The 56636-nt window shown below is 68.3% G+C and carries 49 protein-coding genes (1 of these 49 running past the window's edge); 24 read left to right on the plus strand and 25 right to left on the minus strand.

All coding sequences use genetic code 11. The features are described from left to right. The 3 genes from ACXJLU_RS14835 to ACXJLU_RS14845 form a co-directional block, all read right to left on the minus strand. Positions 1–1689, minus strand: a 1689-nt coding sequence (locus ACXJLU_RS14835; RefSeq protein ID WP_457332130.1) for an RICIN domain-containing protein, incomplete at its 3' end; no start/stop codon positions are given. A 359-nt stretch (positions 1690–2048) separates the two neighbouring features. Next, on the minus strand, positions 2049–3269 hold the full coding sequence (locus tag ACXJLU_RS14840) for a URC4/urg3 family protein (RefSeq protein ID WP_457332132.1): 1221 nt from the start codon (positions 3267–3269) through the stop codon (positions 2049–2051). Continuing rightward, positions 3262–4545, minus strand: coding sequence for a GTP cyclohydrolase II (locus ACXJLU_RS14845; RefSeq protein WP_457332134.1), 1284 nt, complete (start codon positions 4543–4545; stop codon positions 3262–3264). Before ACXJLU_RS14845 ends, ACXJLU_RS14840 begins: the two co-directional genes overlap by 8 nt. 123 nt (positions 4546–4668) lie before the next feature. On the opposite strand from ACXJLU_RS14845, the gene ACXJLU_RS14850 reads away from it, so the two are divergent. Beyond that, positions 4669–6195: a leucine-rich repeat domain-containing protein gene (locus ACXJLU_RS14850; RefSeq protein ID WP_457332136.1), complete on the plus strand. Its 1527-nt coding sequence runs from the start codon at positions 4669–4671 to the stop codon at positions 6193–6195. 16 nt (positions 6196–6211) lie between these two features. Here ACXJLU_RS14850 and ACXJLU_RS14855 read toward each other — a convergent pair whose 3' ends face one another. Next, positions 6212–8752 (minus strand): polysaccharide deacetylase family protein, encoded by a 2541-nt coding sequence (locus tag ACXJLU_RS14855; protein ID WP_457332138.1) that lies wholly within the window; start codon positions 8750–8752, stop codon positions 6212–6214. Here ACXJLU_RS14855 and ACXJLU_RS14860 point away from each other — a divergent pair. From ACXJLU_RS14860 to purB, 3 genes are all read left to right on the plus strand, one after another. After that, entirely contained in the window at positions 8681–10648 is a 1968-nt protein-coding gene (locus ACXJLU_RS14860; protein ID WP_457332140.1) for a leucine-rich repeat domain-containing protein, read from the plus strand. The two genes, ACXJLU_RS14855 and ACXJLU_RS14860, sit on opposite strands and share 72 nt — an antisense overlap. 122 nt (positions 10649–10770) lie before the next feature. Beyond that, on the plus strand, positions 10771–12312 hold the full coding sequence (locus tag ACXJLU_RS14865) for a leucine-rich repeat domain-containing protein (RefSeq protein WP_457332142.1): 1542 nt from the start codon (positions 10771–10773) through the stop codon (positions 12310–12312). A 45-nt stretch (positions 12313–12357) separates the two neighbouring features. Then, entirely contained in the window at positions 12358–13734 is a 1377-nt protein-coding gene (gene purB, locus ACXJLU_RS14870; protein ID WP_457332144.1) for an adenylosuccinate lyase, read from the plus strand. On the opposite strand, the gene ACXJLU_RS14875 is transcribed toward purB, so the two are convergent. Further along, the gene (locus ACXJLU_RS14875) at positions 13731–14345 is read right to left on the minus strand and encodes a glutathione binding-like protein (RefSeq protein WP_457332146.1); all 615 of its coding nucleotides are present in this window, start codon (positions 14343–14345) and stop codon (positions 13731–13733) included. The genes purB and ACXJLU_RS14875 overlap by 4 nt on opposite strands. Before the next feature lie 78 nt (positions 14346–14423). On the opposite strand from ACXJLU_RS14875, the gene ACXJLU_RS14880 reads away from it, so the two are divergent. From ACXJLU_RS14880 to ACXJLU_RS14895, 4 genes are all read left to right on the plus strand, one after another. Continuing rightward, the gene (locus ACXJLU_RS14880) at positions 14424–15326 is read left to right on the plus strand and encodes a LysR family transcriptional regulator (protein WP_457332148.1); all 903 of its coding nucleotides are present in this window, start codon (positions 14424–14426) and stop codon (positions 15324–15326) included. Positions 15327–15346: 20 nt separating this feature from the next. Further along, positions 15347–16132, plus strand: coding sequence for a hypothetical protein (locus ACXJLU_RS14885; protein WP_457332150.1), 786 nt, complete (start codon positions 15347–15349; stop codon positions 16130–16132). Positions 16133–16193: 61 nt separating this feature from the next. Further along, complete coding sequence (gene pyrF / locus ACXJLU_RS14890; protein WP_457332152.1) at positions 16194–17015, plus strand: orotidine-5'-phosphate decarboxylase; 822 nt, start codon at positions 16194–16196, stop codon at positions 17013–17015. Between the two features lie 157 nt (positions 17016–17172). Next, a complete protein-coding gene (locus tag ACXJLU_RS14895) occupies positions 17173–20397 on the plus strand; it encodes a PAS domain-containing hybrid sensor histidine kinase/response regulator (protein ID WP_457332154.1) in 3225 nt (1074 codons plus the stop codon). Here the strand turns inward: ACXJLU_RS14895 and ACXJLU_RS14900 are convergent. Beyond that, on the minus strand, positions 20390–22669 hold the full coding sequence (locus ACXJLU_RS14900) for a xanthine dehydrogenase family protein molybdopterin-binding subunit (protein ID WP_457332156.1): 2280 nt from the start codon (positions 22667–22669) through the stop codon (positions 20390–20392). The genes ACXJLU_RS14895 and ACXJLU_RS14900 overlap by 8 nt on opposite strands. Next, positions 22666–23169 carry a (2Fe-2S)-binding protein gene (locus ACXJLU_RS14905; protein WP_457332158.1) on the minus strand — a complete coding sequence of 168 codons (504 nt, stop codon included), beginning with the start codon at positions 23167–23169 and terminating at the stop codon, positions 22666–22668. Before ACXJLU_RS14905 ends, ACXJLU_RS14900 begins: the two co-directional genes overlap by 4 nt. 140 nt (positions 23170–23309) lie before the next feature. On the opposite strand from ACXJLU_RS14905, the gene ACXJLU_RS14910 reads away from it, so the two are divergent. The 3 genes from ACXJLU_RS14910 (at position 23310) to ACXJLU_RS14920 (ending at position 26135) form a co-directional block, all read left to right on the plus strand. Continuing rightward, a complete protein-coding gene (locus tag ACXJLU_RS14910) occupies positions 23310–24350 on the plus strand; it encodes a porin (protein ID WP_457332160.1) in 1041 nt (346 codons plus the stop codon). A gap of 87 nt (positions 24351–24437) precedes the next feature. After that, positions 24438–25154 carry an esterase gene (gene ypfH, locus ACXJLU_RS14915; RefSeq protein ID WP_457332162.1) on the plus strand — a complete coding sequence of 239 codons (717 nt, stop codon included), beginning with the start codon at positions 24438–24440 and terminating at the stop codon, positions 25152–25154. Between the two features lie 150 nt (positions 25155–25304). Further along, the gene (locus ACXJLU_RS14920; RefSeq protein WP_457332164.1) at positions 25305–26135 is read left to right on the plus strand and encodes an outer envelope protein; all 831 of its coding nucleotides are present in this window, start codon (positions 25305–25307) and stop codon (positions 26133–26135) included. Positions 26136–26166: 31 nt separating this feature from the next. Here ACXJLU_RS14920 and ACXJLU_RS14925 read toward each other — a convergent pair whose 3' ends face one another. Beyond that, complete coding sequence (locus ACXJLU_RS14925; protein ID WP_457332166.1) at positions 26167–27150, minus strand: Bug family tripartite tricarboxylate transporter substrate binding protein; 984 nt, start codon at positions 27148–27150, stop codon at positions 26167–26169. Next, the gene (locus ACXJLU_RS14930; protein WP_457332168.1) at positions 27147–27413 is read right to left on the minus strand and encodes a hypothetical protein; all 267 of its coding nucleotides are present in this window, start codon (positions 27411–27413) and stop codon (positions 27147–27149) included. The genes ACXJLU_RS14925 and ACXJLU_RS14930 overlap by 4 nt, the downstream gene beginning before the upstream one ends. Before the next feature lie 122 nt (positions 27414–27535). Here ACXJLU_RS14930 and ACXJLU_RS14935 point away from each other — a divergent pair, with 122 nt between their 5' ends. After that, complete coding sequence (locus ACXJLU_RS14935) at positions 27536–28504, plus strand: LysR family transcriptional regulator (protein WP_457332170.1); 969 nt, start codon at positions 27536–27538, stop codon at positions 28502–28504. Positions 28505–28531: 27 nt separating this feature from the next. On the opposite strand, the gene ACXJLU_RS14940 is transcribed toward ACXJLU_RS14935, so the two are convergent. Further along, positions 28532–30253 (minus strand): M14 family metallopeptidase, encoded by a 1722-nt coding sequence (locus tag ACXJLU_RS14940; protein ID WP_457332172.1) that lies wholly within the window; start codon positions 30251–30253, stop codon positions 28532–28534. A gap of 84 nt (positions 30254–30337) precedes the next feature. On the opposite strand from ACXJLU_RS14940, the gene ACXJLU_RS14945 reads away from it, so the two are divergent. Then, positions 30338–31366, plus strand: a complete 1029-nt coding sequence (locus tag ACXJLU_RS14945) for an RNA methyltransferase (RefSeq protein WP_457332174.1) — start codon at positions 30338–30340, stop codon at positions 31364–31366. Positions 31367–31384: 18 nt separating this feature from the next. Here the strand turns inward: ACXJLU_RS14945 and ilvB are convergent, their stop codons facing one another. After that, positions 31385–33139, minus strand: a complete 1755-nt coding sequence (gene ilvB, locus ACXJLU_RS14950; protein WP_457332176.1) for a biosynthetic-type acetolactate synthase large subunit — start codon at positions 33137–33139, stop codon at positions 31385–31387. A 100-nt stretch (positions 33140–33239) separates the two neighbouring features. Here ilvB and ACXJLU_RS14955 point away from each other — a divergent pair, with 100 nt between their 5' ends. Beyond that, positions 33240–33701 (plus strand): Lrp/AsnC family transcriptional regulator, encoded by a 462-nt coding sequence (locus ACXJLU_RS14955; RefSeq protein WP_056804238.1) that lies wholly within the window; start codon positions 33240–33242, stop codon positions 33699–33701. Positions 33702–33971: 270 nt separating this feature from the next. Here ACXJLU_RS14955 and ACXJLU_RS14960 read toward each other — a convergent pair whose 3' ends face one another. The 6 genes from ACXJLU_RS14960 to ACXJLU_RS14985 are packed head-to-tail and all read right to left on the minus strand — an operon-like array spanning position 33972 to position 39401. Further along, entirely contained in the window at positions 33972–34883 is a 912-nt protein-coding gene (locus tag ACXJLU_RS14960; protein WP_457332223.1) for a branched-chain amino acid ABC transporter permease, read from the minus strand. Positions 34884–34933: 50 nt separating this feature from the next. Next, the gene (locus ACXJLU_RS14965; RefSeq protein ID WP_457332178.1) at positions 34934–35821 is read right to left on the minus strand and encodes a branched-chain amino acid ABC transporter permease; all 888 of its coding nucleotides are present in this window, start codon (positions 35819–35821) and stop codon (positions 34934–34936) included. Between the two features lie 12 nt (positions 35822–35833). Then, the gene (locus ACXJLU_RS14970) at positions 35834–37039 is read right to left on the minus strand and encodes an ABC transporter substrate-binding protein (protein ID WP_457332180.1); all 1206 of its coding nucleotides are present in this window, start codon (positions 37037–37039) and stop codon (positions 35834–35836) included. Positions 37040–37071: 32 nt separating this feature from the next. After that, on the minus strand, positions 37072–37776 hold the full coding sequence (locus tag ACXJLU_RS14975; RefSeq protein WP_457332182.1) for an ABC transporter ATP-binding protein: 705 nt from the start codon (positions 37774–37776) through the stop codon (positions 37072–37074). 1 nt (position 37777) lies between these two features. Further along, positions 37778–38563 (minus strand): ABC transporter ATP-binding protein, encoded by a 786-nt coding sequence (locus ACXJLU_RS14980; RefSeq protein ID WP_457332184.1) that lies wholly within the window; start codon positions 38561–38563, stop codon positions 37778–37780. A 28-nt stretch (positions 38564–38591) separates the two neighbouring features. Then, positions 38592–39401, minus strand: a complete 810-nt coding sequence (locus ACXJLU_RS14985; RefSeq protein WP_457332186.1) for an IclR family transcriptional regulator — start codon at positions 39399–39401, stop codon at positions 38592–38594. Positions 39402–39708: 307 nt separating this feature from the next. Between ACXJLU_RS14985 and ACXJLU_RS14990 the strand changes: the two genes are divergently transcribed. The 3 genes from ACXJLU_RS14990 to ACXJLU_RS15000 all read left to right on the plus strand — a co-directional run bounded on the left by ACXJLU_RS14990 (position 39709) and on the right by ACXJLU_RS15000 (position 41487). Beyond that, positions 39709–40251, plus strand: a complete 543-nt coding sequence (locus ACXJLU_RS14990; RefSeq protein WP_457332188.1) for a cytochrome b — start codon at positions 39709–39711, stop codon at positions 40249–40251. Between the two features lie 28 nt (positions 40252–40279). Next, positions 40280–40852: a YceI family protein gene (locus ACXJLU_RS14995; protein WP_457332190.1), complete on the plus strand. Its 573-nt coding sequence runs from the start codon at positions 40280–40282 to the stop codon at positions 40850–40852. Between the two features lie 62 nt (positions 40853–40914). Continuing rightward, a complete protein-coding gene (locus tag ACXJLU_RS15000; protein ID WP_073462782.1) occupies positions 40915–41487 on the plus strand; it encodes a YceI family protein in 573 nt (190 codons plus the stop codon). A 30-nt stretch (positions 41488–41517) separates the two neighbouring features. Here ACXJLU_RS15000 and ACXJLU_RS15005 read toward each other — a convergent pair whose 3' ends face one another. Both ACXJLU_RS15005 and ACXJLU_RS15010 read right to left on the minus strand, forming a co-directional pair. Beyond that, on the minus strand, positions 41518–43065 hold the full coding sequence (locus tag ACXJLU_RS15005; RefSeq protein ID WP_457332192.1) for a methyl-accepting chemotaxis protein: 1548 nt from the start codon (positions 43063–43065) through the stop codon (positions 41518–41520). A 104-nt stretch (positions 43066–43169) separates the two neighbouring features. After that, complete coding sequence (locus ACXJLU_RS15010) at positions 43170–46151, minus strand: L-glutamate gamma-semialdehyde dehydrogenase (protein ID WP_457332225.1); 2982 nt, start codon at positions 46149–46151, stop codon at positions 43170–43172. Between the two features lie 95 nt (positions 46152–46246). Between ACXJLU_RS15010 and ACXJLU_RS15015 the strand changes: the two genes are divergently transcribed. Beyond that, positions 46247–46729, plus strand: a complete 483-nt coding sequence (locus ACXJLU_RS15015; RefSeq protein WP_056804268.1) for an Lrp/AsnC ligand binding domain-containing protein — start codon at positions 46247–46249, stop codon at positions 46727–46729. On the opposite strand, the gene ACXJLU_RS15020 is transcribed toward ACXJLU_RS15015, so the two are convergent. Beyond that, entirely contained in the window at positions 46718–47419 is a 702-nt protein-coding gene (locus tag ACXJLU_RS15020) for a YggS family pyridoxal phosphate-dependent enzyme (RefSeq protein WP_457332194.1), read from the minus strand. The two genes, ACXJLU_RS15015 and ACXJLU_RS15020, sit on opposite strands and share 12 nt — an antisense overlap. A gap of 102 nt (positions 47420–47521) precedes the next feature. Here ACXJLU_RS15020 and ACXJLU_RS15025 point away from each other — a divergent pair, with 102 nt between their 5' ends. From ACXJLU_RS15025 to ACXJLU_RS15040, 4 genes are read left to right on the plus strand one after another with little or no spacing between them, the layout of a single operon-like run. Beyond that, positions 47522–48565 carry a type IV pilus twitching motility protein PilT gene (locus ACXJLU_RS15025; RefSeq protein WP_073462607.1) on the plus strand — a complete coding sequence of 348 codons (1044 nt, stop codon included), beginning with the start codon at positions 47522–47524 and terminating at the stop codon, positions 48563–48565. A 48-nt stretch (positions 48566–48613) separates the two neighbouring features. Next, complete coding sequence (locus tag ACXJLU_RS15030; protein WP_457332197.1) at positions 48614–49267, plus strand: cyclic nucleotide-binding domain-containing protein; 654 nt, start codon at positions 48614–48616, stop codon at positions 49265–49267. An 18-nt stretch (positions 49268–49285) separates the two neighbouring features. Next, a complete protein-coding gene (locus ACXJLU_RS15035) occupies positions 49286–50422 on the plus strand; it encodes a PilT/PilU family type 4a pilus ATPase (protein ID WP_073462608.1) in 1137 nt (378 codons plus the stop codon). Positions 50423–50435: 13 nt separating this feature from the next. Beyond that, on the plus strand, positions 50436–51329 hold the full coding sequence (locus tag ACXJLU_RS15040) for an NAD(P)-dependent oxidoreductase (RefSeq protein WP_457332199.1): 894 nt from the start codon (positions 50436–50438) through the stop codon (positions 51327–51329). Between the two features lie 6 nt (positions 51330–51335). Here ACXJLU_RS15040 and ACXJLU_RS15045 read toward each other — a convergent pair whose 3' ends face one another. Genes ACXJLU_RS15045 through ACXJLU_RS15055 form a run of 3 tightly spaced genes read right to left on the minus strand, consistent with a single transcriptional unit; the run spans position 51336 to position 53025 of the window. Next, entirely contained in the window at positions 51336–52001 is a 666-nt protein-coding gene (locus tag ACXJLU_RS15045; RefSeq protein WP_457332201.1) for a BON domain-containing protein, read from the minus strand. After that, complete coding sequence (locus ACXJLU_RS15050; protein WP_073462611.1) at positions 51998–52594, minus strand: phosphoheptose isomerase; 597 nt, start codon at positions 52592–52594, stop codon at positions 51998–52000. Before ACXJLU_RS15050 ends, ACXJLU_RS15045 begins: the two co-directional genes overlap by 4 nt. A gap of 59 nt (positions 52595–52653) precedes the next feature. Then, entirely contained in the window at positions 52654–53025 is a 372-nt protein-coding gene (locus tag ACXJLU_RS15055) for a YraN family protein (RefSeq protein ID WP_457332204.1), read from the minus strand. Position 53026: 1 nt separating this feature from the next. Here ACXJLU_RS15055 and rsmI point away from each other — a divergent pair, with 1 nt between their 5' ends. Beyond that, on the plus strand, positions 53027–53932 hold the full coding sequence (rsmI, locus tag ACXJLU_RS15060; RefSeq protein ID WP_457332206.1) for a 16S rRNA (cytidine(1402)-2'-O)-methyltransferase: 906 nt from the start codon (positions 53027–53029) through the stop codon (positions 53930–53932). Positions 53933–53934: 2 nt separating this feature from the next. Here the strand turns inward: rsmI and ACXJLU_RS15065 are convergent, their stop codons facing one another. Continuing rightward, positions 53935–54642 carry a hypothetical protein gene (locus ACXJLU_RS15065; protein WP_457332207.1) on the minus strand — a complete coding sequence of 236 codons (708 nt, stop codon included), beginning with the start codon at positions 54640–54642 and terminating at the stop codon, positions 53935–53937. Positions 54643–54822: 180 nt separating this feature from the next. On the opposite strand from ACXJLU_RS15065, the gene tldD reads away from it, so the two are divergent. After that, positions 54823–56298, plus strand: a complete 1476-nt coding sequence (tldD, locus tag ACXJLU_RS15070; RefSeq protein ID WP_073462615.1) for a metalloprotease TldD — start codon at positions 54823–54825, stop codon at positions 56296–56298. Positions 56299–56350: 52 nt separating this feature from the next. Here tldD and ACXJLU_RS15075 read toward each other — a convergent pair whose 3' ends face one another. Further along, positions 56351–56636 carry the 3' end of a hypothetical protein gene (locus ACXJLU_RS15075; RefSeq protein WP_457332209.1) on the minus strand. 1235 nt of this gene lie beyond the right edge of the window, so only the last 286 of its 1521 coding nucleotides appear in the window; the start codon falls outside the window, past its right edge — the gene reads right to left on this strand; it ends in the stop codon at positions 56351–56353.

The raw sequence follows: 56636 nt of genomic DNA on the forward strand, positions 1-56636 counted from the left end.
GGCCTTGTACTGCTTGCCCTGGTAGCTGACGACCTGGCCGACGTTGTAGGTGATGCCTTCGGTCCAGGCCGCGCAGCTCGTCGGGGCCGGGGCGGGTGYGGGTGCCGGGGCGGGCGTCGGAGCCGGTGCCGGAGCGGGCGTGGGAGCCGGTGCGGGGGCCGGCGTCGGCGCGGGAGCAGGAGCGGGTGCAGGCGACGGAGCCGGTGCATTCGACACCGGGATCAGCGCCCACTTCTGGTTCGCGTTGACGCTGCAATCCCACTGCTGGATGCCAGCGCCCGGAGCGCTGTTCCAGTCCTTCACGTCGACGCACTTGCCGCTGTTCACCGCCTGCAGGCGCACCGTGCCGGTGGAGGCATCGGCGAGCTGCGCGAAGCGCTGGTTCGAGCCGCCGCCGTTGGCCCATTGCTGGATCAGCGCGCCGTTGGCGGTCGACACATCGGTCACGTCGAGCGAGCGGCCGCTGTTCAGGTTGACGATGCGGTAAGTGCCGCTGGTGTCGGGCACGAACGAGAACACCTGCGAGGCGGTGCCGGTGCAGTTCTGCTGCACGACCTTGGCGCCGTCGGCGGTGCTGCCACCGGCGATGTCCAGGCACAGGTTCGAGAACGAGGACTTGACGGTGTACTGCTTGGCGGTCGGTGCCGGTGCGGGCGCCGGTGCCGGCGAGGGGGCGGGGGCCGGTGCGGGCGGGTTCGAACCCTTGGCCGCGGCGAAGGCCTGCCAGTACTCGTAGTCGCGGGTGTTCGTGCGGCTGAAGTCGTCCTTGCTGCCCGAGCCCACGCGGTCGCGCTGCGCGGCCCAGTACGCCAGCAGGCCGATGCCCTTCTGCTTCGCGAAGTTGGCGACGACCACCGCGTCGGCCGGCGTGAAGATCTCGGACGGCTCGTCGTTCTGGCCGATCATCGGCGTGATGCCGATCATCCCCCAGAGCTGCGCGTCGGTCTTCGACGGGTAGATGCCCTTCAGCTGGTTGAAGGTCGACTGCGCGGCCGAGACGGACAGGTCGCCCATCTTCTTGCCGCCGCTGTAGTAGGTGCCGAAGTCCATCGTCATGATGTTGACCATCGACACCGTGACGCCGGCGCTCACGGCACCCTTGATCAGCTCGAGCGCCTTCGGCGGCAGGCCGCCCGGCTCGGAGCTGGTGCGGAACGGATCCACCGGCAGCGTGAACGAGGTGTACAGATCGGGGTAGATGCCCTGCAGCTGCTTGATGGCCGCGTTGCGCACGCCGTTCAGGCGCGTGTCGCCGAGCTGGCTGCCCTCGATGTCCCAGTCGATCGAGCGGGTGCCGTGCGTGTCGAACAGCTGGCGGATCAGCGTGACGAGGTTGGCGGTCGAGCAGACCGATTCGAGGTAGGTGCCGCTGGCGCCGCCGAAGGACAGGATCACCCGTCCGCCGCTGTTGATGTAGGCCTTGACGTCGGCCTTCACCGACGCGTTGTTCATCGTGGCATCCATGCCGCCGCTGAGGGCGCAGGCGCCGTTGTTCGAGATCGCGAAGGCGATCGTCATGCCGTCCATGCCGGCGCGCGATTTCGCTTCGGTCAGGTTCTTGAACTTGTAGTCGGTGCTGTTGAAGCCCCAACCGAAAAAGTATGGCGCGACGATCGTGTCCGCATGCGCCATCGACGTGGCGGCCACACCGGCGGCGAGCGCGAGCGCGCTCAGCTTGAATCTGTTCATGGTTCCCAACCCTCTCGCGGCCTGGGCGCTGCGGTGCCCGGCCCTGCCTTGTTGATTCGATCTCGCGTCGACATGCTGCGCGGGCCGCCGCGAGGGCCTTGCTGAGGTTGCGTTCCGTCAAAGTGGAAACGCTTCCACAAGACCAATTGAAGCACCCTTGGTCATCAGACAAACGAGGGTAAACCCTTACGCAACACCACGGCAAGGTGTCGAGTTGTGTGCAAAGTTGCAGCTTTCACTGCACTCATCGGGTGCGCAGCGAGGCATCCATTCGCGATTTCGATGGGCGCGCCGAACGTCTGGTATTAATTTGGTCTCGTGACGAAACCGAAGGCTGGCGGCCTCGAAACCCGATGGTTTCAGAACACCGTGCCGTCGCTTTCGATCACGAGCGGTGGGCTGCCGTCGCGCAGTTCGCGAGCCATGGCGCGGCCTGCAGCCCAGGTGCCGCCTTCGAGGATGCAGGCGAGCGGCATCTCGGTGACGGTCTTGCCGAGGCGGTGGCGCACCAGCGGCGCCAGCTCGTCGATCAGCGCGACGGTGAGCGCGCGCCATTCGATGATGGCTTCATCGCCGGTTGTATGACGACGCTGCGAGAAGCCCGGCTCACGCGGGACGATGACGCCGCTGTCGAGCAGCAGCCCGCCATTGCGGTATTCGGGCAGCCCGGTCAGGCCGTCGAGCTGGGTGACCGGCACGCCGGCCCACTCGAAGGGCTCGAGCAGCGAGTAGCAGAGCCACTGGCTGAGCTTGTGGAACGGCACCCAGTCGGCACCTCCACCACTGCCACCGGCGAGTGGGTGGCGCCAGCAGTCGCCGAGCGGCACGCCGTCGAGTTCGTTGCCGGCCAGCCAGATGCCGCTCAGCGTGTCGAGCAGGGCCTGCAGCAGCTGCGGGGCCGTGAGCGGCGCCTGGTGCGACTTCAGCGCGAGCCGGTCGAACAGCGCACCGGGACGGCCTTCGGCGCCGAAGCTCGCGTGCTGCACCTGCATCGCCTCGCCCAGCCGGCGCAGCAGCAGCGTGCGGCCGTCGAGGCCGATGAGCGGGTTGTCTTCGCGCACCTGGAACATCGCGGCGAGTGCGCCGGCATCGAGCCGCAGCAACGCCGCCGCGTCCACGCGCAGCGGCTGCGCAGGATCGCTCGAGAACAGCCCGTGCATGAAGCCGCGGAAGCTCGCGACGCCCAAGCCTTCGGAACGGCTGAAGGTCTGCCCGCTGGCCGCTTCGGCATAGCGCCACGTGGCGCCGGCGCCAGCATCGAGCAGCACGCTGACCACCGTGAGGTCGATGCGCGCACGCGCCTGCGCCGCGGCATCGAGCCCGGCGAGTCGCGCATCGAGTTCAGCCTTGCGGTCGACGCCACCGGCCTCGAAATGGCGCCAGCGGCTGTGGTACGGGATGCGCAGGTCGGGGTAGTTCTGCCGCGTGACCTGCTCGACGCGCTGCGCCGCGTCGGCCAGCTTCGCGTGATCGATCGTGAAGTTCGTGGAGCGCCCCTCGCCGACCGCCCGCAGGATGTTGGCGCAGCGCTCGCGGATGGTCGACGCCTGCCGCAGCTCGGCCACGGCAGGGCTAGACAAGGCCGCGCCCCTTGGTGGCCGCGAGCTTGATGTCGTCGGGCACGCTGCCGTCGGTGAAGTAGCCGGCGGCGATCTTGGCCTCGATCTCGACGCGCGCGTCGGCCGGCACCAGCTCGTCGGGGATCTTGACGCGCTCGCCGACGGCGATGCCGCTGCCGGTGATCGCGTCGTACTTGTCGTTGCTCATGCTGACGAGGCGGTGGATCTTCTGCACGCCGAGCCAGTGCAGCACGTCGGGCATCAGCTCCTGGAAGCGCATGTCCTGCACGCCGGCGACGCATTCGGTGCGCAGGAAGTACTTGTCGGCGCTGTCGCCGCCCACCTGCCGCTTGCGCGCGTTGTAGACGAGGAACTTGGTGACCTCGCCGAGCGCGCGGCCTTCCTTGCGGCTGTAGGCGATCAGCCCGACGCCGCCGTGCTGCGCACCGCGGATGCACTCCTCGATCGCATGCGTCAGGTAGGGCCGGCAGGTGCAGATGTCGGAGCCGAACACGTCGGAGCCGTTGCATTCGTCGTGCACGCGCGCGGTCAGCGTGACGCCGGGGTCGGCGAGGTCGCGCGGGTTGCCGAAGATGTAGAGCGTCTGCCCGCCGATCGGCGGCAGGAAGACCTCGATGTCGCTGCGCGTGACGAGCTCGGGGTACATGCCGCCGGTCTCCTCGAACAGGTGGCGGCGCAGGTCGCCCTCGCTGACGTTGAAGCGCTTCGCGACGCCGGGCAGCCACCACACCGGCTCGATCGCGACCTTGGTGACCACGGCCGAGCTGTCGTCCAGCAGCACCCGGCCGTCGACCTGCAGGCGCTGGAAGGCCAGCGCCTGCTTCACCTCGGGCAGGTGGATGTGGGCCTGGGTGACGGCGATGGTCGGGCGGATGTCGTAGCCCTGCGCAATGGGCCCGGCGAACACGTCGGAGACCGAGGCGCCCCACGGATCGATGGAGACCATCTTCGTCGCATCGCACCATTGCGGGTACGGGCCGATCAGGTCGGTGGGCGAGGTGTTGGTGAGGTCAGCGCGGTGGCCCTTCTTCAGGTTGCCGGCCGCGAGGGCGAGGGCCCGGTACACGCCATACGAGCCGCTGTGCGTGCCGATCACGTTGCGCTGGCTGCGGTTGGTGGTGGTACCGACGATCGGGCCGCGCTCGGCCGCGGTGGCGGCGCCCCAGTGGATGGCCGGCGCGCCGGACGGCCCCTGCTGGCCGGGGTGGGAGGTCAGGCGGATGTGCTTGGAGGGCTTCGGCTCGCCGGTGGAATCGGTTCGGGGCTCGAGACTCATCGCAGACGCTCCTGATGAAGACCGGGGGTCGATGGCGTCGAGGATACGACTTCGGTAACGCACATGGGAACCTGTTGGGCCATCGCGTTACTCAGCAGGTCATCCCATCAATCGCTGTACACGATGTTCAAAATCATCACCTCCCCTCGCAAATCCATCACGAGCGCGCTGCTCCAGACGAACGTGGCGCCGAAGCCGTCGAAGGTCGAAGCACTGCGCCGGCTCCCTCTGCCGCCGCAGAAGTTTGATGCGTCCTCCCTGCCACCGGGCTGCGTCAAGAGCTTCCTGCTCGACGGCGACGTGCCGGACAACGCAACGAGCCAGGCCGAAATCGCCCGCTTTTGCCTGAAGAACAAGCAATCTCAGGCCATGGCATGGCTGTTCCTGAGACTCGAGGACGTCGCGCCAGGAAAACAGCAATCGCTGCAGCTGGCCCACACCGATGAAGTGCCCCCCGAACAAAGGTTGACCGGCAAGGATGCGAAGTTTCTGGCCGCGTGGCTCGCCAAATGGATCGGATCGCTCCCGCTGTTGACCTCGGTCGACGTGAACAACAATTTCATTGGCAACGAAGGTGTCGAAGCTTTTGCCAAACTTCTGAAACTGAACCCGCCCCTGCAACACTTGAACATCGGTTCATCCGCAAGCTCGGGTCGAAGCATCAGGAAGGTCACGGAGGCTTTGATTCACAACACCACATTGCTCTCAATTAATTTGTCATTCAATGCTTGTGAGGATGGCGCGGTGTTCGGTCAATTGCTGGAACGCAACACCACGCTGCAGTCACTGGACATCTCCAACGTGCGCCCCCTGAAAGATGTTGCCGATGCCGATTTCGTCAAACCCATCGCTGACGGACTTGCCAAGAACAAAACGCTTCTGCACTTCGGCGGCGCGTACCTGCCGATAGCCGAGCAAATGCTCAACGTCCTTCGGTCCAACACGACACTCACGTCGATCAACCTGAATTCCGCGACGGATACTGGCTTCATCACGCGCCCAGAACTGCTGCAAGCGCTGCTGCGTCACCCATCGTTGAAGCGAATCCAGATCCACCGCTGCATCCTTCAAGAAGCCGGCATCAACGCCCTGCTCGCGTTGATCCGGAAACCAGGCCTCGAAGCGATCGACGTGTCCCATTGCGACCTGACCAAGGACACTGTGAAGAGGATTCTGGCCGAATTGCGCGACAGTCCGTCGATGCAACATGCCGACCTCTCGGGCAACACGCTGACGGGACAAGGGCGACGCATCGCAGAAGTACTCACACGCAACGAGAACCTGAGGTCGTTGCAACTGGCGGACGCGGAACTTTCAACCGAGGACCTGGTGGCCATCCTGCCCGCCGCGATTCGCCACGACAACCTGTTGGAGCTGGACCTTTCTGACAACAGCGACTTCACGCAGGCGCAGGCCAAGGCGCTGCAGGAGCGTCTTCTGTTGAACAAGTACCCGTCAACCGCGCAAGTGAAAAATGCGACCAACGCTCTCGACTTGCTTTTGAACCAAGAGAACGACCACAAGCTCCCCCCCGACCTCATAGGGCACCTCGTTGAGCTCATTGGAGCGATGGGTGCAACGGGCGCTGACACTCTCGACAGAATCGCTGCGACCCCCGGTCGACACCCGAAGGCCCCTACTTCGGAGTGACGCTCCAACATGCAGATCAAGGCAACTTCGGCCGGTGCGCCGCATCCGGCGCTGCGATCCACCCCTGCAGCTCCGCCACCCGCGCATGCTTCGGCGCCAGCCCGACGAAGGTCGCGTAGGCCTTCAGCGCCTTCGCGTCGTCGCCCGCCTGCAGCTGCGCATCACCGAGGTTCAGGTACGCCAGCGCCCGGCTGCCGTCCATCTCGATCGCACGCTCGAACCAGCGTGCCGCCTCGGCCGACTTGCCGCGCTTGAAGTAGACGAAGCCGAGGTTGTTGGCCGCCAGCGCGAACACCGGCTGCAGCTTCAGTGCCTCGGTGAACGCCGCCTCGGCCTCGTCGTAGCGGCGCTCACGGAACAGCGCCAGCCCGCGGTCGTTGGCGCGCTGCGCGGCCACGCGCGGGGCCACCGGCGCGGCAGCTGGCGTCGAGAGCTTGGTGTCGCCACCCTCCAGGTTCTTGATGACGACCTGCACGTCCTTCGCCGCGCCCTTGCCACCGGGCTGCAGTGCCGCCGTCTTCGCATCGTCGAGCCGCTTGTTGAGCTTGCTCGCGTCGGCGTCGAGCTGCGGCGAGTCCCCGCTCAAGGCCTCGCGGTCGGCCGGCAGCTCGAACACGAACTCGCCGCCTTCCGAACCCGGCAGGCTGCCGAAGGCCGGCGTCTGGCGCGCGATCGCCGCCACCGACGGGGCCACATAGGCCGCCAGTTCGGTGCCGGTGATCACGCCGTCGCCGTTCAGGTCGGCCTTGCCGTTCAGCGCCTGCAGCAGCGTCCAGGTGAACACCGAATGGCCGCCCGGCCCGTCGTCGGCCACCTGCTGGTCGGCACCGCCGGCGGTCAGCATCTGCCGGCCCAGGCGCCGCGCGTTGTCGGCCAGGAAGTTCGCGGCGCCGCTCGCGCCGCCGCCGCGCGTGAGCCCGAGACCGGAGTAGCAGGCGTCGACCATGAACAGCACATGCTTCGCGCTGATCGCCTCGGCCACCTCCTGCAGCTGCGGCATCGAGATCGCGTCGGATGCGAAATCCGCCAGCGAGGCGTCGACCGGGATCAGGTAGCCGACGTCGCGCCCGCTCGTCAGCTTGCGCGTGCCGCCATGCCCGGCATAGAACACGACGACGCGGTCGTCGCGCCGCACCTTCTTGCCGTCGGCCAGCTTGTCGTTCAGCACGCGCAGGATGTTCGCGCGCGTCGCCTCGCCGTCGTACAGCGCGGTCACGTTCTCGGCCTTGAAGCCGAAGCGCGACACCAGCGTCTCCTGCACCGCGCGCGCATCGCGCACCGCATGGTGCAGCTGCGGCCACTTCGCGTACTGGTCGATGCCGATCACCAGCGCGAAGCTGTCGCGGTACAGCGTGTCGGCGCTCGCCGCCAGCGCCGCGTCGGGTGCGGCCTTGCGCGGTGCGTTGACGACGAACTTGCCGTCGCGCCAAGTGGCGAAGCGGTAGCCGTCGGCCACCAGTTGATCGAGCATCAGCGGCAGCGCCTGCACCGTGCGGCCCTGGATGTCATGGAACAGGATCACGCCGCGGCCGGCCCGGTCGACCTCGGTCAGCACGCGCTCGGCGATGCTCTTCGGCACCGGGTCGGCCCAGTCCATCGAGTCGACGTTCCACATCATCGAGCGCAGCTTCAACGCCTCGACGGTGCTGAGCGATCCCTCGTTGCGCGCGCCGTACGGAAAGCGGAACAGCGACGACGGCTGGCGCCCGGTGGCATCGAGCAGCGCCTCGGTGTCGGTGGTCTCGGTGCGCACCGCGTCGTCGCTCAGCTTGGCCATCACGCTGTGCGTGAAGCTGTGGTCGGCGAGCTGGTGGCCGGCGGCCAGCACCCGCCTGGCGACCGCGCCGTTCGGGCCCAGTTTTGCGTGGCCCTGCGCATCGACGGTGCCGAGGTTGCGCCCGAGGTTGAAGAAGATCGCCGGTGCGTCGTAGCGCTTCAGGATGTCGAGGATGTCGTCGGTGTACTTCGGGTGCGGGCCGTCGTCGAAGGTCAGCACCACCGTCTTTGGCGGCAGCGAGCCGCCGAAGATCTCGCGTGAATCGGGTTCTTCGCTCGCGCCCGACCTTGTCGACGGCGCGGTGTAGGGCACGATGGTCGCGAAATCCTTCAGGATCTGCTCGCGGTTGTAGAGCCTCGAGATCTTGGCCACGTAGTCGGACCACTTCTCGCGCTGCAGCTCGATGCCGCGCTTCGCGAAGCGGCCGAACACGTCCTTCAGCTCGCGGTCGTAGGCCTGCTCCACCTCGGCCAGCACGGCCAGGTCTTCGTTGGCGCGGCGCGCGAGCTTCAAGCCGGCGATCGACTGCGACTGCGCGTACTGGGCCGACAGGCGGGTCAGGAATTCCTTGAACGCGAGGCGGTCGGCGTCGAACCAGCTCGGCTCGCTCTCGATGCGGTCGAGCAGGGCTTCGAGGGCGGGCAGCGTGGCGGGGTCGGCGGTGTTGGCGGCTGCCGTGGTGAGCGCATCGACACGCTCCTGCAGATCGTGGAACAGCAGCTGGCCGACGGCGCCGACCGCGCGGCGCTCGGCCGGCTTCAGCGCGCGCTCGCCGGTCATCAGCACGATCATCTGGCGGTGCGCGGCGAGCACGCCGTCGGCGCGCTGCTGGAGCTGGGTGGCGAGGGCGACGCTTGCCGTCGCCGGTGGGAGCGGGGCCGAAGGCGCCGGCGATGCCGCGGCCGGCGCCGACGCGACTGCCGGAGATGCCGGTTCCTGCGTGCGATTGCAAGCCGCCACGGTCAACATCAGAGGCAAGACGGTAGCGGGGATGAAGCGGTGCATCGTGGCGCGAACACTGAACGATTGGTCCGCGGATGTTACTCACCCGACTCGACCAACAACATCGAAGAAATCGTGAGCGACAAAAAACTGGGCAAGCTCTCACCACGGACCGATTTACCAAAGTCGGAGACGTCGAAATCGCAGAAGAGCGCTGCGACCGCCGATCAGTTGCTGGACATGCGCAAGCCTCCGCTCAGCGCCGGGTTCCAGCAGAAGCTGGAAGAGTCCGGGTACTTCGACTTCGTGCAGGGAGATGTGAGTCGACAGGGTGCAGAACTGGCTGATCTGGTTCTCCTCTGCGTAAAAGCGCAAGCAAGCGACGCACTGGCCTTCCTGTACCTTCATCGGCAAAGGGAGATCGCAGGCGGCGCCACCACCCTGCACCTGAACGCGCGACCCGCCACCATGTACTTCGCACCTCCGGATGCAGATCGCCTCAATGGAGAGCACATCAAATTCCTGGGCAAGTGGCTCGAGAAATGGAGGCGGCATCTGCCGGACCTGAATCACATCGACCTGTCCGGCAACGCGATTGACGAAAGCGGGTTGAAACACCTCGGCAAACTCCTGTCCGGCATCACGCGTCTCGATCTGCAAGGAAATCGAGTCGACGGAAAGAAGAAGTTGTCGAAGGCCTTCTATGCGGCGATCAAGGGCGCACCCGACCTGCGGGAGGTCGACTTGTCGGTCCGGGGCCTGTCGCCGAAGAAGATCTGCGGCGCACTGCAAGCCAAGCCACTGGTGAGGCTGACCCTGCGCCGACTGGACAGCCTGCATCCTGGCGAGAATGGGCAGATATGGAAATACGCGCACACGCTGCTGGTCGACGCCCCGCTCAAGCACCTCGATTTGTCCGGAAATGTCATGCTTGTCGCGCCAGAAGAATTCCAGAAGGCGCTCGAGAAGGCTTCATTGCACACGTTGATCCTGGATGATTCCCTGCAGGCCGCCCATCCAGCATTGCTGGAGACCATCGGCAGGCACCACTGCCTGAAAGTGGTGTCGCTTGCCGACATGGTCATCGGCCACGACATGTACACCCAGGTGTCGACAGCTCTTCTTTCCTCGAACTCTCACCTCGAAGAAATCGACCTGTCGGTTTCTGACCGCAGCGAAATCGGCCGTTCTGCGGATATGAACGAGAACTGCGGCTCCGGGTGGTTCCTGGCACTCCAGCACAACCAGTCGATCGAGATCCTCAACATCAGCGGGCGCCGCATTCCGCCCGGGAGGCAAGGCGGGTTGGTCGATGCGTTGAACGACAACAAGACCTTGCGTGTTCTCGATCTGAGGCGCTGCGGTATTGACGCCCACATCTTGCAGGGCGCCGTATTGGGCAGTTCCTCCTTGCTCCAATTGCAGGCAGACATTCCAGACGCCGACGGCGTGATCCGTGACAAGCTCCTGGCGAATCGAGACATGCTGGGAATGAAGAAAGCAGAAAAGATCGCCACCTGGTTGAGCCATTTGGCGCCCATCTTTCCTCTTCCCAAGGAAATCGGCCAGCAGATCGGGGAATGGACATGGAAGATCGCTGCCGCCCAACATGGCCAGGCAGTCGCGCTGGAGACGCTCAGCAGCATGGCGATGGTCGGAGGACTGCGGCTGAAGGATCGGCGGGATGAAGTGGCAAAAGTCCAACGAGGTGGCAGCCGACCCCGAAAACGATGACGCAGGCCCTCGAGGGCAAGCACCGTTCCGTTCATTGAATCGGCAGGCTGCCATCACCAGAAAGGCAGCCTTCTCTGGAACGCGGCGGCGAGTGGCTGTTACTCAAGGGGCATCGCGGAACGATGGAGACCAGCGTGCACGGCAGTAAAAACAAGACGGAACGGCGCACCCACTCGCTGTCGAAAGTACCTTCGCTGCTCATCAAGCCCCGCGGCACCGATGACGATGAACAGCCGGAATGTCTGCAGCCGGAGTTCAGGAAGGCCACGCGGAACCTGGTCCCGTCATCAGGTCCCGTGGCCAGTTTCCACGACAAACAGGAACTGCCAACGACCTTGGCAGATCGGTCGCAGCTCATGCGCTTCAGCCTGCACGCCGAGGACGGCAGCCCCGCCGCCTGGCTGACCAAGGAGATCTTCGATCGCGGCATCGACACCGCCCTGACCCTGTGCTTCGGATACCCCACGCAAGGCGATGCGCATGGCCCCGTGACGGACAAGGACGTCAAACGCCTGGTGCGCTGGATCGATCGGTGGGTGCCGCTCCTGCCGGACGTGCCGATCACGCTCGACCTCGGCGGCAACCAGATCACACCGCGCAGCCTGCCGCGGCTCGCTGAATGCCTGAAGCGCAACCCGAAGGTTCAGGCGCTCGACCTGTCGCGCAATCGCGGGCTCACGGGGCTGCTGCCCGCCAAGCCCAAGACCGCCAGGCGGGCCCTCGGCAAGACACTGACCTCTCCGCGGTCCACACACCGGAAGAAGCCGCTTCAACCCGGTGAGGCGATCGCTGACCTGCCGGCGTCGGCCCCTCTTCGACGGCTCTGCCTGAGTGGCAACCCCTTCCGCATCGAAGATCGCGCACGCATCCTGAAGGCCGTGAGGGCCAGCGCCACCCTGTGCGAGTTCGAGATGGCGGACTGCGCGCTGTCGCAGGCCGACGTGGAAACGCTGTTCGAGACGGCCCGGAGCAACGGCTGGACTGGCATGTCCCTGGGCACCAGCTTGAAGAGCCGCATCGTGGGCACCATCGTCACGCTCCTTCCGATGACCCCGTCACTCGCCTGGCTGGACCTGGGCACCACCGAACCCTATTCGTCGCTCGACGTCACATCCGTGTTGTCCGCACTCACGAACCACCCGTGCCTTGAGATGCTGTCGCTTGCCGGGCATGACTTGTGGGGCGGCGGCCACGATCTGACGTACGCACTGCGCCGAAACGATCGCCTGCGCACGCTGGACCTGTCGCGCTGCGCCATGTCTCTGGATTTCCTCACGGCGGTGAAGAATGCCCTGGCATGGGATGGCCCCGTGAAGCCCAACTTCACCCTGACGCAGCTGATCCTGCCGGCCTTCGGCGACACATGCCTGCATCGCGACGAACTCGAGTCCCTCGGTCGGATATGTTCCATTGCCGTCAACCGCAACCGCATCCGCGAGAGCCGCTTCGAACACCTGCGGGCCGATGCTTCCGCCGCCTTCCACACCGGCTTGTCGTCCTCGCTCACGCCGTGGAGGGGTCTTCCTCTGGAACTTTGCTCGCACATCGTCAAACAGATGGGGAACGACGAAGACAGCTTGCACAGCCTGGCGGCCGTGGTCCGTGCGCAGCGCGCCGGCACCGCTGTCCAGGCCACGCCGAGAACCTGGAAACCGGCCCGGTAGGCCACCCGCCTAAAATCAGCCCTTTCCGCCCGTTTGCCCGTCCCCATGAACCTCTCCGCCCTCTCCGCCCTGTCCCCGCTCGACGGCCGTTACGCCGCCAAGGTCGCCGCGCTGCGCCCGCTTCTCAGCGAGTTCGGCCTGATGCACCGCCGCGTGCAGGTGGAAGTCGAGTGGTTCATCGCACTGTCGGACGCCGGCCTGGCCGAGTTCAAGCCGCTGAGCGAGGCCTCCCGCGGGCTGTTGCGCGGCCTGGTGGCGCGCTTCAGCGAGGCCGATGCCCAGGCCATCAAGGACATCGAGCGCACCACCAACCACGACGTGAAGGCGGTCGAGTACTGGCTGAAGGGCCGCTTCGAATCGAATGCCGAACTCAAGGGCGCCGGCGAGTTCGTGCACTTTGCCTGCACCAGCGAAGACATCAACAACACCAGCCATGGCCTGATGCTGAAGGCCGCGCGCACCGAGGTGGTGCTGCCCACGCTGGACCGCATCGTCGACCGCCTCGCCGCGCTGTCGGTCGAGCTGGCCGACGTGCCGATGCTCAGCCGCACGCACGGCCAGACGGCCAGCCCCACCACCGTCGGCAAGGAGATCGCCAACGTGGTCGCGCGGCTGCGCACCTCGCGCGAGCGCATCGCCGGCGTGCAGCTGCTCGCCAAGATGAACGGCGCGGTCGGCAACTACAACGCCCACCTCGCCGCCTACCCCGAGGTCGACTGGGAGGCCTTCTCGAAGCGCGTGATCGAAGGCGCGCTCGGCCTGAGCTTCAACGCGTACACCATCCAGATCGAGCCGCACGACTACATGGCCGAGCTGTTCGACGCGGTGACGCGCACCAACACCATCCTGATCGACTGGTCGCGCGACGTCTGGGGCTACATCAGCCTCGGCTACTTCAAGCAGCGCACGAAGGAAGGCGAGATCGGCTCCAGCACGATGCCGCACAAGGTCAACCCGATCGACTTCGAGAACGCCGAAGGCAACTTCGGCCTCGCCAACGCGCTGCTGACCCACCTGAGCCAGAAGCTGCCGATCAGCCGCTGGCAGCGCGACCTGACCGACAGCACGGTGCTGCGCAACATGGGCGTGGCGCTCGGCTACGCGGTGCTGGGCTACGACAGCCTGCTGCGCGGCCTGGGCAAGCTCGAGGTGAACCGCGACGCGCTCGCGGCCGACCTCGACAGCGCCTGGGAGGTGCTGGCCGAGCCGATCCAGACGGTGATGCGCCGCTACAAGCTCGCGAACCCGTACGAGCGGCTGAAGGAGCTGACACGCGGCAAGACGATCACGCGCGAGGCCATCCAGCAGTTCATCGGCACGCTCGAGATCCCGCAGGCCGAGCGCGACCGGCTGCTCGCGATGACGCCGGGCAGCTACATCGGCATCGGCGCCGAGCTGGCGAAGCGCATCGGCAAGATCTAGTCCTTCAGCAGCCCCTCGGCCCGCAGCGCCTGCTGCACCGCCGGCCTGGCCGACACGCGGTCCATCCACGCGCGCAGGTGCGGGAAGTCCGACAGCGGGATGCCGAGGAAGTTGCTCCAGTTCACGATCGTGAAGCCGTAGGCGTCGGCAACGCTGTAGTCGCCGGCCAGGAACTCGCGCGTCGCGAGGTGGCTGTCCATGTCGGCGAAGCGCGCGGCGAGCTTGAGCTTTGCGTCGCGCTTCGTGCTGTCGGCCGTCTCCTTGTGCCACAGCCATGGGCTGAAGGTCTTGTGCAGCTCGGTGCTGACGAAGCTCAGCCACTGTGTCACGCCAAGGCGCCGCCGGCTGGCGGGCGCGCCGATCAGCGCCTGCGCCGGATCCAGGTCGGCAAGGTACTGCAGCAGCGCGCTGCCTTCGGTCTGGCGCGAGCCGTCGTCGAACTCCAGCAGCGGCACGTAGCCGCGTGGCGAGATCTCGAAGTAGTTGCCGCCGCCTTCCGTCAACGTGTGGGTTGCCAGGTCCACCTGGTGCGCCTCGAAGGCGACACCGGTCTCGCGCAGCGCGATGTGAATGGCCATCGAGCATGCACCGGGGGCGAAATAGAGCTTCATGGAAAGATCCTGTTGAGGTGTCGAGGCCTTGAATCTAGGATTGCGCCATTGCATTTGAAATAGGCAAGGAGGCAAGCGATGGCTGCACCGCTGCAATCGACCGCCGCGTCGTCGATCGGCGCGGGCGAACTGGCCGTGCTGCTGGCCCTGGTGCGCGGCGGCACGCTGGCGGCCGCCGGCGCGCTGGCCGGTGTCGACGGCTCCACGGTGTTCCGCACCGTGCAGCGCTGCGAGAAGGCGCTCGGCCAGCGGCTCTTCGAGCGCTCGCGCAGCGGCTACCTGGCGACCGAGCTCGGGCTGCAGCTCGCGCAGCATGCCGAGCGCATCGAGGCCGAGCTGGAGTCGGCGCGCAGTGCGGCCCGGCTCGATGCCGGCGCGGTCGGCGGCCTGGTGCGCATCAGCACCACTGACACCATCCTGAGCGGCCTGCTGCTGCCCGCGCTGGCCGGCCTGGCGGCGGCCCACCCGCTGCTGCGGCTGGAGATCACTGCACGCAACGAGCTGGTGAACCTGTCGCAGCGCGAGGCCGACATCGCGCTGCGCGCGACGGTGAAGCCGCCGCCGCACGTCGTCGGCCGCGAACTGCGGCCGATCCCGTCGGCGGTCTACGGCTTGAAGCCGGCCGGACGGCAGCGCAAGCCTGTCGACCTGGTGGCCGCGCGCTGGATCGTTGTCGACGATGCGTTGCCCGAGCACCCGTCGGTGCGCTGGCGCAAGAAGCACCTGCCGAAGGTCGAGCCGGTGCTGCGCGTCAACAGCGTGCAGTCGGTGGTCGATGCGGTTGCCGCCGGGCTGGGCGTCGGCATCGCGCCGGTGTTCCTCGCGTCGCAGCGGCGCGAGCTGCAACCGCTCGGCGAGCCGCTGGCCGAATGCGAGACCCAGCTGTGGCTGCTGACGCACCCGGAGTCGCGGCACCTGCGGCGCATCGCGGTGGTCGCGGCGCACTTGGCATCGAACCTGCGGATGGACGCAGCGCCCTAGAATCACGGCCGGAGATTCTCATGAGCGATTTCGTCGTCTACGACTTCAGGATGGATGCCTGGCAACCCGGCACGCTGCCGATGCGGCGTCTGGCGGAGTACGTCGCCGAACTCGCCAAGCTGTTCGGGTCGAGCGAACACGTTCACTTGATCAAGGTCCGCAGCGGCAGCGCCGTGCCGGAGATCGCCGTGGATTCGATTGCCCAGGCGAGCGTGGCGCAGCGCCTTGCGCTGGTCGGCACCCCGCAGGCGGATCGCGAGCTGACCCGCCACTACCGCACGTTGAACGCCCTGTTGCGCGAAGACGGCTGCAGTGCGGTGCTGAAGCTGAAGCACGGCAGGAAGGTGCTGGATTTTCCCGGCAGCAAGACGCTGTTGACGCAGGAGATCGTCACCCGTGAGTTCGGTACCCTCGATGGCGTCGTGATCCGAGTGGGTGGCAAGGACGACACCGTGCCCGTGTGGCTCGAGGGTGAAGGCGGCGAGAAACTGCAGTGCAGCGCATCGCGATCGACGGCGAAAGAACTGGCACCGCACCTGTTCGGTGGCCCGGTCCGGGTCAGCGGTGACGGACGCTGGCGCCGCGACGCCGAACGCGTCTGGACGATGGAGTCGTTCGTCATCAAGAGCTGGGAACGGCTCAACGACAAGTCGCTTGAAACCATGGTGATGCAGGTCCGGGAAGTCCCCGGCAACGGCTGGGCAGACCTCGACGACCCACTTGCCGAGTGGCGTCGCATCCGAGGCAGCGCACATCACCGATTCGCTGCCGCAGAGCACGCCGCAAAGCGGACTGCCATTCGATAGGCCGGACAACGACGCCACCTCACCCCACAAGAACTGACCCCGGCTCCAAGCCCCCTCCCCCATGAAATTCACCGACCAGCTGCGCCGCGCCGAACGCCGCAACGATTCCCTGCTCTGCGTGGGGCTCGATCCCGATCCGGCGAAGTTCCCCGGCGCCTGGAAGGGCGATGCGGCCCGCATCTTCGACTTCTGCGCCGCGATCGTCGATGCCACCAAGGACCTGGTGATCGCCTTCAAGCCGCAGATCGCCTACTTCGCCGGCCACCGCGCCGAAGACCAGCTGGAGCGCCTGATGGCCCACATCAAGCGCGTCGCGCCCGAGGTGCCGGTGATCCTCGACGCCAAGCGCGGCGACATCGGCCCCACCGCCGAGCAGTACGCCCGAGAAGCCTTCGAGCGCTACCAGGCCGACGCGGTCACGCTGTCGCCCTTCATGGGCTTCGATTCGCTCGAGCCGTGGCTGCGCTACGGCGACAAGGGCCTGATCCTGCTGTGCCGCACCTCCAACCCCGGCGGCTCCGACCTGCAGGCCCAGCCCCTGGTCGGCGGCGAGCTGGTCTACGAACGCGTCGCCCGCCTCGCGCAGGGCGACTGGAACCGCAGCGGCCAACTCGGCCTGGTGGTCGGCGCCACCTTCCCCGGCGAGGTCGCCCGCGTGCGCGAACTCGCGCCGACGCTGCCGCTGCTGATCCCCGGCGTCGGCGCGCAGGGCGGCGACGCGGCCGCCACGGTGCGCGCCGGCTGGCGCGCCGACGCGAGCATCGTCGTCAACTCGTCGCGCGCCGTGCTCTATGCGTCGAATGGTGACGATTTCGCGAGCGCCGCCCGCCGCGTCGCCCAGGCCACCCGCCTCGAGCTGAACACCCACAAGCCGGCCGCCTGACCCGCCGCCCGAGAGGCACCGTGCCGTGCAGTCCTGCACGGCAGGCCCGGCGAAACCGGGAAAACCAGCCCGTCGCGACCGTGACGCGGTGCCACACTCGGCGGCACCGCGCAGGTCGTCAACGCGCGTCCCCCTCGCCGTGCCGCTCTCCTCGCCCTTGCCCCTTCTGCCGCGCGAACCGCTGGACCGGCTGGTGGCCCGGTTGTTCTTCGGCGCGGGCGTCACGATCTCGCTGATCGGCGCACTGATCTACCTGTCGCCGGCCCTCCCGACCCGCCCCGGCATGCGCGCGCTGCTGGTCGGCGATTGCCTGGTGCTCGCGCTGTGCTTCACGCTCGGCCTGTGGGGCCTGGGGCGCATCGCGCTGCCGAAGCTGGTGCACCTGATGGGCTGGGTCGCCGCCATCGCGGTGCTGGTGACCGCGATCGGCCTCGGCCAGGGCGTGCATGCGCTGAACCTCGGCTACCTCGGGTTGCTGATCTGCGTCGTCACCGTGCTGGTGAGCCCGGCGTCGGGCCTGGTGCTGGCGCTCGCGATGGCCGCGGCGGTCGCCGGCCTCGCGATGGCCAACGGCCGGGGCTGGCTGCCCGGGCCGATGCCGATCGAGGCCATCCCGCTGCCGGTGCGCGTGCTGGCGCACTGGCTGATCTTCGCGTCGGCCACGACCTGCGGGATGCTGATCGCTAGCGTCGTGCGCCGCGCGCTCGGCGAGGCGCGCGACCGCGAGGAGCGCTTTCGCAGCCTGCTGCTGATGGCCGCCGACTGGTACTGGGAGCTCGATGCCGAGCTGCGCTTCATCCACATCAGCGACAAGCTGAACCAGTACTCCGGCATCGATGCGAAGGAGCGCATGGGCCGCCGGCCGTGGGAGATGCCGCAGATCGGGCTGGATGCCGACACGCTGGCGCGCCACCGCGCCGACCTGGAGGCGCACCTGCCGTTCAGCAACCTGATGGCCAGCCGCCCGGGCGAACACGGCGAGCTGCGCCACAGCGTGGTCAGCGGCCGCCCGCGCTTCGATGCCGATGGCCGCTTCGTCGGCTACTGGGGCCTGGGCCGCGACATCACCGCCGAGGTCGAGGCGCGCCGCGCCACCGCCGAAAGCGAAGGCCGCTACCGCGAGCTGTTCCGCCGCTCGCCGACCGCGCTGGTGCTGCACCGCAACGGTGTCGCGATCGACGGCAACGACGCCGCCGCACGCATGTTCGGCTTCGCGTCGGCCGACGCGATGAAGGGCTTCGACCTGCCGCAGCTCTACCCCGCCGGCGAGGCGCGGGAACAGGTTCGCCGGCGCGTCGCGACGCTGGAGGCGCTGCCCGTCGGCGAGGGCCTGGGCGTCGCCGATTCCAGCCTGGTGTCGCTGGATGGCCGGCCGCTGAGCGTGCAGGCCTCCGGCATTCGAGTCAGCGCGCCGGACGGCCCGGCCACGCTGTCGATGTTCCACGACATCACCGCCCGCGTGCAGGCCGAGACCGCGCTGCGGCGCTCGCAGGCGCTGCTGTCGCACCTGGTGGCGACCAGCCCCGACTGCATCACGCTGACCGAGGTGGCGAGCGGCCGCTACGTGATGGTCAACGAAAGCTTCACGCGCATCACCGGCTGGCGCAGCGACGAGGTGGTCGGCCGCACCGCGCTCGAGATCGGCATCTGGCACCGGCAGGCCGACCGCGAAGCGCTGGTCGCGGGCCTGGCCCAGGGCGGCCTGGTGACCGACCTGCCCGCCACCTTCGTGCGGCGCGACGGCACGGTGGTGTCGCTGCTGCTGTCGGCGGCGCGCTTCCGGATGGACGACCAGGACTACCTGGTGCTGAACGGCCGCGACGTGACCGAGACCGAGCGGGTGCGGCTGCAGCACGAGGCGATCCTGCAGAACGCGTCGATCGGCATCGCGCTGACGCGCGAGCGCCGCTTCATGCAGGCCAACCCCTGCTTCGAGGCGATGTTCCGCTGGCCGGCCGGCGCGCTGATCGGCCAGCCGGGGCAGGCGGTGTGGAGCGACGAGGCGGCGTACGCCGAGATGGGCGCGCTGGTCGGCCCGCGGCTCGCGCAGGGCGAGCCGGTGGAGGTCGAGCGCATGATGCGGCGCGGCGACGGCAGCAGCTTCCTGTGCCGCCTGCTCGCCCAGGCGGTGGACCCGACGCACCCGAGCCAGGGCGGCACGATCTGGATCGCCGAGGACGTGACCGAACGGCGCGCGTTCGAGCAGGCGCTGGCCCATGCACGCGACGTGGCCGAGGCCGCCAACCAGGCCAAGAGCGCCTTCCTCGCGAACACCAGCCACGAGATCCGCACGCCGCTGAACGGGCTGCTCGGCCTGGCGCGGCTGGCGATGCGCCCAGGGCTCGACGCGCTGCGCCGCGACCAGTACCTGGCGCAGATCCAGGACAGCGCGCAGAACCTCGCGAGCATCATCTCCGACATCCTCGACCTGTCGAAGATCGAGGCCGGCAAGCTCAGCGTCGAGGCGGTGGCCTTCGACCTGCGCGGGCTGCTGGTGGCGGTGCACCGCGCGTACCAGTCGCTGGCGCAGGCGCGCGGGCTGTCGCTGCGTCTCGCGATGACGCCCGAGGTGCCGGGCACGGTGCTCGGCGACCCGGTGCGGGTGCGCCAGATCCTCAGCAACTACCTGACCAACGGCATCAAGTTCACCGAGCGCGGCCATGTGACGCTGGAGGCCGCGGTCGATGAAGACGGCCGGGTGCGGCTGGCGGTGATCGACACCGGTGCCGGCATCGACGAGGCGACCCAGCAGCGGCTGTTCCAGCCGTTCACGCAGGCCGACTCGTCGACGACGCGGCGCTTCGGCGGCACCGGGCTCGGGCTGTCGATCTGCAAGGAGCTGGCGATGTTGATGGGCGGGAGCGTCGGCGTCGAGAGCGCGCCGGAGCGCGGCAGCCGCTTCTGGGCCGCGCTGCCGCTGCCAGCCACGCCGGCGCGCGAGGTCGGCACCGATGCGGAATCGCTCGACACCGCGTCGCTGGCCGGCGCGCACGTGCTGATGGTGGAAGACAACCCGGTCAACATGATGATCGGCGTCGCGATGCTGGAGCAGTGGGGCATCGACGTGGTGCAGGCGGTGGACGGGCTGGAGGCGCTGGTGGCGGTGCGGCGCTCGGTCGACAGCGGCCGGCTGTTCGACGCGGTGCTGATGGACGTGCAGATGCCGCGGCTGAGCGGGCACGAGGCGGCGCGGCGCTTGCGCGAGCAGCACCCGGCGGAAGAGTTGCCGATCATCGCGCTGACTGCGGCGGCGCTGGTGTCGGAGCGCGACCAGGCGCTGGCCGCGGGGATGAACGAGTTCCTGACGAAGCCGATCGATGCGCACCGCCTGCGGCAGGCGCTGCTGCGCGCGGTAGCGCAATCGGAGCGTCGCGCTACGTGATCAGCGGCAACGCGCGCTGCCGCTTGCCCGTCAACGCATACAGCGCGTTCGCCAGCGCCGGCGCCGCCGGCGGCGTGCCGGGCTCGCCCATGCCGCCGGGCGCGCGGCTGCTCGGCACCAGGTGCGTCTCGATGCGCGGGCACTCGGCCAGCGTCAGCAGCTTGTAATCCGGGTAGTTGCGCTGCTTGACCGCACCGCCTTCGATGTCGATGCGGCCGTACAGCGCCGCCGACAGCCCGAAGATCACCGCGCTCTCCATCTGCTGCGCGACGATGCCCGGGTTCACCACCGTGCCGATGTCGGCCGCGCAGACCACGCGGTGGATGCGCGGCCGGCCATCGACCAGCGAGACCTCCATCACCTGCGCGACGATGCTGCCGAAGCTCTCGTGCAGCGCGACGCCGCGCGCCTGGCCCACCGGCAGCGGCCGGCCCCAGCTCGACTTCGCGGCGACGAGCTTCAGCACCGCGGCATGCCTCGGCATGTCGCCCAGCAGCCCGAGCCGGAACGCGACCGGGTCCTGGTGCGCCGCCTCGGCCAGCTCGTCGATGAAGCATTCGCTGAAGAACGCATGGTGCGAATGCCCGACCGAGCGCCAGTAGCCCACCGGCACGCCGCTGTGCGTCGCGACCTGCGCGATGCGCTGGTGCGAGATGCCGTACGGCAGGTCGTACAGACCCTCGGCCGCGCTCTTGTCGGGCGTGTCGACCGGGCCAGCCAGCGCCGGCAGCACGCGCTCGATCCAGCGCGGCGTGATCGCGTCACCCGCCGTGGTGATCGCGAGGCCCGAGACCATACCCTTGCCGTCCAGGCTCGCCTGCATCAGCGCGACACCGGCCGGGCGGTAGAAATCGTGCGCGATGTCCTCTTCGCGCGGCCACACCAGCTGCACCGGGTGGCCGCCGCATTCGATCGCGATGCGCACCGCCTGCGCGACGAAATCGACATCGAGCCGCCGCCCGAAGCCGCCGCCCAGGTAGGTCACGTGCAGCGTCACGGCCTCGAGCGGCACGCCGGCCACGCGGGCCGCGATCGCGCGCGCCATGTCGGGCACCTGTGTCGGCACCCACAGCTCGACGCCGCCGTCGTGCACGCGCGCCGTGCAGTTGATCGGCTCCATCGGCGCATGCGCGAGGTAGGGCGCTCGGTACAGCGATTCGATCTGGCGCGCGGCGCCGGCACGCGCCTGCTTCACGTCGCCGCGGGTGTGGAACGCGAAGCCGCCGTCATCCCGCGCGGCCTCGCGCGCGGCGCGTTCCAGCGCCTCGTCGATGCGCTGGGTGTCGGCCCCGCCGGCCGGTGGTGGCGCCCAGTCGATCTCCAGCGCCTGCGCGCCGCGCCGCGCATGCCAGGTGCTGCGGCCGACGACGGCCACCGCCGCGGTCGAGCCGGCATACGGCCCGAGCCGCACGACGCGCTGCACACCGGGCAGCTGCATCGCCGCGTCGACCTTCACGCGCTGCGGGCTGCCGCCGAGCATCGGGCAGTGGCGCACCACCGCGTACAGCTGGCCCGGCTCGCGCGTGTCGAGGCCGAAGCGCGCCGTGCCGTCCACCTTGGCGGCCAGGTCGGTGCGCGGCGCGGCGGTGCCGATCAGCGTCCAGTCTTTCGGGTCCTTGGTGCGCACGTCGCCGATCGGCGTGGCGGCCGCCAGCTTCGCGAGTTCGCCGAAATGCGCGTGCGGGCCGGACACATGACTGACGATGCCGCCATGCACCTGCAGCTCTTCGCGCGGCAGCTTCCATTGCAGCGACGCGGCACCCAGCAGCTGCGCGCGTGCGGTGGCCGCGGCCAGCCGCAGCACGTCCCAGGCGTCGGCGATGCTCGACGACCCGCCGGTCACGCTGACGCCCAGTTCGCGCGCGAACTTGCTGACCATCCACTGGCCGGCCTTGACGGTCGTGGTCTCGCGGCCGGGCTCGGCGTCGTCCGGGTGGAAGGGCAGCGCGCCGACGAACATCGCGACGTTGCCGTACAGCGATTGCGGCGCCGCCTGCACCAGCGTCACGCGCGACAGCGGCGTGTCGAGTTCATCGGCCACCAGCATCGCGAGCGCGGTGTGCACGCCCTGGCCCATCTCGCTGCGGGCCATGGCAAGCAGCACGCGGCCGTCCGGCTCGATGCGGATCCAGCCGTTCAGCGTGACGATGCCGTCGGTGGCCGGCAGCGGATCGGACGTGCCGATGCGGCTGCGCGGCGGCAGCGCGCTCCAGCCGACCAGCAGCGCGCCGCCACCGGCCAGCGCGCTCAGCAACAGGCTTCTTCGCTTCATGCGCGGGCCTCGTTCGCCTTGTCCTGCCGGGTGGTATCGCCGCGCAGCACGGCCGCCGCGCTCCTGATCGCGTCGCGGATGCGCGGGTAGGTGCCGCAACGGCACAGGTTGGTGATCGCCGCGTCGATGTCGGCATCGGTCGGCGAAGGGTTCTTGGCCAGCAGGTCGGCCGCGGCCATCAGCATGCCGCTCTGGCAGTAGCCGCATTGCGGCACCTGGTGGGCGATCCAGGCCTGCTGCAGCGCGTGCGGCCGGCCGGGCGCACCGAGTGCCTCGATGGTGCGCACCGGCTTGCCCTGCGCGGCCGACAGCGGCGTCACGCACGAGCGCACTGCCTGCCCGTCAACATGCACCGTGCAGGCGCCGCAGGCCGAAACGCCGCAGCCGAACTTGGTGCCGGTCAGCATCAGCACGTCGCGCAGCACCCACAACAAAGGCATGTCGGGCTCCACCGCGTCGGGCGGCAGGGGCAGCGTCTGGCCGTTGACGTTCAGTTCCATGGGTCGGGCATTCCGGTGTCGGTCCCCATTCTGGGCCGGCGGGGCGCCTGCGGCTGTGGCGTCAACGAAACGGGGTGTGACCGGCGGCACACGCGTTGGGGTTTATCCTGACGGGCTGTGTCCTTCCGGAGCTCCGCTGCATGAACCGTCGTCTGTCCTGCCTGGCCGCTGCCGCGGTCGCCGCCACGCTGTCCGCAGCCGCCTCCGCGCAATCTGCCTCACCTTCAGCCTCATCGATCACGCTGTACGGGCTGATCGACATGTCCGCCGGCCGCTTCCAGGATGCCGGCGCCGCGCGCACGCTGCGCGCCGAGAGCGGCAAGATGACCACCAGCTTCCTCGGCTTCAAGGGCACCGAAGACCTCGGCGGCTCGCTGAAGCTGAAGTTCGCGCTCGAGCACTACCTGCGGGCCGACACCGGCTCGGTCGGCCGCACCAGCGCCGATGCGTTCTGGGCGCGCAACGCCTACGTCGGCTTCCAGGGCGATTTCGGCACCAGCCTGCTCGGCCGCAACACCACGCCGCTGTTCGTCTCGACGCTGTCGTTCAACGCCATCGGCGATTCGTTCGGCTTCTCGCCGAGCATCCGCCAGGTGTTCGCTCCGAGCACCGGCCTGGCGTTCCAGGGCGACTCGGCCTGGAACAACTCGCTGCTCTACAACACCTCGAACGCCGAGGGCTACAACGTCAGCCTGATCGGCAACCTGGGCGAAGGCGCGCCCGGTGCGACCGGCCGCAACCTCGGCGGCAACTGGGTGCTGCTGACCGACACCTGGGGCGCGACGATCGCGTATCAGCAGGTAAAGAATGGGCTGGTCGCGGCGCCGGCCGGCTTCAACCGCCAGGACACGCTGCAGTTCGGCGGCACCTACGACTTCACCGTCGTGAAGCTGTATGCGCAAGCCACGCGCGTGAAGACGAAGGCCACGGTCGACACCAAGTCGACGATCTACGGGCTCGGGCTTGCGGTGCCGGTGGGCGCGCTCGGCAAGGTGGTCGCGCAGTACGGCCAGGCGAATGCCGATTTCAACCCGGGCGAGGTCAAGAACCGCACCGTCACGCTCGGCTACGACCACGCGCTGTCGAAGCTGACCGATGCGTATGCGGTGGTGATGAGCGACCGGTTGACGAATGCCGAGAACGGCACCAGCGTGGCGGCCGGGTTGCGCGTGAGGTTCTAGAGGCGGTTTGAACGCAGCGTTCAAAGCGGCTGCTCGCGGCTGCGCTGCCGCGGCGGCACACTGTCGGGTCGATTGGAGAACCCTGTCATGCCTGCCACCGCCCTCGCCCACCTGCCCGCCGACGGCCCGCCCGAGCTGCTGTTCCTGCTGTTCCACGGCGTCGGTGCCGACGCCTCGCACATGGCGCCGCTCGCGCAGCGCCTGGTCGCCGAATACCCGAAGGCCGCCGTCGTCTGCCTCGACGCACCGGATCCGTTCGACGCCGTGCCCGGCGGCGGCAGCGGCTGGCAGTGGTTCTCCATCCAGGGCATCACCGAAGACAACCGCCCGCAGCGCGTCGCCGAGGCGCTGCCGCGCTTCATCGCGACCGTGCGCAGCGTGCAGCAGCAGCTGAACATGTCGTGGCCGTGCACCGCGCTGGCCGGCTTCTCGCAAGGCGCGATCATGGCGCTCGAGGCGGTGCAGGCCGAACCGGCGCTGGCCGGCCGCGTGCTGGCCTTCAGCGGCCGCCATGCGACCGCGCCCGAGCACGCCCCCGAAGACACCACCGTGCACCTGTTCCACGGCATGGCCGACCGCGTGCTGCCCTGCGGCCCGGCGATCGATTCGGCCGAGCGCCTGGTCGCCCTCGGCGGCGACGTGACCGCCGACGTGCTGCCCGGCATCGGCCATGAGTTGCACCCGCAGCTGCTCGACAAGGCCGTCGAGCAGCTGCGCACCTTCCTGCCGAAGAAGGTGTGGCGCCAGGCGATGAGCGAGGCGCCGATCCTGCCGCGCAGCGCATCGAGCGACGAACTGGGCTGATCCGAGGGAATCCTCACTGGTGGCATGGGGTTTGCTGACTTGCATACAAGTCGGTACCCATCGGGGTCGCATGCGCCAAGCCGGGGCATGGGGTCGAGGCGGTGTGCCGGCGCGTTCCGCCGCATCACCAACCCCATCCAAGGATTCCCCATGCGTACCCGAACCCTGTCGAAGGTCGCGGCCTGTGCCGCGCTGGCCGCCTGCGCTGCCGCCGCCCATGCCGCCGAATGGAGCGATGCCTTCATCGGCTTCACCTATGGCACCAAGTTCAAGGAACCCGGCAGCGACGCGGACGTGAAGAAGAAGGTCGCGACGCTGCAGTACGTCGGCGGCTACAAGTACGGCGTCAACTTCTTCGCGGTCGACATGCTGGCCTCGGACGAGAACAACACCGCCAACAACAGCGACCGCGGTGCGCACGAGGTCTACGTCACCTACAGCAACACGGTGAGCTTCGGCAAGGTGAGCGGCAAGCCGATGAAGTTCGGCCCGATCCGCGACGTCGGCTTCCAGTTCGGCTTCGACTTCAACTCGAAGAACGATGCCTTCGGTGCCGGGCTGACGAAGTACATCGCCGGGCCGAAGGTGGAGTTCGACGTGCCGGGGCTGCTGACGCTCGGGCTGCTGTACTACAAGGAGAACAACAACAACTCGATCGCCGGCACGCATGTGAACTTCGACGCGGCGCCGCGCCTGGCCACGGTGTGGAGCTTCGATTTCAACGCCGGGCTGCCGGCGGTGTTCAAGGGCTGGGGCACCTGGACCGGCGAGAAGGGCAAGGACGGCTTCGGCGGCGACACATCGGCCGAGACCTGGACCGAGATGGGCCTGCTGTGGGACGTGGGCTCGGCGGCCGGCACGCCGAAGACCTTCTATGCGGGCTTCGGCTACCAGTACATCAAGAACAAGTTCGGCAACCCGTCATCGCTGGCGGGGACCAAGGTGTCGGCGCCGTCGTTGAAGGCCGAGTACCACTTCTGAGAAACGTCCTGCGGATCGGCTTGGGCTTCCATCAGTCCTTGCCAAGTCGAAGCCGCTGGACCACCGGCGTCCAGCGGCGGATGTCTTCCGCAATGATCTGGCCGAACGCAGCGGCACTTCCGCCCGCCGGCAGCATTCCCTGCGATACGAGGGCGGCCCTGATGGTGACATCCGCCAGAGCCGCGTTCGCATCGGTGTTGATCTTCGTGACGATGGCGAGAGGCGTGCCGGCGGGGACAAAGAGCCCGTTCCAGCCCATCACCTCGAAGCCGGGGTAGCCGCTCTCCGCCACCGTCGGCAGGTCCGGCGAGAGCTCGGATCTGCGCAGACTTGTCGTGGCCAGCAGCCGGATGCGCCCTGCGGCGACCAAGGGCTTCAAGGCGGTTTGCACCGCGAAGAGCATCTGCGTATCGCCCGCGGCGAGCGATGTCGCTGCAGGCGCTGAGCCGGCATAGGGAATGTGCGTGGCCTCGAACCCCGCCACGGTCTTGAACAGCTCCATGCCCAGGTGAGATGTGCTGCCGATGCCCACCGAGGCATAGGCGAGCTTGCCGCCTTGCTGTCTGGCCCAGGTCACGAACTCGGCGAGATCGTGGACGGGCAGGCTCGCCGACACGGCGAGCACGTTCGGCTGCGCCGTGGCCATCACGACGGGAACCAGCTCCATCCCGGCCTGGTTCGGCACCCTTCCATCGAGCAGCGCTGCGAGAGCCACCGGCCCGGAAAAGCCCAGGCCGAGGGTCAGTCCGTCGGGCACGGATCGGGCAACGGCATTCATGCCGGTGACACCACCGGCACCTGCGCGGTTGTCGATGATGACGGGGCGTCCCCACCGCACCGCGAGTTGCTCGCCGAGTGTGCGTGCGACGAGGTCTACCGAGCTGCCGGCAGTCGTGGGAACGATGATGCGGACAGGGCCGCCGGGCCACTCCTGCGAACGTGTCTCGGGCGCTGCGGCCACCGCCAGCGTGCACGCGAGGATGTGCACGATGCGCCAGGAGGACAGCGCAGTCATGCTCGGTCCTCCACCTTTGAATCGGGTCGCAGCAATTCCGCCTTCAGCGCCTGGATCGCCTGGTCGAGCCGTTCGACCGCCTTGGCCAACGCCCGCTTGTGAAGCAGATCCACCTCGGGTCGCAGCGGCCACATCCGCATCAGCAGAAAGTCTCTTCCCACGATGTGCACCTGATGGGCGAACCGCTCCAACAGGTCGGCGAGCAGAACGGTGGTATCGAGCAGATGTTGGTGCTTTCTACTGCGTGAGTTCCACAAGGTCACAGTTGCTGTCTCCTTTGATGGCGCCTTGCTTCAGCGCGATGGTCGGCAGTGTTCTGTGCCTGGTCCGCAGCGTCCAATACTGATCTAGTATGGCCGGCCATACCTGCCACGACTGCCCTCACATGCCGCTGGAACTCCGTCATCTGCGCTGCTTCGTCGCGATCGCGGAACTCGGCAGCGTGAGTCGCGCGGCTGAAAAGCTTTTCGTGTCGCAACCACCGTTGTCGGCGCAACTGCGCTGCCTGGAGCAGCAGGTCGGCGTGCCCTTGTTCGACCGGCATGCACGCGGCATGCGACTCACGTCTGCCGGTCAATCCTTGCTGGAGGATGCGCGCGCGATCCTCACCCGCGCCGACCAGGCGTTCGAGCGCGCGAGGGAGCAGCAATGCTGCGGTCAATCCAGAATCCGCCTCGGTCTGATCCCTTCAGCCATGCAGTCGTTGTTGCCGGACCTGCTCGATCGCGCGCGGCAACAGGGCTTCGACATGAGCCCGCAGGTGTCCGAAATGATCACGTCACGGCAACTGCAGGCCCTGCGTGGTGGTGCGATCGACCTCGGATTCGCGCGCACGAACGACGATGACCAACCTGCGGAAACGGTGGCCGCGCTGGACGACCCCTATTGCCTCGCCATCCCGGCGGCGAGCGCTCTGGCGCAAGGCCGAGGTGCTGTCGCACTGGCGTGTGTTGCGGCAGAGACCTTCGTCGGCTTCTGTCGCCATACCGACACGGACTACCAGGATCGCGTGCTGGCGTTGTGCGAGGCAGCCGGGTTCCAGCCGCGTGTCGTGCACGAGGCCAGAAACTACAGCAGCGTGCTGGCGCTCGTGAGCTGCGGCCTCGGGGTCGCGATCGTCCCGGCATCGTTCTCGACGCTGCCGCATGCCGGCGTCGTGCTGCGTCGAGTCCAGACAGGACGCTACCTGGGGCGACTGGTGCTGCTCGCGGGGCCGCATGTGGCCGCGCAAGCATGGGCAGAGCGCTTCATCGAGATCGCGCGCGGTTCATTGGCGAACCTCGGTCAGCACCTTGTGGCGCATGGCAGCGTCGGACTGACCCAGGTGGCCAGGCGAGACTTGGGGCGCGACTGACGCGCCACCGCGGCGACTCCGCCAAGCTCAGTCCAGCACCACCTCGGTCTTCACCGCCCCCGCGCGGTCCGCACGGGCACTCAAGGCCAGCCGCGTGCCCTTCGGCGCGCGCACCACCCACTCGGCGACCGCGCGGTCGGCCGTCACCTCGCGCGTCGGCAGGAAGGCCTGCAGCGTGCTCTTCGGCCCGTGGCCCTCGAGCTGCGGGCCTTCGATGCGCTCCTTGCCGCTGACCAGCGACACCGTCGCATCGCCCGGCGGCAAATGGATCTCGAACATCGTGCCGCGCACCGTCTTGCGCGCCAGCGCCCGTTTGCTCACATACGCGGGCAGGTACCCGCTGTTGCACACCGCCAGGCGCACGCGCCAGGTGTCGGGGCCGAGTGCGCGCACCTCGGTGCGCAGCAGCTCGAGCCGCGGCAGGCTCAGCGCGATCTGGTTCATCCACGCCGGGAAGCGCGCGGCCTCGCGTTCGCGCAGCTGGGGCGGCGGGTTGCGCCAGAAATTCATCTTGTCCCAGCCGCCGATCTCCACCGGCCCGAGCTGCGGGTGGTGGAAGGGCTTCCACTCGACGTGGGCCTGGCCGCCGCAGTGCTCGTCGCTCCACTTCAGCAGCTTCAGGTCGTCTTCCACCGGGTGGTCACGGAACCAGTCGATCCACTTGTAGCCCTCGATGCCGGCCTCCTTGTTCGGCGACCACAGCTCGACCACCCAGAACAGCGCGCCCAGGTGCTCGTACACCCAGTCCTGCGTGCCGGTGATGACCTCCTTCGGGTGGTACTTGAAGTCGTGCCAGATGCTGATCGCCGGGTAGCCGGTCAGCTTCTCGCCCATCGCGCTGAAGCGCTTGTACGACCACAGGTCCTCCGGGATCATGTCGTCGTCGCTCTGCGTGCCCATCGGCCGCAGGATCACGCCGCTGTGCGTGTGGTAGCTGATGGCCGCACCGATGTTCGGGTGCTTCAGGATGAACTCGACCATCGCCCGCACCTCGGGCTCGCTGGCCGGGTACGGGCCGGCACCGACCTGCTCGAACTCCTGCCGCCAGGCGGACGGGAAGTTGCGGTTCAGGTCCAGCCCCTCCTGGTCGCGGTTCACGTTGACGGTCAGCCCGTCGTAGTTCTTCAGCAGGCCCTCGGGCATCAGCCGGTAGTACTCGCCGCCGAACTCGCCCGGCTCGCGCGGCACCATCAGCCGCTGGTCCTGCGGGCATTTCTTGTAGGTGCCGTGCGGGTCGGGGATGCGCATCGTCAGCATGCGGCCGTCGCCATCGACGTCTTCCAGCGTCAGGCCCTCGACCGGCTCCTCGTCGTACGGGTAGCTGCGCGTCGACGAGCGGATGTGGCGCGGCCGGTCGGCCAGCGCGAGTTCGGCACCATCGGGGTTGATGCGCGGGCACAGGTAGATCACGCGGGTGTCGAGCAGCTGCGTGACCTGGCGGCCGGTCTCGTCGTCGTGGCCGTACTGCGTCACCAGGTGGTGCAGGTAGTACAGGCAGGTGGTGCTGGCGGTCAGCTCGGCGGCGTGGATGTTGCCGTCGGCCCAGAACGCGGGCTTGTCGGTGTCGGGACCGGTCGCGGTGTTGGTGACGGTCGCGAGCCAGATGTCGCGGCCCTCATGGCTCTTGCCGATAGCCTGCACCCTCACCAGGCCGGGATGGGCCGCGGCGTAGTCGAACAGCAGCTGGGTCAGGGCGTCGTACTTGTAGAAGATGTCGAAGCGAGGCGTGGGCGTGGCGGGCAACGTCATGGCGTACGTCAAGGCGGTTGAGGGCGAAGGCAGGAGTGTCGCGCAACGCGGGCCGTTAGACTGTGGCGCCGTTTCATCGACCCCATGCGCATCGCCTCCATCCGCCAGCAGCTTCGTGACCACGGCGCCAAGCCCGTTCACGAGGAACGCGTGCTGCGCCAATGGTCGCGCGCGCTGCCGCAGGACGCCGGCAAGCGCCGGCCGGAGGATTTCCTGCCGCTCGCGCTGCGCGAGGCCCTGCCGGCGCTGATGCAGCAGCTCGACGGCCTGGCGCGGCTGCGCTCCGAACACCCGGCCGACGACGGCTCGGCCCGCCTGCTGGTCGAGCTGCCGGACGGCCAGACGATCGAGAGCGTGCTGCTGCCGCGCGACGGCCTGTGCGTGTCGACCCAGGTCGGCTGCGCGGTCGGTTGCGTGTTCTGCATGACCGGCCGCGACGGGCTGCTGCGCCAGGTCGGCAGCGCCGAGATCGTCGCGCAGGTCGCGTTGGCCCGGGCGCGCCGGCCGGTCAAGAAGGTCGTGTTCATGGGCATGGGCGAGCCGGCCCACAACCTCGACAACGTGATGGAAGCGATCGACCTGCTGGGCACCGCCGGCGGCATCGGCCACAAGAGCCTGGTGTTCTCGACGGTTGGCGACCCACGGGTGTTCGAGCGCTTGCCGCAGGGCCCGGTGAAGCCGGCGCTGGCGCTGTCGCTGCACACCACGAAGGCGGCGCTGCGCGAGCAGCTGCTGCCGCGCGCACCGCGCATCACGCCCGATGAGCTGGTCGAGCTCGGCGAGCGCTATGCGCGCGCCAGCGGCTACCCGATCCAGTACCAGTGGACGCTGCTCGACGGCATCAACGACGGCGACGACGAGATCGACGGCATCGTGCGGCTGCTGCGCGGCAAGTACGCGATCATGAACATGATCCCGTACAACACCAACGAAGGGCTGGACTTCCGCCGTCCGAGCGCGGAGCGTGCCGAGGCGATCGCGCGCACGCTGCACAGCCGGGGGGTGTTGACCACGCTGCGGCAGTCGGCGGGGCAGGAGGTGGAGGGCGGGTGCGGGCAGTTGCGCGCCCGGGCGCTGCCGGCGGGCAGCATTCCGATCCACGCGGCCGCGTAGCCAGGGTGCCAATCCGGGCTACGAACCCAGCAGCACCTCGTCGTGCGCACACCCGGCCGGGATCATCGGCCAGCAGTTCTCCTCGGGCACCACGATCACATCGAGGAAGAACGGCCCGTCGCTCGCGAGGCACTCGGCCAGCGCATCATCCAGCTCGCCGCGCTGCACGACGCGGCGCGCACGCCACCCGAACGCCTTCGCCAGCGCAACGAAATCCGGCTGCACATCGAGCGCGCTCTGGCTGTAGCGCCCGCCGTGCACCAGCTCCTGCCACTGCCGCACCATGCCCATGTGGCCGTTGTTCAGCACCACCACCTTGACCGGCGTCGCGTGCTGCATCGCGGTCGCCATCTCCTGGATGTTCATCAGGATCGACGCATCGCCGCTGACGCACACCACCAGCCGGTCCGGGTGCGCAACCTGCGCGCCGATCGCCGCCGGCAGCCCGTATCCCATCGTGCCGGCGCCGCCCGAGGTCAGCCAGCGCCGCGGCGCGTCGAAGCGCAGGTGCTGCGCGGCCCACATCTGGTGCTGGCCGACATCGGTCGAGACGATCGCGTCGCGGCCGGCCAGCGCTGACTGCAGTTGCACCAGCAGCGCCTGCGGCGCGATCTGGCGCGGCGTGTCGTCGAAGGCCAGCGAGCGCTTCGCACGCCAGGTGCCGATGCGTGCCCACCACGCATCGAGTCGCCCCGCGTCGAGCGGCTGCGGGCCCAGCATGTCGAGCAGCGCCTCCAGCAGCCAGCCGCAATCGCCGACCAACGGCACCTGGGTCTTCACGACCTTGTTGATCGAGGTCGCGTCGATGTCGATGTGGATGAAGCGGGCCCCGGGGCAGAAGCCGTCGAGCCGCCCGGTCACCCGATCGTCGAAGCGCGCGCCGACGCACACCACCAGGTCGGCCTCGTGCATCGCGAGGTTGGCCTCGAGCGTGCCGTGCATGCCCAGCATGCCGAGGAACTGCGGGCTGCTCGCCGGGAAGGCGCCGAGGCCCATCAGCGTCAGCGTGCACGGCGCGTGGCAGCGGCGCACCAGCTCGGCGAACGCGGCGCAGGCGGTGGGACCGGCGTTGATCAATCCGCCACCGCCGTAGAACACCGGCCGGCGCGCTTCGCGCAGCGCATCGACGGCCCGGCGCAACGACGCGTTCGGCCGCGCCGGCCGCGGCTGCGTGAAGGTGGCGGCCGCGGCGCCCTCGGGCACCACCTGCGGCGCGAGCTGCACATCTTTCGGCAGATCGAGCAGCACCGGCCCGGGTCGGCCACCTGCAGCCACCGCCAATGCCTTGCGCAGCAGCGGCACCAGTTGCGCCGCACTGCGCACCTGCGCGTTCCACTTCGTCACCGGCCGCGAGATGCCGAGCGCATCGCACTCCTGGAACGCATCGGTGCCGATCGACGTGGTCGCGACCTGGCCGCTGATGCACAGCACCGGCACCGAATCGCACAGCGCATCGAGCAGGCCGGTGGTGGTGTTGCTCATGCCCGGACCCGAGGTCACGAACACCACGCCGATGCGGCCGGTGCTGCGCGCGTAGCCCTGCGCCGCATGCACCGCCGCCTGCTCGTGCCGCACGAGGATGTGGCGCAGCCGCGGCTCGCGGTGCAGCGCGTCGTACAGCGGCAGCACCGCGCCGCCGGGGTAGCCGAACACGGTGTCGATGCCGTGCGCGAGCAGCGTCGCGATCAACAGGTCGGCGCTGTCGGGCGTGCGGGTGGCAGGGGCCGGGGCCGGGGCAGGCTGCAGGCATTCGAGGGCGAGCGGCGCATTCATGCCGGGAAGTTTCTCGCGCGCTGCGCAGCAAAGGCTGCTGAAACTTGGGCGGGTTACGATGCCAGCGGCAAATCCTCCTGCATCTTCAACAGGTCACAGCATGCAGCTCGACAAGTTCGACATCGCCATCCTCGAAGCGCTGCAGCGCGACGCCCGCATCAGCATGGGCGAACTCGGTGCGCAGGTGGGGCTGACCAGCTCGCCGTGCTGGAGCCGCATCAAGCGGCTGGAACAGGCCGGCGTGATCGAGGGCTACTCGGTGCGCGTGAACCCGGCCGAGGTCGGGCTGCCCGACACGGTGATCGTGCAGGTCACGCTGGACAGCCATTCCGACGAGGCGCTGTTCGAGTTCGGCCGCGCGCTGGAAGCGATCCCCGAGGTGCTGGAGGCCTTCCTGGTGTCGGGCGACTACGACTACTACGTGCGCATCGCCGTCAGCGACACGCGCGACTACGAGCGGCTGCTGCGCGAGCGGCTCTACAAGATCCCCGGGATCCGGCACAGCAAGTCGAGCTTCGTGCTGCGGCAGTTGAAGCAGAGCTTGCTGCCGTTGCGCCGCTAGGGCCTGTTAACACTACGGGAAGGCTCGCGTGACTCATCAAAAGGGCACCCGCAAGGCGCACGGCGCAGCCCAGGCTTGCTGCCTGGGCAAGCCGTGCAACGCCGCGGGCGCCCTTTTGATGAGATCACCCTTCGGGCCGGTGCCTGCCAAGGCGCTGGGCCGCGTTGCGCCGCTTGCCCGGGCAAACCAGCCCGGGCCGCGCGGCGCGCCTTGCCCAGCGCCTTGGCAGGCAGCGGCGCGAGCCTTCCCGTAGTGTTAACAGGCCCTAGCTCAGGACTTGCGCTTCTGCCACGCGATCAGCTCGCCGACGAAGCCGCGCCGGAACGCGATCACGCACACCACGAAGATCACGCCGATGATCACCGTGACCCACGAGCCGGCGGTGTCCGCCAGGTAGTCCTGCAGCCCGATGATCGTGAACGCCCCCAGCACCGGCCCGGCGAAGGTGCCCATGCCGCCGAGCAGCGTCATCAGGATCACCTCGCCCGACAGCGACCAGTGCACGTCCGACAGCGTCGCGAAGCCGAGCACGAAGGTCTTCATCGCACCCGCCAGCCCGGCGATGCCGGTCGACAGCACGAAGGCCAGCAGCTTGTAGCGGTCGACGTCATAGCCGAGCGAGATCGCACGCGGCTCGTTCTCGCGGATCGCCTTCAGCACCTGGCCGTACGGCGAGTGCACGATGCGCAGGATCAGCACGAACACCGCGACGAACACCGCCAGCACGAAGAAGTACATCGCGAGGTCGTTGGCCATCGGGATCAGGCCGAACAGCTTGCCGCGCGGCACGCCCTGCAGGCCGTCTTCGCCGCCGGTGAACGGCGCCTGCAGGCAGACGAAATAGATCATCTGCGCCATCGCGAGCGTGATCATCGCGAAGTAGATGCCCTGGCGGCGGATCGCGATCAGGCCCACCACCAGCCCGAGCGCCGCGGCCACCAGCGTGCCGGCGACGATGCCGAGCTCCGGCGTCCAGCCGGCGCTGCGCACCAGCCAGCCGGTGACGTAGGCCGCCGAGCCCATGAAGGCCGCGTGCCCGAACGACAGCAGCCCGGTGAAGCCCAGCAGCAGGTTGAAGGCGCACGCGAAGATCGCGAAGCACAGCGCCTTCATCATGAACACCGGGTAGATGCCGATGAAGGGCGCGATCACCAGCAGCGCCAGCAGCACGCCCCAGGCGATGACGGACTTGCGCTGGAACGCGTCGTTCCTGTTCGGGGTGGACACCACGCTCACTTCTCCTTGCCGAACAGGCCGGCCGGCCGGATCACCAGCACGATCACCATGATCACGAACACCACGATGTTCGAGGCTTCGGGGTAGAACACCTTGGTCAGGCCCTCGACCAGCCCGAGCATCAGCCCGGTCAGGATCGAGCCGAGGATGGACCCCATGCCGCCGATCACCACCACCGCGAACACGACGATGATCAGGTTGCTGCCCATCAGCGGCGTGACCTGGATCACCGGTGCCGCCAGCACGCCGGCCAGCGCCGCGAGTGCCGCGCCGCCGGCATAGGTGAACATCACCATGCGCGGCACGTTGATGCCGAAGGCCTGCACCAGCGCCGGGTTCTCGGTGCCGGCGCGCAGCGTGGCCCCGAGCCGCGTCTTCTCGATCAGGAACCAGGTGCCCAGGCAGACCGTGAGCGACGCCACCACGACCCACGCACGGTAGTTCGGCAGCACCATGAAGCCCAGGTTGGTGGCGCCCTGCAGCGCCTCGGGCACGCTGACCTGCTGGCCCGACACGCCGAACTGGTCGCGGAACACGCCCTCGCCGATCAGCGCGAGGCCGAAGGTCAGCAGCAGGCCGTACAGCGGGTCGAGCTTGTACAGGTGCTTGAGCAAGGTCCTCTCGATGACGACGCCGAGCGCACCGACGATCACCGGTGCGAGCACCAGCGCTCCCCAGTAGCCGAGGCCCCATTTCTCCATCGAGAACCAGGCCACGTAGGCGCCGATCATGTAGAGCGCGCCATGGGCGAAGTTGACGATGCCCAGCAGGCCGAAGATCACCGCCAGGCCCAGGCTCAGCATCGCGTAGAACGAGCCGTTGACCAGGCCGAGCAGCAACTGGCCGGCGAAGGCCTGCAGGGGGATGCCGAAGATTTCGGTCATGGGGTCATCCCATCACTTCCAGGAAGCGCACTTGCTCTCGGCCTTGGTCGTGAACGCCGCATCGCCCTTGATGGTCTCGACCACGTTGTAGTAGTCCCACGGCTCGGTCGACTTGTCGGGCGACTTGACCTGCATCAGGTACATGTCGTGCACCATGCGGCCGTCTTCGCGCACCGTGCCGTTCTTCGCGAACATGTCGTTGACCTTGGCCTTGTGCAACTGCGCGAGCACCTTGTCGGCGTCGTCGGTGCCGGTCGTCTTGACGGCCGCCAGGTAGTTGGCCACCACCGAGTAGTCGGCCGCCTGCAGCGACGACGGCATGCGCTTGACCTTCTCGAAGAACTTGCGGCTCCAGGCGCGCGTCTCGGCATCCTTGTTCCAGTACCAGCTGTCGGTCAGGTACATGCCCTGCGTCGTCTTCAGGCCCAGCGAGTGGATGTCGTTGATGAACACCAGCAGCCCGGCCAGCTTCATCGTCTTGGTGACGCCGAACTCGTTGGCGGCCTTGATCGCGTTGATGGTGTCGCCGCCGGCATTCGCCAAGCCCAGGATCTGCGCCTTGCTCGACTGCGCCTGCAGCAGGAACGACGAGAAGTCGCTGGCCGACAGCGGGTGCTTGACCTGGCCGGTGACCGTGCCGCCGGCCGCCTTCACGACGTTGGTGGTGTCGTTCTGCAGCGCCTGGCCGAACGCGTAGTCGGCCGTCAGGAAGTACCAGCTCTTGCCGCCGGCACGCACCACGGCGCCGCCGGTGCCCTTGGCCAGTGCCATCGTGTCGTAGGCCCAGTGGATGGTGTACGGGCTGCACTGCTCGTTGGTCAGCGCCGAGCTGCCGGCGCCCACCGCGATGAACGGCTTCTTCTTCTCGAGCGCCACCTTGGCCATCGCCAGGCTGGTGCCGGAGTTGGTGCCGCCGATCAGCATGTCGACGCCCTGCGTGTCGAACCACTCGCGCGCCTTCGCAGCGGCCACGTCGGCCTTGTTCTGATGGTCGGCCACGACCAGCTCGACCTTCTTGCCGTTGACCATGCCGCCGGCATCGGCGATCGCCATCTTGATGGCCTCGACGCCGGCCGGGCCGTCGATGTCGGAGTACAGGCCCGACATGTCGGTGATGAAGCCGATGCGGATCACGTCGCCCGACACCTGCGCGTGCGCAGGGACGAAGGCGGCGGTGGCGGCGAGCGAGCAGGCGGCGGCGATGTGTCTCAGTTTCATTGAGGTCTCCTTGTGTGGATCGATCTTCGGGATCAGACGCCCAGGTACTCGTGGAGCTGGGCCAGGCGGCCAGGCAACTCGGCCTGGGTGAACTCTTGAATGATCTGGCCGTGCTCCATCACGAGGAAGCGGTCGGCCAGCGGCGCGGCGAAGCGGAAGTTCTGCTCCACCATCACGATCGTGTAGCCCTGGCGGCGCAGCAGCACCACCATCTCGGCGAGCTTCTGCACGATGACCGGGGCCAGGCCCTCGGAGATCTCGTCGAGCAGCAGCAGCTTGGCGCCGGTGCGCAGGATGCGCGCGACGGCCAGCATCTGCTGCTCGCCACCCGACAGCCGCGTGCCCTGGCTGCCGGCGCGCTCCTTCAGGTTCGGGAACATCGCGTAGATCTCGTCGATCGCCATGCCGCCGTCGGCCAGCTTCGGCGGCAGCAGCAGGTTCTCCTCGGCCGACAGGCTCGAGAAGATGCCGCGCTCTTCCGGGCAGTAGCCGATGCCGAGCCGCGCGATGCGGTGCGTCGGCATCGCGATGGCCTCTTGCCCGCGGATGCGGATCGAGCCCTTGCGGCTGCCGGTCAGGCCCATGATCGCGCGCAGCGTGCTGGTGCGGCCGGCGCCGTTGCGCCCGAGCAGCGTCACCACCTCGCCTTCGTCGACGTGGAAGTTCACGCCATGCAGCACGTGCGATTCGCCGTACCAGGCCTGCAGTTCGCGGACTTCGACGAAGCGTTCGGCCATCTCAATGCGCTCCGGCGAGTTCGACGTTGGCGGTGCCCATGTAGGCCTCGACCACCGCGGGGTTCTTCGAGACCTCGCTGTACGGCCCTTCGGCCAGCGTCGCGCCGCGCTGCAGCACGGTGATGGTGTCGGCGATGCTCGACACCACGCTCATGTTGTGCTCCACCATCAGGATGGTGCGGTTCGCCGACACCTTCTTGATCAGCTGGCGGATGCGGTCGACGTCTTCCAGCCCCATGCCCTGCGTCGGCTCGTCGAGCAGCATCAGCTCGGGCTCCATCGCGAGCGTGGTCGCGATCTCGAGCGCGCGCTTGCGACCGTAGCTCAGCTCGACGGTCGGCGTGTCGGCGTACCCGGCCAGGTCGACCTCGGCCAGCAGCGCGCGGGCACGGTCGTTCAGGCCGTGCAGCGTGCGCTCGGACTTCCAGAAGTGGAACGAGGTGCCCAGCTGGCGCTGCAGCGCGACGCGCACGTTCTCGAGCACGCTCAGGTGCGGGAACACCGCCGAGATCTGGAACGAGCGGATCACGCCGCGCCGCGCGATCTGCGCCGGCTTCTCGCGCGTGATGTCGGCGCCGTTGAAGAGGATCTGGCCGCGCGTGGGCGTCAGGAACTTGGTCAGCAGATTGAAGCAGGTCGTCTTGCCGGCGCCGTTCGGGCCGATCAGCGCGTGGATGTGGCCACGCCGGACCTTCAGGTCGACCTGGTTCACCGCGACGAAGCCCTTGAACTCCTTTGTCAGCGCGCGGGTCTCGAGGATGGTGTCGGGGGTGCTTGCGGTGCTCATGGAATCTGGAACTCCTCTTCGGTGCCGCTCAGGCGGCCGGCGCGGCCATGCTGCCGCCGAGCCGCTGCGTCAGCTCGCGCGCGACGCGCATCACGGTGTCGCTCTGCTGCGCGGCGACCTGCGGATCGAGCATCGCCTTCTGCAGGCACACGCCGACGCCGGCCACCGCCTGGCCGGACGCATCAAACACCGGCGCGCCGAAGCAGTACACGCCTTCGCGCACGCTCTCGTCGTCGATGCTGTAGCCGCGCCGGCGGATCTCGGCCAGCTCGCCGACCAGGTCGCTGCGCTGGATCGGCGCGCGGTTCATGAAGGCCGGTAGCCGGTTCTGCGGAAAGTGGCTGCGCAGCCGGGCCTCGTCCAGCCAGGCGAGCATCGCCTTGCCGGTGGCCGCGCGGTGCGCCGGCAGCCGCATGCCGACGGTGAACGCCAGGCCGAGCGGGCGCACGCCGTTGCGCGCGGCGACGTAGACCACGTCGGCACCGTCGAGCACCGACAGGATCACCGTCTCGGACGGCGCCGCGCCGGCCTCGGCCCACAGCGCGGTGAATTCCTGGGCCGGGCTGGTGTGGGCGACGAACGCATGCGCCAGGCCCATCACGCGCGGGCCGATGAAGAAGCAGCCGTCGTCCTCGCGGCGCAGGTAGCCCAGCGCGCTCAGCGTGTTGCACAGGCCGTGCACACTGCTCTTGGGCAGGCCGAGGCTGGCCGAGAGCCGCGCCAGGCTCATCGCCTCGCGCTGCTGCGCCAACAGGTCCAGCAACGCGGCCGCCCGCGTGACGGCCGGCACCAGGGCCGGCTTGGTCGCGGGAGGGCGGGGAAGTTGGGCTTGCAGCATGCGTTGGACAGCGACGCGGCGCAGTGGGTGGGGGAGACCGGGAGAGAACAGGGCCGTTCAACGGGTTGAACCAGGATCGACCCATCGAACAGCCGGCGCAGTCTAAGAGGGGTCTTTGCGCTGGTGGATGCCGGCGCGGCCGGTTCGCGGGAAAGTCCGCACAGGGTTTGCGCGAGGCGCCTCGCTTCATTTTTTTGAATGATTGCGACAAGCGTGGTGAACTTCGTCACCTCGCCTTGCTCTTAAAGTCCCTCCCCACGGGCCGATTCGACGGGCCCAAGTGCTTCAAACTGTTTCAAGGCCTTCCATGCGCGCTCCGCCTTCACGCTACGACGCCGTTGCCATCAGCTTCCACTGGCTGCTCGGGCTGGCCATCGTCGCCACGTTCTGCGTCGGGCTGTACATGAGCGGCCTGCCGTTCTCGCCGCAGCGCCTGAAGCTCTTCAACTGGCACAAGTGGTCGGGCGTGGTGATCCTCGCGCTGTCGGCGCTGCGCCTGCTGTGGCGCCTGACGCACCGCCCGCCGGCCGACCTGCCGTCGCCCGCCTGGCAGCAGCGCGCGTCGCACTGGACGCACAACCTGCTGTACCTGCTGTTCTTCGCGGTGCCGCTGGCCGGCTGGGCGTACAGCTCGGCGGCCGGCTTCCCGATCGTCGTGTTCGGGCTGCTGCCGCTGCCCGATTTCGTGCCGGCCGACAAGGCGCTGGCCGAGACCGCGAAGCAGGTCCACGCGCTGCTCGCCTATGGCCTGGCGGCCCTGGTGACGCTGCATGTGGCAGCCGCGCTGAAGCACCAGTTCATCGACCGCGACGGGCTGCTGGCTCGCATGCTGCCTGGCGGCTCGCGTTGACCCCTCACTTTCACCGGGAGACCTTCGAATGAAAACCTACCTCACCGTCGCGAGCTTCGCCGTCGCCGCCGCGTTCGCCTTCCCTGCCTGCGCCCAGGCGCAGCAGAAGGTGGTGCCGGCGCAAAGCGAGATCGCCTTCACCAGCAAGCAGATGGGCGTGCCGGTCGACGGCAAGTTCCGCAAGTTCGACGCGCAGGTCGCGTTCGACCCGAAGAAGCCCGAGGCCGCGAAGATCGGCTTCACGATCGACCTGGCGAGCGTCACGCTCGGCACCGCCGAAACCGAGGCCGAGGTCGCCAAGCCGGACTGGTTCAACACCAAGTCGTTCCCGCAAGCCACCTTCCAATCGACCAGCGTCAAGGCCACCGGCCCGGGCAAGTTCGACGTGGCCGGCAAGCTGGCGATCAAGGGCGCGAGCCACGACGTGGTCGTGCCGGTGGTGCTGGCGCAGGCCGGCGGCAACACCACGGCCACCGGCAGCTTCGTGATCAAGCGCCTCGATTTCAAGATCGGCGACGGCGACTGGAAAGACACCTCGATGGTGGCCAACGACGTCACCGTCAAGTTCAAGCTCGCGCTGACCGGCGTGGGCGCCTTCTGATTTTCCGGATCCGCCGGATTCCTCTGCAGTACCTCACCCACCTCACCAGGACCATTCCCATGATGATGAAGACCCTCGTTGCCGCCGCCGCCCTCGCCGCTGCCGGCCTGGCACAAGCCGAAGCCGCGACCTACGCGATCGACCCGACCCACACCGCCGCGATCTTCGAGGCGAAGCACTTCAACACCAGCACGCTGCGTGGCCGCTTCGACAAGAAGGAAGGCACCGTCACGTTCGACAAGGCTGCCAAGACCGGCCGCGTCGAAATCACCTTCGACATGACCGCGATCAACACCGGCGTGCCGGCGCTCGACACGCACCTGAAGGGCAAGGACTTCTTCAACGCCGCCGAACAGCCGACCGCCAAGTTCGTCGGCGACAAGTTCAGCTTCGACGGTGCCGGCAAGGTGACCTCGGTCGCCGGCGCGCTGACGCTGGCCGGCAAGACCCAGCCGCTCACGCTGACGGCCGTCAACTTCAACTGCTACGAGAACCCGATGCTGAAGCGCGAAGTGTGCGGCGGCGACTTCGAGACGACGATCCAGCGCAGCCAGTGGGGCGTCAGCTACGGCCTGCAGTACGGCCTGCCGGACAACATCCACATGCTGATCCAGGTCGAAGCCGTCAAGCAGTAAGCCTCCCCCCGGGGAGCCGGCGCGGCCCGCTCAGGCCGCGCTGCCCTGGAGCCGGAACACCGACACCGCGGCGGCCAGCCGCTGCGCCTGCGCGCTGAGGCTGCCGGCCGCGGCCGCCGACTCCTCGACCAGCGCGGCATTCTGCTGCGTCACGCCGTCGAGCTGCTGCACCGCGTCGTTGACCTGGCCGACGCCCTGCGTCTGCTGGCGCGTCGCGCCGCTGATCTGGCTGATCAGCGCCGACACCTGCGCGAACTGGCTGACGACGCGCTGCATCGTCGAGCCGGCCTCACCGGCCAGCCGGTGCCCTTCCTCGATGCGCTGCGTGCTCTCGGCGACCAGGCCGCGGATCTGCCGCGCCGCCTCGGCGCAGCGCTGCGACAGCGACCGCACCTCGCCGGCCACCACCGAGAAGCCGCGGCCGTGCTCGCCCGAGCGGGCCGCCTCGACCGCCGCATTCAGCGCGAGGATGTTGGTCTGCAGCGCGATGCCGTCGATCACGCCGACGATGGTGCCGATGCGCGCCGCCGCCTCGCCGATCTCGTTCATCGTGCCGACGACCCGCGTGACGACCGTGCCGCCGTGGTCGGCCACCTGCGAGGCCTCGGCCGCCGCGCTGTCCGCCTGCCGGGCGTGCTCGGCATTGCCGCGCACGCTGTTGTCGATCTGGTGCAACGCCGCCGCGGTCTGCTGCAGGTTGGCGGCCTGCTGCTCGGTGCGGTCCGACAGGTCCATGTTGCCTTGTGCGATCTGCGCGCTCGCGGTGGCGATGCCGTCGGCCCCTTCGCGCACCTCGCCGACCACGCGCCGCAGGCCGGCCTGCATGTCGACCAGCGCGCGCAGCACCTCGGCCGCTTCGTCGCGCCCGCTGACCTGGATGTCGCCGCACAGGTCGCCGGTGGCGATGCGCGCGGCCACGCCGCTCGCCAGCTGCAGCGGCCGCGCCACGTCGCGCTGCAGCCGCCACCACACCAGCGCGAACAGCAGGGCGCTGGCCAGCAGCGCGCCGCCCAGCACCGCGAGGGCGTGGCGGTCGTTCACCGCGACGATGTCGTCGAAGCCGGAAATCCGGTCGTCGGCGAAGGCATTCGAGCGCTCGACGGTGCGGTCGACGCCACGCCGGTGTGCCTCATAGTGCACTTGCACGGCCGGCAGCGCGGCGCGTGCGGCATCGGCACGCCCATCGTGCAGCGGCTGCAGCACCTGCGCGCGGGCGGCCTCGAAGAAGCGTTGCGCCGCTTCATGCTGCTCGCCGAGCAGCTCGCGTTCCAGCCCGTACGGCGGATGGGTGCGCCAGTAGTCGACGCGCGCACGGTAGGCCTCGGCCAGTGCATCGAAACCACGCAGCGCCGCAGCCGGTGGCAGCGTGCCTTCGAGCGCCTGCGACAGCACCAGCCGCGCCTCGATCAGGTACAGCGGCGGCGGCAGCACGTCGGCGGTCACGTCCTTCGCGACGAACACCTGGCGCGCCTGGGCCTGCATGCGGTGGCTGTTCCAGCGGGCGCTGCCATGCAGCACCAGCAGCGCGACGATGAACACCGCGAGGAACAGCAACAACACGGACTTGATCGACTTCATGGCAACACCTCGACGAACACCGGAGCCAGCCGCCCGGCGCGGGCGCTGTGTCAGGTTTTTCGACGTGCCGCCGGTCGCCTTGACCGGGTCATTTGTTCAGGATTTCAGTGGCCCCCGGCCAGCAAGGCCGCATTGCCGCCGGCGGCCGCGGTGTTGATCGTCAGCGTCTGCTCGGCGCAGAAGCGGTAGAGGTAGTGCGGCCCGCCGGCCTTCGGGCCGGTGCCGCTCAGCCCCTCGCCGCCGAACGGCTGCACGCCGACCACCGCACCGATCATGTTGCGGTTGACGTACACGTTGCCGATGCGCGCCGCCTGCGCAAGCCGCAGCGCGCGGCTGTCGATGCGCGTCTGGATGCCCAGCGTCAGCCCGTAGCCGAGCGCGTTGACCTGCGCGATCACGTCGGCCACGTCGCCGCGCCAGCGCACCACGTGCAGCACCGGGCCGAAGATCTCCTGGCGCACATCGGCGATGCGCGGCAGCTCGAACGCGACCGGTGCGACGAGGCGCGGGAAGGTCGAGGTCACCGGCGCCTCGCCGATCAGCGCTGCGCTGCCGCGCAAGCGCTCGACATGGCCGCGGATGCCGGCGAAGGCCTCGTCGTCGATCACCGGGCCGACGTCGGTCGCGAGCAGCGCCGGGTCGTCGACGCGCAGCTCGGCCAGCGCGCCGCGCACCATCTCGATCACGCCGTCGGCCACGCCCTCGTGCACGCACAGCAAGCGCAGCGCCGAACAGCGCTGGCCGGCCGAGCGGAATGCGCTCTGCACGATGGCGTCGACCACCTGCTCGGGCAGCGCGGTGCTGTCAACCACCATCGCGTTGATGCCGCCGGTCTCGGCGATCAGCGGCACGATCGGGCCGTCCTTCGCGGCGAGCGCGCGGTTGATGATCTTCGCGACCGCGGTCGAGCCGGTGAAGCACACGCCCGCGGTGCGCGCATCGGCGACCAGCGCGGCGCCCACCGTCTCACCGGGGCCGTGCAGCATCGCGAGCGCATCGCGCGGCACGCCGGCCTCGTGCAGCAGCGCGACCAGGCGCTGCGCGACAGCGGGCGTCTGCTCGGCCGGCTTGGCGGCCACCGCGTTGCCGGCCACCAGCGCGGCCACCACCTGGCCGGCGAAGATCGCGAGCGGGAAGTTCCATGGGCTGATGCAGACGAAGACGCCGCGGCCGTGCAGCTGCAGCGCGTTGCTCTCGCCGGTCGGGCCGGGCAGGGCCTGCGTGGCCAGCCGGGCCTCGGCCTGGTCGGCGTAGTAGCGGCAGAAGTCGACCGCCTCGCGCACCTCGGCCACGCAGTCGCCCAGCGTCTTGTGCGCCTCTTTCACCAGCAGGCCGCAGAACTCGGGCAGGCGGGCCTCGAGCGCATCGCCGGCGCGACGCAGTGTCATCGCGCGTTCGGCCAGCGGGGTCGCGTTCCAGGCCTCGAAGCCGGACTGCAGGCGCGTCATCGCATCGCCGACATCGGCCACCGTCGCTTCGCGCACCGGCTCGACGCTGGTCGCGGCCAGCGCCGCGTCCAAGGGTCCGCGCTCCTCGATGCAGGCCAGGTCGGCACCGCGCGAGTTGACGCGCCCACTTTCGCCGTACAGCGCGCGCGGCAGCAGCTGGCCGATCGCGGCCGCCGGCGCCAGCGGTGACGCGAGCAGCAGGTCGACCGGCACCTCGTCATCCGACAGCTGGTGCACGAACGACGAATTGGCACCGTTCTCCAGCAGCCGGCGCACCAGGTAGGCCAGCAGGTCGCGGTGCTCGCCGACCGGCGCATAGACGCGCACCGGGATGTTGGCGTCGCGCATCACCTCGCGGTACACCCCCTCGCCCATGCCGTGCAGCCGCTGCATCTCGAACGGCGCGCCGGCCGCCTGCGCCATCTGCACGATCGCCGCGATGGTGCCGGCGTTGTGCGTCGCGAACTGCGGGTAGATCACCTCCGCATGGCCGATCAGCGCCCGCGCGCAGGCCAGGTACGAGATGTCGGTGTGGTGCTTGTGCGTGAACACCGGGTAGCCGGCCAGGCCCTGTTCCTGGGCGCGCTTGATCTCGCCGTCCCAGTAGGCGCCCTTGACCAGCCGCACCATGAACTTCAGGCCGTGCCGGCGGGCGATGCGTGCGACTTCGTCGACCACCTGCAGCGCGCGCGTCTGGTAGGCCTGCACCGCGAGGCCGAAGCCGCGCCACAGCGGAAACTGCTGCGCGATGCGCTCGGCCAGCGCGTCCAGCACGTCGAGCGACAGCTCGAGCCGGTCGCTCTCTTCCGCATCGATCGTCAGGTTGATGTTGGCGCGCGCAGCCTGCTCGATCAGCTGCCACACGCGCGGCAGCAGCTCGGCGCCGACGCGCTCGCGCTGCGCGTCTTCATAGCGCGAGAAGAGGGCACTGAGCTTGATCGAGATGCCGTCGGCCGCTTCCGGCCCGGCCGCGACCCGGCCACCGCCGATCGCGTCGATCGCCTTCGCATACGAGGCCAGGTAGCGCCGCGCATCGGCCTCGGTGCGCGCACCCTCGCCGAGCATGTCGTAGCTGAAGCGCAGGCCGGCCTGCTGCTTGCGCGCCGAGGCCGCCTCGCCCATGGCCTCGGCGATGTCGCGGCCGAGCACGAACTGCCGGCCGAGCAGCTGGATCGCACGCACCGTCGCGGCCACCACCGTCTGCGCACCGAGGCGCTTGAACAGCCCCGCTTCGGCATCGGCTTGCGGCAGGAACTTCTTCGACAGCGAGATCGCGCTCGCCGACAGGCTCGCCAGCATCTGGTGCGGCCCGCCCGACGACGCATCGAACTCGGCCTTGCCGAGCTGGTCGGCGGTCAGCGCGATCGCGGTCTCGGCATCGGGCACACGCAGCAGCGCCTCGGCCAACCGCATCAGCGCCAGGCCCTCGGCGCTGGAGATCGGGTATTCCCGCAGCAGCGACTCCATCGCCCAGAACGGTGCCGGCTTGTCGCGCACCGCCTGCACCCAGGGCCGCGCGGCGGCCTGGGCGGCCGCCCAGTCGAGCGCCTGCGCAAGGGGTGGCGTCAGGCTTGCTAACAGTTCCAGTTCAGGGCGGTACGGGTAGGGCAGGCGGGCGCGAGCCGGCGGCAAAAACATCATCGAAGCTCACCATTGGTGTTAGTTCTACTAGCGTATCTGCTGATTACATGAATTAATCACCGACAAAAAGCCAGCCTCCGAATTCATTCACCATGAAAACCAATCACAGCCTGCCCGCCACGCTGGACAAGATCGACGCCCGGATCCTGGGCGCGCTGCAGCAGGACGGGCGCATCTCGAACCTGAAGTTGGCCGAGACGGTGCACTTGTCGCCGACGGCGGTGCTGGAGCGGGTGAAGCGCTTGACGCGCGACGGCTTCATCCTCGGCTACGAGGCGCGATTGAACCCCGACAAGCTCGGCGCGGGAATGATGGTCTTCATCGAGGTCGTGCTCGACCGCACGACGCCGGACGTGATGAAGGCCTTCAAGGCGGCGGTGCAGGTGCGGCCCGAGATCCTCGAATGCCACCTGGTGGCCGGCGGTTTCGACTACCTGATCAAGACGCGCGTGGCCGACATGGGCTCGTACCGCGAGCTGATCGGCTCGGTGATCTGGAGCCTGCCGGGGGTGCGGGAGACGCACACGTATGCGGTGATGGAAGAGGTGAAGAACACGACGGCGCTACCGATCTGAGACGGCCCGGCTGCCGAAGATCGCGCTGCCGACGCGCACCATCGTCGCGCCCTCGGCCACGGCCGCATCGAGGTCGGCCGACATGCCCATCGACAGCGTGTCGAGCGCCAGGCCCTCGGCATTCAGCTGCTCCAGCAACTCCCGCAACGCCCGGTGCGGCGCGCGTTGGCCCTCGAGATCGCCAGCCGGCTCGGGAATCGCCATCAAGCCGCGCAACCGCACCCCGGGCAGCGCCGCGACCTGCCGGGCCACCTCGGCCACCTCGCCGGGTGCCAGCCCGCTCTTGCTGGCCTCCCCGCTGATGTTCACCTGCAGGCACAGCTGCAACGGCGCCAGCCGCGCCGGCCGCTGCTCGCTCAGCCGCTGCGCGATCTTCAGCCGGTCGACCGAGTGCACCCAGTCGAACTGCTCGGCGACGACGCGCGTCTTGTTGCTCTGCAGCGGGCCGATCAGGTGCCATTCGACGTCGGCTCGCAGCTCGGCCAGCGCGGCAATCTTGTCGATGCCCTCCTGAACATAGTTCTCGCCGAAGCGGCGCTCGCCCGCCGCGAAGGCCTCGCGCACCGCGTCCGGCCCGAAAGTTTTGGTAACAACCAGCAGCGTGACGCTTCGCACGGGGCGTTGCGAGAGCGCACATGCCCGCGAGATGCGCTGGTGCACTTGTTGTATGTTCGAAGCAATCGTCGCCATAATTCCCCGAGCCTATCCCAAGCTACCAGGGACACCCGGGAACAGGCGGCGCCGCGAGCCCCGCCGACGAGGTGGCCGCTCACAACCCATTACAAGCACCCCATGGACATCACCCAACTGCTCGCGTTCTCGGTCAAGAACAAGGCCTCCGACCTTCACTTGTCGGCAGGGCTGCCGCCGATGATCCGCGTGCACGGCGATGTGCGTCGCATCAATGTCGATCCGCTCGAGCACAAGCAGGTGCACGAGATGGTCTACGACATCATGAACGACTCGCAGCGCAAGAATTACGAAGAAACGCTCGAGTGCGACTTCTCGTTCGAGATCCAGGGCCTGGCCCGCTTCCGGGTCAATGCCTTCAACCAGAACCGCGGCGCCGGCGCCGTGTTCCGGACCATTCCGTCGAAGATCCTGACGCTGGAGCAACTCAACACCCCGAAGGTGTTCGCCGAGCTCGCGCTGAAGCCGCGCGGCCTGGTGCTCGTCACCGGCCCGACCGGCTCGGGCAAGTCGACCACGCTGGCCGCGATGGTCAACCATCTGAACGAAAACGAGTACGGCCACGTGCTGACGGTCGAAGACCCGATCGAGTTCGTGCACGAATCCAAGAAGTGCCTGATCAACCAGCGCGAGGTCGGCCCGCACACGCTGAGCTTCGCGAACGCGCTGCGCTCGGCGCTGCGCGAAGACCCGGACTGCATCCTGGTCGGCGAAATGCGCGACCTGGAAACCATCCGCCTCGCGCTGACCGCCGCCGAAACTGGCCACCTGGTGTTCGGCACGCTGCACACCAGCTCGGCCGCCAAGACGATCGACCGCGTGGTCGACGTGTTCCCGGCCGCCGAAAAGGAAATGGTGCGCTCGATGCTGTCGGAATCGCTGATCGGCGTGATCTCGCAGACGCTGTGCAAGCTGAAGGACGGCAGCGGCCGCGCCGCGGCGCACGAAATCATGCTGGGCACCGCGGCCATCCGCAACCTGATCCGCGAGAACAAGATCGCGCAGATGTATTCGTCGATCCAGACCGGCAACACGGTGGGCATGCAGACGCTCGACCAGAACCTGTCGGACCTGGTTCGCCGCAACATCATCTCGCCGGCCGAAGCGCGCTCGAAGGCGAAGTTCCCCGAAAACTTCCCCGGCTGACCGGCCACAACCCGCCACCCGCCTCGATCCGTCCGCCCCAGGTGCCGCGTGAAACGACTCTTTGATCGCCTGAAGCGTGGCGGCGACGACACGCGCGCGGTCTCGAAGGAGGACGCGGGCCTCGGCGAATCCGGCTTCTTCTCGACCCAGTTCGCCGACCGCGCCGAAGACACCCAGGCGCTGGCCACCTGGGCCGCGCGCGCGCCGACGGTCGGCGCCACCCCGATCGAGCGCCAGCAGGCCGAGCCGCTGTTCGCCAAGCTGTGGGGTGCCGACCGCTACGTGGCGGCGCTCAGCCCGGACGAGCTGCAGCGCATGAGCCAGTACCTGCAGTTCGTGCAGGTGCCGGCCAACAAGGAAGTGATCGGCCAGGACGAGCAGGGCGACTACATGCTGATCGTGCTCGACGGCACGCTGGCGGTCGACCGCATCCAGCCCTGGGGCGGACGAGCCCGGCTGGCCGAGGCGCGGGCCGGCGACATGCTGGGCGAGATGTCGCTGCTCGACGCGGGCGCCCGCTTCTCCGCCTGCACCACGCTGACGCCGTGTACCCTCGCGGTGGTGGATGCGCAGCGATTGGATGAGATGATCATGTTCGAGCCGCGACTCGGCCTGGCCCTGCTGGCCTCGCTGTCGCGGCGTTTGTCATTGCGTTTGCGGCAGGTCAGCGCCCGGCTGAGTGCCTTGTTGTCCAGCACCTGACGGGCCAGAGGAAGCATCATGGAAAGAGACCAGGCATCGAAATTCGTCAACGACCTGCTGCGCCTGATGGTGTCGCGCAACGGGTCCGACTTGTTCCTCACCGCGGACTTCCCGCCGGCCATCAAGGTCGACGGCAAGGTCACCAAGGTGTCGCCGCAGCCGCTGACCGGCCAGCACACGCTGGCGCTGACGCGCGCGGTGATGAACGACAAGCAGGCCGCCGAGTTCGAGCGCACCAAGGAGTGCAACTTCGCGATCTCGCCGCAGGGCATCGGCCGCTTCCGGGTCAACGCCTTCGTGCAGCAGGGGCACGTCGGGCTGGTGATGCGGACGATTCCGCAGACGCTGCCGACCATCGACAGCCTGAACCTGCCGCAGGTGCTGAAAGACGTGACGATGACCAAGCGCGGTCTCGTGATCTTCGTCGGCGCCACCGGCTCGGGCAAGAGCACCTCGCTGGCGGCGATGGTCGATTTCCGCAACGAGAACTCGTACGGCCACATCATCACGATCGAAGACCCGGTCGAGTTCGTGCACCCGCACAAGAACTGCATCATCACGCAGCGCGAGGTCGGCCTCGACACCGAAGGCTGGGGCCAGGCGCTGAAGAACACGCTGCGCCAGGCGCCCGACGTGATCCTGATGGGCGAAATCCGCGACCGCGAGACCATGGAGCACGCAGTGGCCTTCGCTGAAACCGGCCACCTGTGCATGGCCACGCTGCACGCCAACAGCGCCAACCAGGCGCTCGACCGGATCATCAACTTCTTCCCCGAAGAGCGCCGCGCCCAGCTGCTGATGGACTTGTCGCTGAACCTGAAGTCGCTGGTGTCGCAGCGGCTGCTGCCGCGCCAGGAAGGGCGCGGGCGGATCGCCGCGGTCGAGATCATGCTGAACACGCCGCTGATCTCGGAGCTGATCTTCAAGGGCGAAGTCTCCGAGATCAAGGAGATCATGAAGAAGTCGCGCGAGCTGGGCATGCAGACCTTCGACCAGAGCCTGTTCGACCTGTATGAGAACCACCTGGTGACCTACGAAGATGCGCTGCGCAACGCCGACTCGGTGAACGACCTGCGGCTGCAGATCAAGCTGAACAGCAACCGTGCGCGCAGCAGCGACCTGTCGGCCGGTACCGAGCACCTGACCATCGTCTGAGGACACGCCCGCGATGAGCACCAAGACCTACGAGCCGATTGCCGCGCAGACCGTGGCCTTTCTGGGCCTGGGCGTGATGGGCCACCCGATGGCCGGGCACCTGGCCCGCGCCGGGCACCGCGTGACCGTCTACAACCGCACCGCGGCCAAGGCGGCGCAGTGGGCGAAGGAGTACGGCGGCGCGAGCGCTCCCACCCCGAAAGCCGCGGTGGCCGGCGCCGACCTGGTGTTCGCCTGCGTCGGCAACGATGACGACCTGCGCGCGGTGACGACCGGGCCCGACGGCGCCTTCGCCGGCATGAAGCCGGGCGCGATCTTCGTCGACCACACCACCGCGTCGGCCGAGGTGGCGCGCGAGCTCGACGTGGCGGCCCGCGCGCTCGGCCTGCGCTTCATCGATGCGCCGGTGTCCGGCGGCAATCTGGGCGCGATCAACGGCGCGCTGACCGTGATGTGCGGTGGCGACGCTGCCGCGTTCGCGAAGGCCCAGCCGGTCGCGATGGCCTTTGCCAAGGCCGTCACGCTGCTCGGCGAGAGCGGTGCCGGCCAGCTGGCGAAGATGGTGAACCAGATCTGCATCGCCGGGCTCGTGCAGGGCTTGGCCGAGGCGGTCGCGTTCGGCCAGAAGGCCGGGCTCGACATGAAGGCCGTGCTCGGCGTGATCGGCAAGGGCGCCGCGCAGAGCTGGCAGATGGACAACCGCGGGCCGACGATGATCGACGGCAAGTTCGATTTCGGCTTCGCGGTCGACTGGATGCGCAAGGACCTGGGCCTGGTGCTCGACGAGGCCAAGCGCAACGGCGCGCGGCTGCCGGTCACCGCGCTGGTCGACCAGTTCTATGCCGACGTGCAGGCCACCGGCGGCCAGCGCTGGGACACCTCGAGCCTCATCACGAGGCTGAAGTAAGCCCGTTCAGGGCTTGTTCGACGAGCTGGCGGGCTTCGGCGGTTCGGCCGGACGCAGCCGGGCCAGTTCGTCTTCGGTGACGACCTCGAACACCCGCACCACCTTCTGCACGCCGCTGATGCTGCGCGCCAGGTCGGTCGCGCGGTCGGCCTCGCGCTGCGTGACGATGCCCATCAGGTAGACGGTGCCGCGCTCGGTGACCACCTTGAAGGCATTGGCCATCACGTCGCGCGCATCGATCAGCGTCGCCTTGACCTTGCTGGTGAGCAGCGCATCGCTCGCGCCGCTGCGGCTGAAGGTGTTGCTGCCGGCCAGCGAGACCTCGTTGACGACGGTGCGCACGTTCTCGAGCTGCGTCACGGCCTGTTCGACGGCGGCCTTCTCGGTGTCGGTCTGCACCTCGCCGGTCAGCAGCACCATGCGGTTGTAGCTGGTGACGCTGACGCGCGACTTCTGTTGATCGGTGACCTCGGCGATCCGCTTGCCGGCCTTCAGTTCGATCGACTGGTCTTCGAGCTGCGCGCCGGAGGTGCGGCGGTCGGTGGCGACCAGTGTGCCGCCGACCATCGCGCCGCCGATGAAGAGGGCGGCGCAGCCGGACAGGCTGGCAGCGGCGACGACCGCCGCGACGACGATGGTGAAGGGAGAGAGGCGAGAGACGAGAAGCTTCATGTGTTTTCCTGTTCACCCAGCAATTGCAGATCGACCGCGTCGCACAGGCAATGCAGCGCGAGGATGTGAACTTCCTGGATGCGCGCAGTGCGTTCGTGCGGCACGCAGATGTGGACGTCGGTTTCGGTGAGTTCGGCCGCCATCTTGCCGCCGCCGCGGCCGGTCAGCGCGACCACGGTCATCTCCTTCGCGTGGGCCGCCTCGACGGCGGCCAGCACGTTGGCGGAGTTGCCGCTGGTGGTGATCGCGATCAACACGTCGCCGGGGGCGCCGAGCGCCTGCACCTGCTTCGAGAAGATCACGTTGAAATCGTAATCGTTGCCGATCGCCGTGAGGATCGAGGAGTCGGTCGTCAACGCGATCGCGGCGAGGCCCGGGCGTTCGCGCTCGAAGCGGCCGATGAACTCGGCGGCGAAGTGCTGGGCGTCGCTGGCGGAGCCGCCGTTGCCGCAGGCCAGCACCTTGCCGCCGGCGGTGATGCAGCCGACCACGGCACTGACGGCATCGGCAATCGGACGGGAGAGGATTTCAGCGGCCGCGTACTTCAGGTCGGCGCTGTCGAAGAACTGTTGCTGGATTCGTTGTTCGAGCATGGGCATGGATCATATGACACGGGTGCACCAGCTTGGTTCCGAGGGGTGTGATTGCCCGCTCAACCTGCATCGAAAGCCGCGCGCAGCCATTCGAGCTGCTCGCCGTCGATGGCCACGACGTCGAAGCGGCAGGGCGGCAGCGTCGGGTACGTGCGCAGGAAATGATGCGCCGCGAAGATGACACGACGCTGCTTGACGGCCCCGACGCTCGCCGCCGCACCGCCATGGCCGAGCCGGGCGCGGGTGCGCACCTCGACGAACACCAGCGTGCCGTCGCGATCGCGCAGGATCAGGTCGACTTCACCCCCGCGGGCGCGCGGGCCGGCGGCGACCCGATAATTGCGCCGCACCAGCACGAGGCCGTGGCGCAGCAGGTGCGCGAGCGCCCGTGCCTCGCCGTCGTCTCCCACCTCCTTCGTCGTCTGGACCATCGTGACCCTGGATTCATCGTTGTTGCTGAAGGCGGCCGAGGCCGCGGCGGGGGCACAGCAGTATCCCGCCGGCGCGCTGTACGTCGTCGCGACGCCGATCGGCAACCTGGCCGACATCACCTTGCGCGCGATCCACGTGCTGTCGCTGGTCGACGCGGTGGCCTGCGAAGACACGCGGCACAGCGCGCAGCTGATGCGGCACCTCGGGCTCGACAAGCCGCTGCTGGCGGTGCACGAGCACAACGAGCGCGAAGCGGCGCAGGCGGTGGTGGCGCGGCTGGGGCGCGGCGAGCGGGTGGCGTATGTGAGCGATGCGGGGACGCCGGCGGTGAGCGACCCGGGCGCGGTGCTGGTCGCTGCGGCGCAGGCGGCGGGTCATCGGTGTGTTCCTCTTCCGGGTGCCAGCAGCGCGTTGGTCGCGTTGAGCGTGGCGGGGGACACCATCACCGGCGGCTTCGAGTTCGTCGGGTTCCTGCCGGCGAAGGGCGCTGAGCGGCAACGTGCACTGGCCGCCGTGGCAGCGCGTGCGTCGGCGCAAGTGCTGTTCGAGGCGCCGCATCGCATCGAGGCATTGGCTACCGCCTTGGCCGGCGCGTGCGGTGCGCGGCCGCTGACCGTGTGCCGCGAACTGACGAAGCAGTTCGAAAACGTCGCGACGATGCCGGCCGACCAACTGCCGGCGTGGCTTGCCGCGGATGCCAACCGTGTGCGGGGCGAGTTCGTGCTGGTGCTCCATGGCCAGGCGGTGAGCAGCGGCGATGATGAAGCCCGCGCCACCGCGACGTTGCAGACGCTGCTCGCGGAGTTGCCCCTCAAGCAGGCCGTGTCGCTCGCGGCCAGCCTGACGGGGCAAGCCCGCAATGTGCTCTACGAGCATGCGCTGCGATTGAAACGCGAACTTGAATAACGCTACTGCTGGCGGCGCTGATACGACAATTTGTGGACAAGCGCACTGGCGCCGGTGGATGAGCTTGTGTCACCGATCTCTTTCGCCTTGGCCGCCAGCGCATCTCGCTTTTGCCGAAGCAGGCTCAGACGACCTTCCTCCGCTTTGAGTTGCTGTTTGAGCCCGCCAATCTTCTCTCGTTGAAAGTGGATCTTTTGTTCCAAGCGCTCATCGACCGGCTCATTCAGCTCCGCCGTCAAGATTTCCATCTGCTCAGGTATGACAACGCCGGGCGTCCGACTCCGGGTCTTGATCCTCGGGCTCGATTTGCCCTTCGGTGTCGAGGGTGCGTGCTCTTGCGAGCTTGGAAGCACTTTCCGTGTGCCACTTTGGACGCCCTTGCCAGATGACAGCTTTAGGTCGGCTGGTTCTTTTCTCGGGGTTTTTTCCGCGTCGGCCCCAGCAGTCACCTCCCGCGGCAACTTCTTTTCATAGTCCTTGACCTGCTGCTGTTGCTTGGGAGTCAACAGGCCGAAATTCAAGTCGCCTCTGTCCCAGGCCCCCGACTGCTCCGGGGTCAACCGCACACAGTCTTTCAGGTTCGGGATGCTCTTCGCAGATTTCTCGCGAATCTTCGGAATGGATTGCCTGCTCTTGCGTTCCTCTTTTTTCGTTCTCGGCGAAGTATCTGGAGTGATCCTCGTTCCGCGTGGCGATTGAGTGCCTTCCATCGTGCTGGCTCCTGAAATGGGTGGGAGTTGCGTGAGCGCCGTCCTTGACGAACATCCCGCTCACATCGAACGCTGAGTGACAGCGTTCCTCTTTCCGGTTCCCTTTGCACCGGTCCCTTCTTACCGTCGTGCCTTTCGCCTCCTCCTAGAATGCCCCACCACCCCACAGGAGCCGCCGCCATGATCTCGCGCGAACCCACCATCGAACGACTGGCCGTCGCCCGCTCGCTGCTGCTCGAACCCTTCGGCCTGACCGATGCCACGCTCTCGAAGGCCCTGCAGGCCATCGCGACGCACCGCATCGACGACGCCGACCTCTACTTCCAGTACACGCGCAGCGAAGGCTGGAGCCTGGAAGAAGGCATCGTGAAGAGCGGCAGCTTCGGCATCGACCAGGGCGTCGGCGTGCGCGCGGTGGCCGGCGAGAAGACCGCCTTCGCGTACTCCGACGACATCTCCGAGGCGGCGCTGCTCGATGCAGCCGCCACCGTGCGCACCATCGCCGCGGCCGGCCAGAGCCGCACGGTCAAGATCGGCGGCGCGCCGAAGATCGCCGGCAGCCGCGTGCTCTACGCGCCGATGGACCCGATCGCCACGCTCGACAGCACGCAGAAGGTCGCGCTGCTGGAGCGCGTCGAGAAGCTCGCCCGCTCCAAGGACCCGCGCATCAAGCAGGTGATGGCCGGCATCGCCGCCGAGTACGACGTGGTGCTGGTGGCACGCGCCGACGGCACGCTGGCCGCCGACGTGCGCCCGCTGGTGCGCCTGTCGGTCACCGTGATCGCCGAGCAGACCATCGCCGGCGAGGTGCGCCGCGAAGTCGGCTCCGGCGGCGGCGGCGGCCGCTTCGGGCTCGGCTACTTCCACGACAACATCATCGAGAGCTATGTGAACGATGCCGTCAAGGCGGCCCTCACCAACCTCGAATCGCGCCCGGCCAAGGCCGGCGAGATGAGCGTCGTGCTCGGCCCGGGCTGGCCCGGCGTGCTGCTGCACGAGGCCATCGGCCACGGGCTCGAGGGCGACTTCAACCGCAAGGGCTCGAGCGCGTTCAGCGGCCGCATCGGCCAGCGCGTGGCGGCCAAGGGCGTGACCGTGCTCGACGACGGCACGATTCCCGACCGCCGCGGCTCGCTGAACGTCGACGATGAAGGCAACGCAACGCAGCGCAACGTGCTGATCGAGGACGGCATCCTGAAGGGCTACATCCAGGACTCGATGAATGCCCGCCTGATGGGTGTCGCCCCGACCGGCAACGGCCGCCGCGAGAGCTACGCCGCGGTGCCGATGCCGCGCATGACCAACACCTACATGCTCGGCGGCGACAAGCCCAAGGAAGAGATCATCGCCGGCCTGAAGCGCGGGCTGTACGCCACCAACTTCGGCGGCGGCCAGGTCGACATCACCAGCGGCAAGTTCGTGTTCTCCGCGTCAGAGGCCTTCTGGGTCGAGAACGGCAAGATCCAGTACCCGGTGAAGGGCGCCACCATCATCGGCAACGGTCCCGACGCGCTGACCCGCGTCAGCATGATCGGCAACGACATGAAGCTCGACACCGGCGTCGGCGTGTGCGGCAAGGAAGGGCAGAGCGTGCCGGTGGGGGTCGGGCAGCCCACCTTGCGCATCGACAAGATGACGGTGGGCGGGACGGCCTGAGCAAACCAGCACGGCGAGGCGCTTGGTGGTGCGGGCGACTGGCCAGCTCTTGCTATAGGTTGGTGGCGTTGGCCATGCCGTCCCACTTCTCCAGCTTGGCTTGCGCATCCACGAGAAGCGCTTTGAGCTGCTCTACTCGACTCTTGTGCTCAGCGACCTTGCGTTCGATCTTGTCGGGCGACGCTGTTCCCGTTTCGACCGCAGCGACCGGTTTGGACGGAAGCACGTTCCGGACACTGTCGGCACGCTGCTTCTCACGAGTCTCGGCTTCCGCCTTCTCGTCTGCACGGGTCAACTCGTCGATCAGCTCTGTCAGTTTCAGCGTAGCTCCCCCGAAG

The sequence above is a fragment of the Rhizobacter sp. P5_C2 genome, assembly GCF_054049715.1.

What these genes read in the sequence shown, in the direction of transcription:
- ACXJLU_RS14925 (WP_457332166.1), bottom strand. Translation starts at nt 27,150, where the DNA reads ATGACTGCGCTGTCCTCCTGGCGCATCGTGCACATCCTCGCGTGCACG.
- ACXJLU_RS15005 (WP_457332192.1), bottom strand. Translation starts at nt 43,065, where the DNA reads ATGAAGTCGATCAAGTCCGTGTTGTTGCTGTTCCTCGCGGTGTTCATC.
- ACXJLU_RS14955 (WP_056804238.1), top strand. Translation starts at nt 33,240, where the DNA reads ATGCAGCTCGACAAGTTCGACATCGCCATCCTCGAAGCGCTGCAGCGC.
- ACXJLU_RS14885 (WP_457332150.1), top strand. Translation starts at nt 15,347, where the DNA reads ATGAGCGATTTCGTCGTCTACGACTTCAGGATGGATGCCTGGCAACCC.
- pyrF (WP_457332152.1), top strand. Translation starts at nt 16,194, where the DNA reads ATGAAATTCACCGACCAGCTGCGCCGCGCCGAACGCCGCAACGATTCC.
- ACXJLU_RS15045 (WP_457332201.1), bottom strand. Translation starts at nt 52,001, where the DNA reads ATGAAGCTTCTCGTCTCTCGCCTCTCTCCCTTCACCATCGTCGTCGCG.
- ilvB (WP_457332176.1), bottom strand. Translation starts at nt 33,139, where the DNA reads ATGAATGCGCCGCTCGCCCTCGAATGCCTGCAGCCTGCCCCGGCCCCG.
- ACXJLU_RS15025 (WP_073462607.1), top strand. Translation starts at nt 47,522, where the DNA reads ATGGACATCACCCAACTGCTCGCGTTCTCGGTCAAGAACAAGGCCTCC.
- ACXJLU_RS14940 (WP_457332172.1), bottom strand. Translation starts at nt 30,253, where the DNA reads ATGACGTTGCCCGCCACGCCCACGCCTCGCTTCGACATCTTCTACAAG.
- ACXJLU_RS14845 (WP_457332134.1), bottom strand. Translation starts at nt 4,545, where the DNA reads ATGAGTCTCGAGCCCCGAACCGATTCCACCGGCGAGCCGAAGCCCTCC.
- ACXJLU_RS15035 (WP_073462608.1), top strand. Translation starts at nt 49,286, where the DNA reads ATGGAAAGAGACCAGGCATCGAAATTCGTCAACGACCTGCTGCGCCTG.
- tldD (WP_073462615.1), top strand. Translation starts at nt 54,823, where the DNA reads ATGATCTCGCGCGAACCCACCATCGAACGACTGGCCGTCGCCCGCTCG.
- ACXJLU_RS14995 (WP_457332190.1), top strand. Translation starts at nt 40,280, where the DNA reads ATGAAAACCTACCTCACCGTCGCGAGCTTCGCCGTCGCCGCCGCGTTC.
- ACXJLU_RS15010 (WP_457332225.1), bottom strand. Translation starts at nt 46,151, where the DNA reads ATGTTTTTGCCGCCGGCTCGCGCCCGCCTGCCCTACCCGTACCGCCCT.
- ACXJLU_RS14905 (WP_457332158.1), bottom strand. Translation starts at nt 23,169, where the DNA reads ATGGAACTGAACGTCAACGGCCAGACGCTGCCCCTGCCGCCCGACGCG.
- ACXJLU_RS14855 (WP_457332138.1), bottom strand. Translation starts at nt 8,752, where the DNA reads ATGACCGGCGAGCGCGCGCTGAAGCCGGCCGAGCGCCGCGCGGTCGGC.
- ACXJLU_RS15050 (WP_073462611.1), bottom strand. Translation starts at nt 52,594, where the DNA reads ATGCTCGAACAACGAATCCAGCAACAGTTCTTCGACAGCGCCGACCTG.
- ACXJLU_RS14910 (WP_457332160.1), top strand. Translation starts at nt 23,310, where the DNA reads ATGAACCGTCGTCTGTCCTGCCTGGCCGCTGCCGCGGTCGCCGCCACG.
- ACXJLU_RS15065 (WP_457332207.1), bottom strand. Translation starts at nt 54,642, where the DNA reads ATGGAAGGCACTCAATCGCCACGCGGAACGAGGATCACTCCAGATACT.
- ACXJLU_RS14935 (WP_457332170.1), top strand. Translation starts at nt 27,536, where the DNA reads ATGCCGCTGGAACTCCGTCATCTGCGCTGCTTCGTCGCGATCGCGGAA.
- ACXJLU_RS15015 (WP_056804268.1), top strand. Translation starts at nt 46,247, where the DNA reads ATGAAAACCAATCACAGCCTGCCCGCCACGCTGGACAAGATCGACGCC.
- ypfH (WP_457332162.1), top strand. Translation starts at nt 24,438, where the DNA reads ATGCCTGCCACCGCCCTCGCCCACCTGCCCGCCGACGGCCCGCCCGAG.
- ACXJLU_RS14850 (WP_457332136.1), top strand. Translation starts at nt 4,669, where the DNA reads ATGTTCAAAATCATCACCTCCCCTCGCAAATCCATCACGAGCGCGCTG.
- ACXJLU_RS14990 (WP_457332188.1), top strand. Translation starts at nt 39,709, where the DNA reads ATGCGCGCTCCGCCTTCACGCTACGACGCCGTTGCCATCAGCTTCCAC.
- ACXJLU_RS15055 (WP_457332204.1), bottom strand. Translation starts at nt 53,025, where the DNA reads ATGGTCCAGACGACGAAGGAGGTGGGAGACGACGGCGAGGCACGGGCG.
- ACXJLU_RS14980 (WP_457332184.1), bottom strand. Translation starts at nt 38,563, where the DNA reads ATGAGCACCGCAAGCACCCCCGACACCATCCTCGAGACCCGCGCGCTG.
- ACXJLU_RS14970 (WP_457332180.1), bottom strand. Translation starts at nt 37,039, where the DNA reads ATGAAACTGAGACACATCGCCGCCGCCTGCTCGCTCGCCGCCACCGCC.
- purB (WP_457332144.1), top strand. Translation starts at nt 12,358, where the DNA reads ATGAACCTCTCCGCCCTCTCCGCCCTGTCCCCGCTCGACGGCCGTTAC.
- ACXJLU_RS14920 (WP_457332164.1), top strand. Translation starts at nt 25,305, where the DNA reads ATGCGTACCCGAACCCTGTCGAAGGTCGCGGCCTGTGCCGCGCTGGCC.
- ACXJLU_RS14945 (WP_457332174.1), top strand. Translation starts at nt 30,338, where the DNA reads ATGCGCATCGCCTCCATCCGCCAGCAGCTTCGTGACCACGGCGCCAAG.
- ACXJLU_RS14975 (WP_457332182.1), bottom strand. Translation starts at nt 37,776, where the DNA reads ATGGCCGAACGCTTCGTCGAAGTCCGCGAACTGCAGGCCTGGTACGGC.
- ACXJLU_RS14875 (WP_457332146.1), bottom strand. Translation starts at nt 14,345, where the DNA reads ATGAAGCTCTATTTCGCCCCCGGTGCATGCTCGATGGCCATTCACATC.
- ACXJLU_RS15020 (WP_457332194.1), bottom strand. Translation starts at nt 47,419, where the DNA reads ATGGCGACGATTGCTTCGAACATACAACAAGTGCACCAGCGCATCTCG.
- ACXJLU_RS15000 (WP_073462782.1), top strand. Translation starts at nt 40,915, where the DNA reads ATGATGAAGACCCTCGTTGCCGCCGCCGCCCTCGCCGCTGCCGGCCTG.
- ACXJLU_RS14865 (WP_457332142.1), top strand. Translation starts at nt 10,771, where the DNA reads ATGGAGACCAGCGTGCACGGCAGTAAAAACAAGACGGAACGGCGCACC.
- ACXJLU_RS14985 (WP_457332186.1), bottom strand. Translation starts at nt 39,401, where the DNA reads ATGCTGCAAGCCCAACTTCCCCGCCCTCCCGCGACCAAGCCGGCCCTG.
- ACXJLU_RS14880 (WP_457332148.1), top strand. Translation starts at nt 14,424, where the DNA reads ATGGCTGCACCGCTGCAATCGACCGCCGCGTCGTCGATCGGCGCGGGC.
- ACXJLU_RS14965 (WP_457332178.1), bottom strand. Translation starts at nt 35,821, where the DNA reads ATGACCGAAATCTTCGGCATCCCCCTGCAGGCCTTCGCCGGCCAGTTG.
- ACXJLU_RS15040 (WP_457332199.1), top strand. Translation starts at nt 50,436, where the DNA reads ATGAGCACCAAGACCTACGAGCCGATTGCCGCGCAGACCGTGGCCTTT.
- ACXJLU_RS14900 (WP_457332156.1), bottom strand. Translation starts at nt 22,669, where the DNA reads ATGAAGCGAAGAAGCCTGTTGCTGAGCGCGCTGGCCGGTGGCGGCGCG.